Here is a 57671-nt window from a genome sequence, read left to right on the forward strand (position 1 = left end):
TTCCTGTAAAATTTCCACTAATGTTTTATCTTTATACTGGCTTGCCATCTTTATTATTTTTAGGTGTGGTAACTCAAAAATAACATATTGATGGCTTGCCTTTATTTTTTTGTCATGTACTTAGAAAACAGACAATTTTTTCTGAAAGGCTTTTGGGGTGATAGATGTTTTATCTTTGTGTACTTCCGGTTAAATTGATTTTTTGCCGTTTGTCAAATTAAGTGTCAGTTAGAAGGGGTCTTGTGTCTGATTTGAAAGCGAGCTCTAACTTAGGGCCGTAGTTTGAAATGATGTAAAAAGAAGTGTTTACATGACAATGGGCTTGGCAGATGTGATGGCGAAGACGTATTAGTGATAAGAATAGTTTGTGTGTTTCCATATAACCCCATATAAAGGATATAACTGACCACCAACTTTTTTGTCTTTTCACTGCTTCACGGATTATCAACAACCTCATATTGTATCACCTTTCGGATTCTGTTATGAGAAGAAAGCTGGGTAAACAAGGTGAAGTACATTTATATAAAATCACCTGTTTCCCGGGTTGCATGAATTAAACCGTTGCAGGAACCACCCATTTATTTTTAAATATATTAGCTTTGCATAAATTAAAAAGCCACTTATCCGGAGGTTTTTGTCGGAAAAAGATAAGCTACTGACAAAAAGCCGGATAATGCCGTACGGATAAAGAAATTTACAAAATTTAAACAAACTGAAATACCATGCCTGGAACCGAACTTTTTGGCCCTGAAGAAAAGAAAGAGGTGATGGATGTACTGGAGTCAGGAATCCTCTTCCGATATAATCATGATGACCTTCGCAATGGACATTGGAAAGCCAAAGAATTTGAACAAGAGTTAGCCAAATTCAATAAGGTTAAATATGCTCATGCTGTCTCGAGTGGATCTACAGCCGTATCCACGGCTTTAGCCGCAGTAGGTGTGGGAGCCGGAGATGAGGTGATTGTTCCTCCGTTTACCTATATTGCTACCGTAGAGGCGGTCTTAATGGCCGGGGCATTGCCCGTATTTGCCGAAATTGACGAAACCTTATGTTTAAGTCCTGAAGGAATCAAGGCTGCTATTACCCCTAAAACCAAGGCCGTTGCGCTGGTACATATGTGTGGGGCTATGGCCAAATTGGACGAAATTATTGAGGTATGTAACGAGCACAATATCATTTTGGTGGAGGACACCGCGCAAGCCTTGGGAGGGAGTTTCAAAGGAAACGCTTTGGGAAGCTATGGTAAAGTAGGCTGTTTCTCTTTTGACTTCTTCAAAATCATTACTGCCGGAGAAGGCGGAGCTATCATTACCAATGATGAGCAAGTATACAATAATGCGCATGCATATGCTGACCATGGGCACGATCACATCGGAGACAACCGTGGGGCTGAACAACACCCGATTTTAGGTTTTAACTTCCGGATTAGTGAGTTGCATGCTGCGGTAGGCCTGGCGCAAGTTCGGAAGATCGAGCAAATCCTTGTCAAGCAAAAAGCCAACAAAAAAGCCATCAAAGACAGTCTGGCCAAATTCGATGAGATCACCTTCAGACACCTACCCGATGAAGACGGTGATTCGGCCACTTTCCTTTCATTCTTCTTACCTACCGAAGACAAAGCCCGCAAAGTAGCTGCTGCCTTGGGCAAAGCCGGCTTGGGAGGCGCTTATTGGTATGACAATAACTTCCATTATATTAAAAACTGGGAGCATTTGAAAGAAATGAAAACCTGTGCCAAATTACCTATCGAAGTTTTAGGGACCCCTCAAGACTATGCAAAAATAGAATTCCCTAAGTCTGATGATATCGTCAGTCGTTTGATTTCACTTCAAGTACGAGTGACTTGGACCGAAGAGGAATTGAAACAATATTGTGAGAAGTTGGAAACCGTGTTGAAAGAAACCTTGTAAAAAGTTTTTGAAGTGTATAGTAAGGGGCTATCTTAGCCCCTTTTTAAGGCCGGATGGAATAGGAGGGAAGGCAAAAGTTTTTGCAATGGGGAGGAATTTCCCGGGTGCGTCTGTATTTTAGGACTGAATTAAGCAAGCGGACAGTCTGGTATTATTCCTTACATTTCGCTATGTGGAGGGGATGCGTCCGTCAGAGATGGCCCTAATCATTTTGATCATTTTATAATCCATATCCCAATGTTCAGAAATTTCAAAAGTGTAAATAAATGTGCCTACGGCAGGGGTAGTTTTGATAAACTGGGAGATATTTTAGCCGAAAAGAGAGAGACTCCTGAAGCTTGTATGGTATTTTTAGTGGATGAGGTTTTTAAAGGAAATCAACCGTTTATTGACCGGATTCCCCTTCTTGACCAAGATTTACTTTTTTGGATAAGTGTATCCGAAGAGCCTACTACCGACTTGGTGGATGGCTTACGTGACGAAATTTTAGAAAAGAAAGGTTTGCCTGCAGGGGTGATTGGTATTGGTGGAGGGAGTGTAATGGACACTGCCAAAGCTACTTCACTGATGCTGACAAACGAAGGGTCTTCTACCTTGTATCAAGGCTTGAACCTCATCAAGAAGCCCGGTATCTATCACGTAGGAGTACCTACCATTTCAGGTACCGGTGCGGAAGTTTCCATGACGGCTGTACTGACCGGACCCGAAAAAAAATTGGGTTTAAAATGCGATTGGACAGTATTTGATCAAATTGTGTTGGACCCGGATTTGATTGAAACGGTGCCAACTAACCAATGGTTTTACACCGGTATGGATTGCTATATTCACTGTGTAGAATCTATGACAGGAATTTTTAAAAACACCTTTAGCGAAGCCTATGGCTGGAAGTCGCTGGAGATGTGCCAAGATATATTTTTAAACAGTGAGGACGGTCGTTCCGCTGAAAATGAGGAGAAACTGATGGTGGCTTCCTATATGGGAGGCTTAAGTCTTACCTATTCTGAAGTAGGTGTGTGTCATGCATTATCCTACGGACTCTCCAAAATCTTCCATTACCACCATGGTATTGCCAACTGTATTGCCTTTAATCAATTGAAAGATGTATATGGGGAATATGTGGATGAGTTTCATGCTATGGTAGAAAAGCATAACATCGACATTCCGCAAAACCTTTCGGCAAACTGGAGTGAAGATGAGATCGACCAAATGGCAGAAGTAGCCATCCGTCTGGAGCATATGTGGATACATGCATTCGGACATAACTGGAAAGAGGTGTTGGATAAAGACAGAATCAAAGGCTGGTACAGAAGAATGTAAAAGCCCTTGCCGTTTTGCATAAACTTGCTCAGTTTTAGCGAACGATAAGGATTTAACACTCTGTCACTATCTTTGTGATTAGAATTTAAATTTTCATTCAGGGTAAATAAACATGAACAAAAAAATCGTCAAAGTTGGAGATATTGCTTGTGGGGCGGATCAGTTGTTTCTGATTTCGGGGCCTTGTGTGATTGAAGAGGAAAGCATCATGATGAGAACAGCGGAGAAACTTAAGGAAGTGTCAGAGCGACTTTCCATTCCGTTGATTTACAAATCCTCTTTCCAAAAGGATAACCGGAGTTCTGTAGACTACTACATGGGGCCTGGTTTGGAAGAAGGTTTGGAATTGTTAGCTAAAGTCAAAAAAGAATTTGGGTTTCCCGTCTTGTCAGATGTTCACTATCCGGAACAGATTGGCCCGGCCAGCGAAGTTCTGGATGTGATCCAAATTCCTGCGTATTTGGTGATGCAAACTACCTTGGTAGTAGAGGCGGCTAAAACCGGGAAAGTGATCAACCTGAAACACGGGCAGTTCCTGGCACCGGAAAACATGGTGAAGCCGGCAGACAAAGCCAAAGCAAGTGGCAACGATAATATCATTTTGACCGAAAGAGGATATACCTTCGGATACAATGATTTGGTAGTAGACCCTCGTAGTTTTCATCATATGAACCAAACAGGTTACCCTGTGGTCTTTGATATTACACACTCCATCCGGAAGTACGGCATTCCTAGTGCGGATCCGAACGGAGGAGCCAGAGAGTTTCTTCCAACTTTGTCCAGAGCAGGGGTTGCAGCGGGTGTAGACGGGGTGTTCATCGAAACACATCCTGACCCGGCAAAAGCGCTGTGTGATGCGGCCAGCCAATTGTGTGTCAATGACCTGGAGGAGTTTTTGAAACCGTTAATTGAAATTCATAATTTAGAAGTTAGCTATAGAAATCGATAAACTTATGGAATTATATCTGGATTCAGCAGACATAAACGAAATCGAGGAGGCATTTAAATTGGGCTTTCTGGCCGGATTGACAACGACTCCTACCTTTATGCACCGTCATGGCATTACGGATATTGACGGTACTATTGTGAAATTGTCTAAAATGGTTCCTGTACTGCAAGTGGAAGCCTTAGGCGAAACGGCAGAGGAAATTTATAAAGAAGCTCAACGCTTGTTAGGACTGGGATTGGAAAAAGAGAAAACCGTTTTCAAAATTCCGGTTTCTATGGAAGGGGTAAAAGCATGTCATATGCTGACTTCCGAGGGAATCAAAGTAAATATTCACTTGGTATATACCTTGCAACAAGCCTACATGGCAATGAATGCCGGGGCTACCTATGTATGTGTGTTGGTGGGTCGTTGGCAAGATCAAGGACATGATTCCCTTACTTTGGTAGAGCAGTGTGTAGAAGCGGTAGACCGTTTTGGATACGACTCTAAAATCATGTTCTCTTCTGTTCGTCACCCCGAGCATGTGCGTAACGCCATCGAATTAGGTGCTCATACGTGTACTGTTCCATGGAAAGTGATGAAGTTATTGACTGAAAACAACTTCACTACCGTAGGTACCGAGCAGTTTTTTGAGCATACCAAATTGATGACCGTAACGGTTAACCAAGTCGTCAACAGGTCGAATAACCCTGTGGTTTCTGTTGAGGATACTATGAATGAGGCCATTTTCAAAATGACCGAATCAGGATTTGGTTGCGTGAGTGTGGTGAAAGGTGATAATGAGTTGGTCGGTGTATTTACCGATGGAGATTTGAGACGTTTGGTTGCCAATGACGGAAAAATTGCTCTGCAAAAGAAAATGGGTGAATTGGAGTACAAGTCGCCCATTACCATTGAAAGCAGTAACTTGTTGAATGAAGCATCGACTATTTTCCACAAAACAGGTGTGGATACCATCGTTGTTACAGAAAATTCGAAAGTAATCGGAATGTTGGATATTCAGGATTTGAACTAATCCATCCGGATGCAATACCAGAAAGGCGCATGGGGCAAGCTCTATGCGCCTTTTTTATAAATAATATTTTTGCTGTTTTGCACTACATGATCTAAATGCGAAATCAAAAGTGAGGTGTGTTACAAAACAGCAGTATCAACTGTTTTTTTACACAAAAACGGAGATTTACGAGGATTGATCTTATGGAAAATATTCAAAATACATTTGAACAAATTGGAGGTACGTTTGTCACGTCCATTCAAGAGATTGCCCGGAAAAAGAAAAAAATCAAAGCCTTTCTCTTTGATTGGGATGGGGTATTCAATGCCGGGTATAAGGGGGAAGGGGCCAGTAGCCTTTTTGCGGAGGCCGATTCGATGGCCACGAATTTGATCCGTTTTAATTATTGGTTTAAGCACCGGGAGTTACCCTTTACCGGAATTATCACCGGTGAAAACAACCAGTCGGCTATTCAACTCAGCAAGAGAGAGCGTTTTCAGGCCGTGTATTTCAAAATAAAAAATAAGGCAGATGCTTTAAAAGATTTGGAAGAAAGGTATGGGGTTCTTCCCGAAGAGGTGTGTTATTTTTTTGACGATGTACTGGATTTGCCCATTGCCAAAGTATGTGGGTTACGAGTGTTGTTGAACCGTACGGCTAGCCCTGTATTTAAAGCCTATATGATCAATAATCAATTATGTGATTATATTACGGCCCATTCGGGAGGAGAGCATGGTGTGAGGGAAGCAGGAGAGTTGCTCTTGTCGATTGACGGCTCGTTTAATACTGTGGTGGAAGAGCGTTTGGCATACTCTGAAAACTATCAACAGTACATTGCCGAACGGAATGCGCAAGTACCGGAATATTTTATTCAGGAAGCAGGAGCGATTCAGCCTCATCAATTGTAAACAGAAACTCCCGAAGGTAAATCATACCAAGCCCCTGTACTTTAAGATAGACAGGGGCTTGGTAGTTATAAAAAGTTGAGCTTTTTCATCAATTGAGGCTTATTGGCCCGGCTAATGGGAATGACTTTATCCTTGACCACTAAAGTGTTTTCTTCAATATCCACGATCTTATCCAAATTGACAATATAGGAGCGGTGGATTTTCAAAAATTTGTCTTTTGGCAAGCGATCTGCCAGACTTTTTAAAGTACTATACACAATCAAGGCTTTTTTAGTCAGGTGGAATTGCACGTAATCCCCGACATTCTCGATATAAAAAATATCGGAAAATTGAATGCGGACATAGCGCCCGTCTACTTTGATAAAGATCGCATCTTCTGGCTCTATCGAGTGCTGGATCGTATAAGTGGCCAAGACTTTTTCAACCGCTGCTTTAAAGCGGATATAATTAATGGGTTTTTTCAAATAGTCGGCTACCTGGTATTGAAAAGCATCGTAGGCGTACTTTTCTTCACCGGAAATTACCACTACCTGGGGCATAACGGGGCAAGCATCCAATAAGTCAATACCGGATAGTTCAGGCATTTCCATATCCAAAAATACCAAATCTATATCCCCCTCTTGGAGTGTATCCAATGCTTGTTCACCATTTTCGCAGGTTGCTACTAAGTTCAGATTGTCGGATTTCAGACATAGGCGTTCCAAGGATTTTCTGGCCATCAAATCGTCATCTACAATTATGCAATTGAGTTTCGTCATTCTATTATGGGGTTATTTTTTAATCGTTGTAGCTCATTTTTGATGATGGGTAGGTATTCATTGAGTTTTGTTTGTATCTGATGCAGTTTTTCTTCAAGTACTTGCCTGCTCTTTTTAGCGGAGGCAAGTTCTTCCATAGTTGACATATCATGGGTCAATTCCGTCAAGCCTATCATCGAGAACGAAGGTTTTAATTTGTGGACCATCCTTCGAAACTCTTCTTTACTACGCAGTTTGACCAATTCCTGTAATTGTTCAAAATCAGGCAAAATCACTTTGAAAAAAAGTTCGAACATTTCCAAAGCGTATTCCATATCTCCCTCATAAATAGCGTCTAGGTGAGCCTGATCAAGCATTTCATGAAACTGAAACTGAAGGGACTCTTCGTGTATGGAAGCAGGATTCTGTGTCGTGCTTAATAAGTGTTTGTGCAAAATATTTTTCAATTGTTCTGGTGCAAAAGGTTTTGGAAGGTAATCACTCATGCCAATTGTAAGCGCTTCATGGACTTGCTCTGACAGCGCGGAAGCTGTAAGTGCCAGGATGGGCATATCGTATTTTTTCTCCCGGATCACTTTGGTGGCGGTGATGCCGTCTAATTCCGGCATTTGTACATCCATTAGTACGAGGTCGTATTTCTTTTTTTCGATTTTATCAATGGCAATTTTTCCATTGATGGCAAACTCGTGCTGTACGCCCCACTTTTCTAACAAGCGGCCTACATACTTCCGGTTCATAGGGTTATCCTCCGCTACCAGAATCGTATAGTTATGCAGTAGCTCCGGGCTATCAACCGACTGTATTTTATATCCGTTTGAAGCAGGGTGGTTGGTTTCACTGTACGGAAGAATAACTTTGAAAGTACTCCCTTTTCCTAATCGGCTACTGACACTTACATTGCCGTTTTGTAATTCGACCAACTGTTTGACAATGGCGAGACCTAGCCCGGTTCCTCCGAATTTTCTTTGTACCTCTCTGTCAACTTGTTTGAAATTTTTGAAAATATCCTCAAGTTTTTCCTCCGGAATACCGATACCCGTATCGCTGATAGTGAATTGAATCAAAAGTGTGTCTCCGTTTTTTTCCAGAAGTTTTACATCCAGGGTCACGTTGCCCTGTTCCGTAAACTTTAATGCATTGGAAAGGAGGTTGACCAGGATTTGATTCAAAAGCAGGTCGTCACCGATTACATTTTTTGTGATGTTAGGATCAATGGTTACGCCAAAAGATACCGGGCAATTGTCTAATTTAATCTCAAAGATTTTCCCAATGGAATGAATTAATTCCAATAGGTTAAACTCATGCTTTTGTACCTCAATATGGCCCGCGTTGATTTTGGAAATGTCTAAGATATCATTAATCAGTCCTTGGAGAAGTTTGGAGGCTGATTTCAGGATGTCCACATATTCGGTTTGCTCCGGATTCAACGGGGTTTCATACAGCAAGTGTACCATTCCTACTACCGCATTTAGAGGAGTGCGTATTTCATGGCTCATTTTTGCCAGAAAATCCTTTTCTGCGGCTTGGGCTTCTTCAGCCTTCTGTTTGGCTACCCGCAAGGCTTGTTGTAATTTCTTTTGCCGGGTGATGTTGTAGTGAATACCGATGGAGCCGGTTATCTTGCCCTGTTCATCAAAAATAGGGGCACCGCTGAGCATCACCCAAATGGCTTCCCCGCTTTTTTTAAGTAATTCCACTTCATATACATTGGCTTTGCCCAATTTCCGGTCCTCTGTTTGTTTTTTTAATACATTATGGTATTTAGCCGGCACAAAAGTAGAAATGGCCTCTTTCCCTTTTAGCTCTTGAGGGGCATAGCCAAGCATTTCACAGAAGCGGTCAAAAGCCCGGGTGATTTTGCCATCCCGGTCAACTTCGAGCAATCCCAGTTCCATATTTTCAATAATTCCCCGGTATTTCTCCTCACTCTTTTTAATCCGCTCATGGGCTTTGCGGTTTTCTGTTACATCCCTGTATTGCCACAGGTAACCGATGTATTCGTCATCCGTGACAATCGGGATGAAATCGCGTTCCAAAATCCGGCCGTCTTTCATCACCAGCTCATCGCCTAAAATCAGTTTCTTTTCCCTCAACAAGCGGCTGATATCCGAAGTGAAACACTCGGGATCGGTAAATAAATCTTTGACACTTTCCGCAGACTCAATGCAATTGCTTCCTACCAACTCTTCCGGTTGTAGAGGAATTTGGAACATTTTGCAAAAGGTCTGGTTGGCCACAATGATTTCCTTGTGAGCGTCTTGCATCAAAACACCTGATTGTAGATTCGCAATAAGGTGAGTAAGTCTCAGTTTGGCGGAAAGTAATTCTTGTTCGGCCTTCTTTTGCCGGGTAATATCTCTTACTACACCCGTAAATCCAATCACTTGGTCGTTTTCGAAAATTAATTGCACATTTTGACCTACCCAGAGCACCTCTCCGCTTTTATTTCTGACAGGAAATTCAAAATAGGATCGCTCAACCTGACTACGGATAATATTTTCATAAAACCCTTTTACCTTCTCTACATGGTTTTCATGTACCAGTTTGCTAAAGTGTTGCCCCACAATTTCTTCGGTGCTGTAACCCAATTTTTCTTCCGCTATGGGATTGGCATATGTAAAATATCCTTCAAAATTTGACTTGAAAATAATATCATGGGCTGTTTCAACCAGTTGTCGGTACCGTGCTTCACTTTGTTCAAGCTCTTTTGTCCGCTCGGTTACTTTTTTTTCCAGGCGCTCGTTCAGAGCCTTTAGTTGTAAGTTGGTTTTATACAGTTCCAAGGCTTTTTCTTCCAGAATACGCTCTGCTTGTTTTCTGGCCTTTCTTTCCCGTTCCACTTTGCGTTTTAACTGCTCAATCACTTCCATATCAGCTTTTTTTGATGATAAATTTTACTTTGCTGTTATCATCGGAAAGCCTTTCCATCCGGACTTCAGCATTTTCCTGATAATATTCCAGGCAGCTTTCTATCAGCCCATAGGCAAAATCGGCCAGTTTTCTTTCGGAATGGTAAATAAGTATTAAGGTGTTTTCATCTTCCCAAGAGGTGTGCAGGTGGGGTAGCTCCGCATCCGGATAAAGCTTTTGGACTTCTACATGAATGTAGATCTCAAAAGCACTTAAAAAATCAAAAGCACTTTCTACATTATCTAAAAAATCTTGGTAACTTTTGGCTAAAACAAAGAATAAATACTTTCCAAATTCCCTGAAAATTTCATGAGGAGGAATTTTAATTTTTTCACTTAAATGACCTACTAATTGGAATAGTTCATGGTGATTATAAGTACCTACGGCAGTATAGGCTCCTTTTGAAGGCAATTCGGAGGTATTGATGAGATAATCCGCCATTTCCAGACCGTACTTTTCCTCAATCATATCTATAAACTCGGTAAATATTAACCCTTTCATACAGCTTGAAATTATGAATGTTGTGAGTGAATTCAATGAGTAGTTTTTGCTGATTTTTAAGTAGTAATGATTGGTAGGGTACTTCCTTGTTTTTCGGGCTCTCAACGATTGAATGGTATGTAAAAAAATTGCCAGGAAAAAATGACAGTTCCTTGAGAGGAAAGTCCCATATCAGCATAGGAGTGCATATGCTTGTTTTTAGTAAAAAAAACGAAAAATGCAGAAAAAATTTTCTTAAAAACTCCCCGGGTAAAAAAAAACAAAATCTTCTTGAATAGGTACAAGCTAATTGGTAGAATAATGCAAATGTTATCCTGGGAGATCAAAGGAATTGAGAGAAAAACGGGCAAAAAAAATGCTCGAATCAATAAAATATCGATTCGAGCATACTTGAATGATGAACTTAACAAATGAACTTACCTCTCAAGTTCATCATAAACACTACGACTACAAGACTATTTTCATGCAATTGAGCAATATTTTAAGGCGATTACGGTATGAGGAAAAGATTATAAAGTTTTATGAATGATGTAAGGGGGAAGGTTGTGTAGCGTACCCTCCAAATCAAATAGTACCGTACCTTCCTGGCATTTCTCCAACAATGTTTCCTGGCTTTCTATTTGAAATTGTTGGTGGTTTATTCCCAGCACGATAGCATCATATTTACCCTGGGATTTTTCCACCAGTGTCAGACCATACTGGATTTGCATATCGATTGAAAAAGCCATAGGGTCTTCGATTTCGACCACTGCACCCATTTTCCTCAACTCCAAAATCATATCCACTACCTGCGATTTATTAATGTCCCGGATGTCTTCTTTGTTGGTTACGCCCCGGACTAAAATTCTTGCCCCTGCTATTTTTTTTCCTGACTGGCAAATGTAACGTTCCAGTCGTTTTGCCAATTCTTGAGGCATATGATCAATTGCGTGTTTACTTTGTTCGAGAATATCAACCGGGGTACCCAAGTACTTGGCTTTGTTGATGACAAAGTAGGATTCGGCATCGTCCTCATCTTCTTTGACCAAGCCTGGACGGATATCCGCAATATTTTTTTTGAGTTGCATAATTTTGAAGAGCTCCTCTTTTTCAATTCCCAATGAGTCAAACAAACGGGATAACTCATTGATCAAAGCCTTGTTTACATCTTTCTGGGCTTTTTCAATAATTTTACCGGCTTCCGCAACTTTAATACCGGAGGCAATATGGGGCTCTTTGTGGGTGATCATGTCGTAAACATCAGCAATAACCAAACTGCTTTCATGGTCGCTGCCCGCCACAACTTTGACATCCTCTTCAAATTTTTGCTCTTTTTCAGAGTACATCGTTTCAGGAGAGTAACCTACTTTAAAGTCTTTATTTAATTTTAGTTGTGAAAACGATTCTAATACCGGAATCAATTGTTCTTCAATGCATCCCGGATAAGCGGAGGTTTCAAAGATGACAAAATCACCTTTCTTTAAATTTCGACCCACTAAAGCAACGGCACTTTTTAAGGTGAAAATATCCAAAATTTGACGGTGTTTGGTTACCGAAGGGGGAACAGCAATAATGTAAAATTTTGCTTTGATCAAATCATCCGGATTGGATGTGAATTGTATGGTTTTATGACAAAAGGTGCTGTGCTTTACTCTACCGGCAGGATCAATACCCATTTCCATCAGTTCCGAACGGTATTGTTTGATATCAAAACCAATTACTGAAAATATGTTGGCAAATTCTAAAGCTAATGGTAAACCGATATTACCCAGACCAATAACGGCCATTCTGCTTTTGTGCATGGCCAAATCTTTTAAGAGCGGAGCTTTTTGAGATAGGATAGCGGTGGTGATTTTATTGAGGCGGTTTATTGGGTTGGTATTTACTGCTAGGGGTTCCATGATACAAGTATATTAGTATGTTAATAATTGATGTATATCAAAAGTACCCCGGTTTGGAGGCTTATTCAGTTCTTTTAGACAATTGGTGGGTAGTTCACAGAGTTTGGTCGGTTTTTCCGGTTTTCCAAAAAACAGGATCATTTATTCAAGTTGTGGTTTGTACTTAAGAGCATGTTTAAAATTCGTTGTGCGGGTGGGGTTCCTTCGAAAGTCCGCCTCTTTGGTGATGAAATTCTCAGGTTGGGGCTCTCAAAATACTGCGCTGAGGTTCCTGAAATGGGAGCTTTTGACCCAAAGGATGAAATGTAAACATGTTCTAAAATCAAAAACCCTTGGGCCAGAAGCCCAAGGGTTTTTCAGTTAATAAACTTTGAATCACACTATCAGTAGCATTTATCTTAAAACTGTTTTTGTTCCTTGTTTGCTGAGGGTTTAGTAGAGGACTTTTTTGAGAATCACTGTTCCGTTGATTTCCATGCGGATGGTGTACATGCCCCGGCCCAGCCTGCTTAGGTCAAGGGTGCTGTTGAACTCCCGGGCATTTTCTTCTTGGGCAAACACTTTCCGGTACACCGGCATGCCTACGGCATCGAAGACGGTCAAGGTTCCCTTGCCACCTACCAGGGCTTGGATGTGCAACTCCGTTCCTTCCACCGGGTTGGGGTACACCGTCAATACTTCTTCCGGAGCTTCCCATTTGACCGCTACCACCGGGGAGTAGGTGCTGCTTTGGTCAAAGTCGGTTTGCTTCAGGCGATAGTAGCTTACCGGCCAGGGGCGGGCGGGTAACACTTCTTGATAGGTTTCCATTTGCTCACTGGTGCCGGCCCCGCCCACTTCTTGTACCGCATAAAACCCCTTTCCGTCTTGTGATACTTCGATGGTGAAGTAGTCATTGTTCAATTCTGAAGCAGTGGCCCAGGAGAAGTACACCCGGCTGTCTCGGGCTTCGGCCTGGAAATACAACAAGGTGATGGGCAAAGGCTGGGAACAGCCGGCTCCACAGTCTATATGGTCTTCACAGTACGTAGAACCTTGGTCTTTGCATTGTCCTGAAAGAGAAAAGGTAGGACAAGGTCCGGAACAATCCGTATCCATATTGGTTTTCATCGTGCCGGAAATGGTAGTGGTACCGCTGCCGGAAATGTCCATGGGCACGTCTTCACTCTTCCATCCCCCGCTGATTACCAGGTTGCCATCGATAAGCATGTTGGCCGAACCGGAACCGGTGATGTCCAGTCCCCCGCTTACGGTCAAATTATGAGGAATATGAATGGTAACATTGTTCCCTTCGATCTGAATCTCCAAGCCTCCGGAGATATTGATGTCCTGGTCAAAGTTCAACACATCGTTTTCATAGAGGGTGACGCTCATGCCCCCGTTGATGGAGGTGGAGCCACAAGCCGTGGAGACCTCGAAACTTTCCGAGCTGCTGTTGTCGGCAGCGGTGATGGTACAGGCTTGTACATGTGAGGTGTACAATGAGAAAATGAAGGCGAAAAGGATAGTAAATGTTTTCATGACTACTGAGTTAATGAGTGATTCTGAAGTAAAAGTAGTCTGAAAAGCCCCCTGCCACCGGGGATATTAGATGACTGGTAGAGTCCTCACGGAAAATGGTAACTTCCTAAGGTTTTTCGGATACCAGGGTTTTCTTTAAAAATACAGGAAAACGTTTTTAATTATTCCAATCAAAAGGATTGGGACTAATAAGAGCATATTTAAATTTCATCTTTTGGGCTGTAAATTCCTATTTCGGGGATCTTCGAAGTGCCGGACCACCAAAAATGATCTTCCAAGAGTTCTAAACCGAAAATTTTCATTACCAAAGGGGCAGCCTCTACAACGAATTTTAAATATGCTCTGATAGAAAAGCTTGCATCCCATTGGAAAACAAGCTTTTAAGTGCTATGAGTTGTAAGATAATAAGGAGGGGGTATTTAAAGGTAACATCAGTGGAGGTTTTTCTTTCGGAAACTTAATCTTTATAGAATATCAGGCCTCCGAGTTCTATGCGGCATTTGTAAGTACCGGAAGTGTATTGTTCGGTTTCTGTTATGGTATTTTCTGAAGTAACTGGACGGCCTTGACCGCCCAGTATTGAAACATGCCCATCGATTTTAGCATGCGAGTTAATTGTCATAAATGTTTTGTTGAAGACGTCTTGGTATACATCCAAGACGGCCGAGTTTTCCACCAGGTTTAATTTGACTACCGGGGAGTAATGTTTAGTGCCGTTATAGTTGGTTTGACGCAAGCGGTAATAAGCAAACTTACCAGGTTCCGGATCCAACTGTAGTTCGTAAGTGCGTTTTTGGGTGCTTTTTACCGCTCCGTACACTTGTTGGATTGCGTAAAACGATTTACCGTCTCGTGAAGCTTCCACCATAAAATACTCATTGTTCTTCTCGTACTCGGTGGCCCAGGAAATATGTACTTTTTCCCGGTGAAATGCAGCTTTGAAATACAGGATTTTAACTGATAACGTAGGAGCGTTAATGTACTTTGCCTTTCCATTTTGTAAGTTGATTCTCGGGCTGGCTAACATGTTTATCGAAATCAACATCATAATTATCCATAAGAAAGTTTTCATGATTTTAAGCGTTTAATTCAAAGGTCTTATTCGGTTATACAGTAAAGATAAAGACCTGAGAGAGGCTTGTCGGAGATGTTCGATAATTGGTAAGATCCGGCCGGAAATAGGCGGAAAGTGAGGGGTTTTAGGAAGGTAAGTATATTTGCTTGAACACTTGTTAGATACATATACAAAATCCTCCACTTTGGATATATCATTAAATGTATCTTTTTTTCTATATGAGGTTGTAATTCGGAGATGCTGTTCCAAAGATTATTTTTCACCGGTTTATATTTAGTGGTCTTTTAATTAGGTTAATTGAGGGGTTTATAACATAGAATCGTATTTATATAAAATACTTTTCAGGATATCCAACCCTAATGAAGCTTTAGGGGAGCTTTTGTCCTGGTATTTGGACATGAGTGAAGGGGGAATCTCATAGATTTTCAATAACCAAAAAGCAATGCCTTCTTGTGGGAATACGTACATGAGGTGTTGCTCTTTATCCATAAAAATATCCACATCACTAATGGCAATTTTTATGGCCGGTTGTTCTAAGGTCTTGTTCGTCTGAAGTATTTTTTCTTTTTGAGATTTCATTTCAACTTTTCCCAAAACCTTCATAGTTAAACTAAAAAGGGGAAGTATTTGATCATTTTTTGAAAATTGAAAAGTACATATATTTTCCTTTATTTCTTGGTGTGTCGGTTCCTGTATTTGTAAAGTACTCTGAATTTCACGGGGAGTCATCCAGTAAGAAAGCTTTAACAAAGTCAAATCATCCCAACGGTTGTCATAGTCGAATTCATCCATAGCCCGTAGCTCATTCCAATTATATTCACTACCTGTTTCCGGCCGGATATGTTGTGCCCATAGCGCAGTGGTCTGGAAGATAAGCAGGAAAACAAAGAGAGGTGAATTCGAAAATGCCATATGTTTAGTTTGTTTGCCGGTTAATTTGGAAAAACAATAGTTTAAATATTAATGAAATACAGACAATAAGGTCACCCATAAATATGTAATAACTACCTAAAAATTCTTATTTTTATTGCAATAAAAAGATTCTCAGGAAGATATGGCGGTTTTATATAGTAGACAATAAGCAATGTATCCTGCCAGACAGGAGCTGTCGAAAAAGTTGATAATTAAAAATTTACACAGAAATAACTAATAAAAATTTGTGACTTAGAATCTTTGTACTGTTTTGTACTCCTTTGACTTTTTCGACAGCTTCATTTAATCTATACTAGATCAGTATAGGGGAAAGAAGTGTATGATTACATGGAGTTTGCCAAGAAGAACCATGTGAACCGTAAAAAAAGAAAACGGTTGTAATAGTTGTTTCCGGCACTGGCGGCTATATTGGTCATACCTAAGTTATAGAATAATCCCGCTTGTAAGGGTTTTCCCATCAGAGCGAGTTGTATTCCTCCTCCAACGATAAGCGCTATTTCCATACGTTTGATGTCCTCCCCGAAATCTATTGATTCCTTGCTTCCGTTAAATTTCCGGTTGCCCGATACACCAAGGTTTAATGAGGGACCAAAAGCGCCAAACAACTGCAGGGAAGTATTGAGTGAGTAGAAATACATGCCTAATAATTGGAGTTGAAGGTAATTGACAAAAAGTCTGTTTCCTGATATCTTATGCCCTTGTCCCGAATAGATCAATGCGGCTTGTATGGAAACAACATCCATCAGTGGTATCATTGCCGCTACACCGAGGTGGGGGCGGAATACCATATCCGTAGAAAGCCTGTCTCCTCCATTGACGATTCTTTGGTCGGCAAAATTACCGCCCAGCAAAGCTCCAGCTTTATATATTTGTGCTTGAAGAGGGGAGGAGCTTATAAGCCCGGTGGCGCAGCTTAACATTAAGAAAATGAATGCTTTGGAATACAAAGAGTAGAGAGTTTTCATAGTTTTATGTTTTAGGTAAATGACCAAAATGGATTTCGAGTGAATGGTAACAGGCTTGTGAAGTGTAAGAAAGTTAGGGTGTGTATGAGATGATGGTATTGTTTCAAGGAGTATCTATTACCAATTTAAACATAAAACCTTATAGATTCCAGTACTGAAACGGATGTCTGGAAAGAAGATAAACAAGGGCTTCGGATTTTGAAAGGTAGGAAAGGAATAGGAATAAAAAAATTAAGCGTCAGCATATGCTGACGCCTAAAAAGTGGATTTAATTCAGACAACCTGTGATTTACGTATCACATTTAGTTTTTTTATGATGAAGTGGTTTAAACTTATGGTTTTTGACCGAAGATGGCATCAAAATCGGCTCATCAAGGCACTTTTTGAAGAGAATAGCCAAAGCTATTGTTGCAAAAAGTAACACGGAGGCGGCGTTTTTGAAACATTTTTCAGGAAAAAGAAAAAGTTTAATTCACTTCGATAGTTACAATTGGTTTTAGTTTTTTAAAAAATAGCCTTCTATTTGGTTGTAAAGTTGTTCTAACTTACTTTTTAAGTCTTTTTTGTGAGCAGGTGCTTGAATATATTTTTGGTTAAGGTGAATCATCTCTTGTAAAGACTCGGATTCTTTTGACGTCAAAGTACTTTTTGCTACCCGGAGTACTCGTTTGCCGGGCGCCAGAAAACAAAAATAAGTGCTTGTTTCCCAAGCTTTGGAAAACCAGTTCCAACCGGTTTTCATATGATAACATTCCCTCTTTACAAGCACATACTCCTTGCGAAAGCTAATTTCCAACTGTTGCTGTGGGGTATTTTGAAACCATCGTTTAAATACGTCCAGTTGTAAACTGTCTATTTGCTCCCAAAAGCCTCCGCTGAGCGTAAAAGTAACGGTCACTTCTTCCACCTTTTGTACGATAATTTATATAATTAGAACCAAGAACATTGATGACCATTAACATGTTGGTGATGAATATGAGTGTTGTTTATTGACCAAGTCGTTTCTTTTCCTGTACTTCCCAAAGGATCAGGTTCTGCTCAAAAGCCCCACTGCCGACGGCTTCTCCCTTGAGGTAATAATTACCCGGTTTTTCCGCATCAAATATTCCGGTCATCAACAACTGGGCATTGAAATAATGAGACTTCCCCGAATGAGCATAAGCCGAAGGCGAATAGTATCCGGAGAAATACCGGGTGTTTTTATTCAAGGAGATTTGTCCGGTATAGAAGACGTCTTCTTTCAATCTGAAAATGACATAACCTTGGTAACTTCCCAATTCAGCATCTGTACGATAGATTTTTATTTCCACCGTACCGTTTTCGCTTTTCGTTAAATTGTGCCATTTGCCCGTGTACAATCCTGATAAGTCTTCCTGTGCCAATAGCATTCCGGGAGCAGAGAGAAAAAAAGCAAAGGTTAAACTCCATAAAATAGTCTTGAAATTCATAGTTATATTGAATACTTAGGGTTCTACTTTATTTTTTTTGGTTTTGTACAAAGGCAAAAGGTTGTAGTGTCTATTCCTTTGTTGAAAGGTATGGCCTTTCGAACTCAAATGATTTTCAAAGGTGCTGTCAAGAAAGCTGTTGATAAAAATACACTTACCATTCTAACCTGGGAGCCGAATCCGTCTCTTTCCCGATCAGTTCATTTTCGTCCAATGAGAAATGTAACAAAGTCCCGAAGTTACTAGAGATGCCACCGTCAATTACGGCTTCTCCTTTGATACTATACTTTCCTTCAATTTGCTCCATTATCCCGTTGAAGTGCAACATACATTTTAAAATATGGACATTTTCATTTGAAGAGTCATTGTAACAAGAAGGGGCGTATTGGGCATAAAAATAGCGATGCCTCATGTTGACTGTTACATTGCCGGTGAATACTTCTCCTTCGGAAGTTTGGAACAACAAGTAGCCACGGTACGAACCACCATCATAGCCATCTGAATAAATTTTAAGCTCTACATTACCTTTCACTTCTTCTTTTAAGTCCTTCCAGGTTCCTTTGTATACGCCTGATAAATCTTTGTTGCTCATATTCATTATGGTTTAATGTGATGAATAAGTAAATCTTACTCTGCAAAAGTTGTCATTATCCTTCAATTATTCTTCCCCCTTAGTTGTGATTAAAAAATATCCCTGAAAAGGGGGAATAAGAAAAGCCATATTTGAAGAGGGTAGTGAGCATCTTCTTGAAAGTGAGGGAGTAAACGATTGCTTGCTGAGAGGGAGAAAGGGTCTGTATAGATAAAATAAGGCGAGATAACCTTCAAAAAAGCGCAGGTACATCCGTGAAAAATACAAATTGACAGGTGGTTTGTGTGGGGGCAAAAGAATTTATCACCCTAGATAAGAGAAGGCTCTATAATTACAAAAGCCCATCCAAATCCTACATTTGATGGGCTTTCCTTTCTCTTAGAAAGTTAGCATGAATGGATTAAGTATCCAGCAAGCCTTGTTGGATGGCGTATTTTACAATGCCGGCGGTATTGCGGACATTGAGCTTCCGGATGATATTTTTCCGGTGACTTTCTACGGTATGTTGACTGATAAACAGCTTTTCGGCAATTTCAGGTGTTGTATTTTCTTGGGCAATGAGTACCAATACTTCCTTTTCCCTTCGGCTCAATGGCACTTGTTCACGGGATTTTTTCTTGGGTGCAAACATACTTTCCAAGTACTTTTGCTTGATCTCCTCTGAAAAGTATTTTTCTCCGGCTTGAATGCTGGCGATGGCCTTGAGTAGTTCTTCCTTACCGGCATTTTTGAGCAAATAGCCATCGGCTTCTTGTTGTACCACCTTGGCGATGGTTTCGCTTTGATGATACATGCTGACGACCAACACTTTAATTTCGGGGTACTTTTTCTTTATCTGCCCTGTCAAGACGATCCCATCCATTTCCGGCATACTAATGTCCGTAATCACCCAGTCGGCCTTGACCTTCTTTAAAAGGTGTAGTGCTTCTTTGCCGTTGGAAGCTTTCCCTACAATTTCAATATACTCTACATCATTTAACAGCGAAATCAAACCATCCAAAAACATCGAATGGTCATCAGCAACAATGATTCTTATTTTTTCAGAAGATATGCTCATCGGATCTATAGATTAGTAATCGTAATCAGTTAATTATAATGGTTTTTCCCAATAGCTAGTGGCTTACCCCGCTACTTCTGAGTGCTGGGACAGTGATAAATCGATGTTTACAGTAGTGCCGTAGCCTATGGAAGAGTCGATATGAATTTCTCCCTTGAGGTCATTGACTCTGGAAATGATATTGTTCAAACCGATTCCTTTGGCATCTTGCGTAATGTCAAAACCGACTCCATTGTCTTCCACAATCAGGTTGAGGTAATTTTCATGCATCACTAGCTGTAAGTCCACCTGATTTGCTTGGGCATGTTTTAAAATATTATTCATAAGCTCCTGCAAAATGCGGTATATTTCTACCTGTAAAGCATCCGGGATATGGTTGAGTTCTTCCTCCGGATAGTAATCCGCATGGATTTCCAGTCGATAGGCTTCGGCAATTTGCGTTGTATAATTCTGTACCAAATCCACAAAAGCCGTTTGTAATAGCTTCGGGGGCTTTAAGTCATGTGAAATGCTGCGTACTTCCTGACAAGTCTGGTCGATGGCCTCCAGTACGTTTTGAAGTTTCTTGTTGGAAGACGATTCGTTCAGGCGTTGTAAATTCAGCTTTACAGTCGCCAGGTTTCCTCCTATGCCATCGTGCAGTTCCCGGGCAATCCGCTCTCTTTCCTGTTGTTGCCCTTCCATATGCGACTGGATACTTTTAATCTTATGATCTTTGATTAACTCTCCAACCCTTTGTTTGCTGTTTTCTTCCTGTTGTACCCGTAGTTCCTTTTGGATATTCAACTTTTGACTATAGACATAGCGAAGTACCACAGTGGCAATCAAAACCAAAACAAACCCGGCAATAAAGGCATTGCGCAATACCGTTTGCCGTTGCACCTCTGCCTCTTGTTTTTGAAGGTGGGCTTCCTGTAACTCTTTGTCCCTTTTGAGCAGTGTTATCTCGCTTTCTCTTTTTTCGGCCTCGATTTGTCGTTGGAGAATTTGGGCCTCTTTCAGTTGTTTTTCCTTTTGCAGAATATTGATTTCTTTGTCTTTTTGGGCCGTTTCCAGTTCTATTTGTACCTGTGCCAATTCCCGGGCTTTTAATTCGGCTTCTTTTTGTGCCTTCTCTTTTTTCAAAAAGAGCATATCTTTTTCCAATTTCTGCGTTTCGTATTTTTCCTGGAGTTCTACCAAGTGTTTATTCTTTTCTATATTTTTCAGACTATCGGACGAGATACTGTATTGTTGATGATGTTGGAGGGCCAATTGAAAGCTTCCTTTTTCTTCATACGATTTCGACAAATTGAGATGTATAACTTTCAGGAAATTTAAAGAACGAGTTTGCTCAATAACTTGGAGGGCTTCGTTCAGGTACATTATGGACGTATCGAGTTGCCCTAGCTTTCGACAAGTAGTGCCCAGGTCGTTGAGTACTTGAATTAAATCGGCTTTCAGGTTTAATTCTTTTAAAAGGGCCTTTGTGTCCAGTAAACTTTGCCGGGCCTCTTCCCATTGCTCTTTAAACATGATGATTTGCGACAAATTCATGCGCACACTCACTTCGTACGTTTTATTGGAAATCTTGGAAGTAATCTCCAACGCTTTGTTGTAATAATCAATCGCCTTCTCATATTCCCCTGTTTCCTGATAAATGACGGCCACATTAAAAAGGGTTGTAAAGAGTCCGTCATAATCCCCCAGTTCTTTTTGGAGTTGAAAGGAGCGGTTGATGTTTATTTTGGCACGGTCGTATTTTTTCTGAATGATATAGATGACCGCAATATTGGAGTAAGCATTGGACATTTCGAGTTTGTTGCCGTATTTTTCGGAAATTCGCAGGCATTTCAGCAAGTATTCCATGGCTTTTGAATACTTTCCTTGATTCTTTTTAGAAATTCCCAAGATGTTATAGCAAGCCGCGGTATGCTTTTCCTCTCCCAAGGTATTCAACACTTCAATGGATTGTAATAAGTGCGTTTCAGCCTGTTCATACAAGCCTATTTTTTGGCTCAAGTTGCCCAGGCCGTAATAAATAGAGGCTTGTTCCAATAGGAAGTTATGGCTTTGGGCAATCGGCAATGCCTTTTCCAAGGTCTTGATGGCCGATTGAATATCATTCCCCATGAGTTGTAGGTATTGATTAATCAAGGCATTTACTTGGACCTTGGCCGAATCTTCTTGTTGGACAAAGATGTCAGGTTGTGACACATCGCTTGCCTGCGCGTCAAAAGAAACAAAAAAAAGAAATAAAGCCGCAAGCAGGCAAAACGTATTCTTGTTGATATTTTTCAAAGCAAAACCAATGACCATTTTAAAAAAAATTTGCACAATGGTGTTGAATAGTGTCATTGAGGCGTAAGTGTAAAAAATTGCATTTGCACAAGATAAGACAAAGGTATAGAAGTTTCCCAATTTGACCAGGGAAAAATCAGGGAACCCTGTGTTAAGGGAAATAAAAAAGAGGTAAAAACAGAGCGATTGTTACTGTCGCCAATGTTGGGCAAAATGCTGAATACATACAATTAAAGAAAGAAAATTAAGACTTAGAGAAGAGGAAAGGGGAGGAGCCGACTGCCTTTAATTTTTGCAAATTGTTTTTACCTGGGTAAAAAATTGGGAGATACAGAAAGTCGTGTATCTTTGCCCTCTTATTGATTACGGAATAAAGATTCGTAGTATAATGAAAATTATTATTGCAGGCGCAGGGGATGTTGGGTTTCACTTAGCCCGACTGTTGGCAAATGAAGAACATGACCTGGTCATTGTGGACATGGATTCTGAAAAACTGAAATATGTTGCCAACCACCTGGATGTCGCTACCATAAAAGGAAATTCTACTTCTCCATCTGTTTTACAAGATGCCAATATTTCTGAGGCCGACCTGTTGATCTGTGCGACCAGTTCGGAAGATACCAACCTCCTTACTGCCATTTTAGGAAAAAGAATGGGGGTGAAAAAAACTGTGACTAGGATCAGTAACCTGGAGTTCCTTTTGAATCGCCAACAACTAGGCCTGGAAGAAATGGGGATTGACGAAGTCGTCTCCCCCGAATCTCTGGCAGCCCGCGAAATCAGCCGCTTATTGAAAGAGTCTGCCATCACGGATGTCTATGAGTTTGAAAAAGAGCAATTGTCTTTGATCGGGATCAATATTGATGCGACAGATCCGCTCAAAAACAAAACGCTGAGAGAAACGACTCACTTGAATCCGGACCTGGATTTTCTCACGGTCGCTATTCTGCGAAATAACCGCACCATCATTCCCCGAGGGGATACGAAATTTGAATTGGGAGATCATGTGTATTACATTGCCCAACCCAGTGGCGTAGACAAAGTGTTGAAACTTACCGGGAAGAAAAGTGCAGAGATCAATTCCGTGATGATTCTGGGCGGAAGCCGTGTGGGATTTCATACCGCAAAACGACTGGAAAACAAATACAAAACCAAACTGATCGAGCTGGATAAAGAGAAGTGTTTCGATTTGGCCGATCAATTGGATCATACCTTGGTGATCAACGGTGACGGGAGAGATATGGAATTGTTGGAAGAAGAGGGCATCAGCAATACCGATGCTTTTATAGCGGTTACCGGTAATTCGGAAACGAATATCATTTCTTGTTTGATGGCTAAAAACAAAGGGGTGAAAAAGACCATTGCCTTGGTGGAAAATATCGATTATATTCACTTATCTCAAAACATTGGGGTGGATACCATGATTAATAAAAAATTAATCGCTGCCAACTTTACCTTCCGGTACATCCGGAAAGGTTCGGTCTTATCGATTACCAGTGTGCATGGGGTGGATGCGGAAATTTTAGAGTTCAGAGTGAAGGAAAACTCCAAGATCACGAAAAAGCCCTTGAAAAAGCTACACTTCCCTTATTCGGCCATTGTGGGTGGAGTGATTCGCAATGATAAAGCTTATACCCCTATGGGCGATTTTGTGTTTGAACCGAACGACCGGGTGGTGGTATTGTCCAGGATGGAATGTATCCGAAAGATAGAAGAGTTTTTTAAATAATCGAAGTATAAAATTACCCCTAAGGTTGCTTTACCCAATCAAGGGATTTTTTTATACAATCCTTACTAAATTAAATGATCAACTTTAAGAAAATAAGCCGTGTATTGGGGATTTTATTAATCATCAATGGCTTATTTATGTTATTGTGCCTCCCCTTTTCCTTTATTGATGAAAGGCCGGATGATGAAATAGCCCTTATCATTTCCGGAGGAATTACCCTGGTGGTCGGTTTGGGCGGTTGGCGGTTTTCCTTAAAAGCGACACATCGCGACCTGAAGAAGAGAGACGGTTACCTGATTGTGGTTGGTGGCTGGCTGTTAATGTCCTTCTTTGGGAGTTTGCCGTACCTCTTGTCCGGAGCCATTCCTAATTATGCCGATGCGTTTTTCGAAACCGTTTCGGGGTTTACCACTACCGGAGCTACCGTATTGACCAATATTGAAGGTGTGGACCGGGGAATCTTGTTTTGGCGCAGCTTGACCCAATGGATCGGAGGTATGGGAATTATCGTTTTGGCCATTGCCATTCTACCCTTCTTGGGGATTGGGGGAATGCAGCTGTTCGTAGCGGAAGCCCCGGGCATTAGTCCCGATAAATTGCAACCCCGTATCAAAGAGACAGCCAAGCGCTTGTGGTTTATCTATTTAGGTTTGACCATTTTAGAATGTGTATTGTTGATGTTGGGCGGAATGAGTTTTTACGATGCCATTAATCATAGCCTTACCACCATGGCTACGGGAGGCTTTTCCACCAAAAATGCCAGTGCCGCCCATTTTGATTCGCCTTATATTCAATATGTGCTCATTATCTTCATGTTTTTGGCAGGGACGAATTTTACCATTAACTACTTTTTTGTAAAAGGAAAATTTAAAAAAATATGGTTGAATGAAGAGTTTCGGACATATGTGTTTCTGACGGGCATTTTTGTGTTGATTGTATCCACTACCGTTTACTTTGTGACCGACAGCGGGGCGGAACGTTCTTTCCGGGATGCCTTGTTCCAGGTCGTTTCCGTAATCACCACTACTGGTTTTGTCTCTGCTGACTTTACTTCCTGGGCGCCTTTTATCACCATCTTGTTTTTCATATTTATGTTTATGGGTGCCTCAGCCGGATCTACTGCCGGGGGAGTGAAAATAGTGCGGCACGTCATCCTGATGAAAAACAGTTTCCTGGAATTGAAACGGCAGTTACACCCCTCAGCGGTGATCCCCGTACGACTGAATAATAAAGCGGTTTCTCAAGATATCACCTTTAACGTACTGGCCTTTATCTTCATTTATATCATTGTATTTTGTATAGGTTCATTGATTCTGGCTTCCATGGGGCTGGATTTTTTGACAGCAATAGGAGCGGTGGCAACCTCATTGGGAAATATCGGACCGGGGTTGGGTACGGTAGGGCCCGTGGATAATTTCGCTCACCTGCCCGGTGCTGCCAAATGGGTCTTGTCCTTTTTGATGCTGATGGGACGCCTGGAGTTATTTACCTTCTTAATCTTACTGTCGCCTTATTTCTGGCAAAAGTAGATTGTAGGGGACCGGGAAGTGTTACGTTGTACATTGCCGATTGATTGTATAACTTTGCCCAACCCGGATGTGGTTTCTAGAAAAGAATTAAATTTTTAATACTAATCCATTAGAAAGTCTGGTTCAACCAGGCTTTTATTTGTTTTGATAAATTGAATGATCATGGTCCTCAATGAATTGTCTGCAATATCTCCCGTAGACGGAAGGTATCGAAGTAAAACAACTGACTTAGCCCCTTACTTTTCAGAGTATGCACTGATTAAATACCGTGTATGGGTAGAAATCGAATACTTTATCGCTTTGTGCGAACAACCGCTTCCTCAGTTAAAAGATTTCGACAAGAGTTTATATGAAAAATTGCGGTCCTTGTACCGGGATTTTGCCTTTGAAGATGCTCAGAGGATTAAAGAGATCGAGAAAGTGACCAACCACGATGTAAAATCCGTGGAGTATTTTATCAAAGAAAAATTTGAGGTGCTGGGCATTTCTGCCTATCAGGAATTTATTCACTTTGGCCTTACCTCACAGGACATCAACAATACCTCTATTCCATTGTCATTAAAAAAGGCCAACGAAGAGGTAGTGTTCGGCTTGCTTGAAAATGTGTTGGATACCTTGGAAAGTATGGCAGAGGGTTGGGCAGACATTTCCATGTTGGCATATACGCATGGTCAACCGGCATCGCCTACCCGTATAGGCAAAGAGTTGAAGGTGTTTACCTATCGTTTGCGCAAGCAAGTTGCGGACTTGAAACAAGTACCTTATCAAGCAAAATTCGGAGGCGCTACAGGTAATTTTAACGCGCATCATGTGGCTTATCCGGCGGTGGATTGGAAGGCGTTTGGCAATACATTTGTCAGCGATTATTTAGGACTAAACCGCTCCGAATATACCACCCAAATCGAAAATTACGATTATCTGGCAGCCTTGTTTGATAATTTTAAGCGGATCAATACGATCTTGATTGATTTGAGCCGGGATATCTGGCAATATATTTCAATGGGTTATTTTAGCCAGAAAATCAATAAAAATGAAGTGGGCTCTTCGGCCATGCCGCATAAAGTAAATCCCATCGATTTTGAAAATGCCGAAGGCAACCTGGGGATTGCCAATGCAATTTTTGAACATTTATCGGCTAAACTGCCTGTGTCCAGATTACAACGCGATTTGACGGACTCTACGGTGCTGCGGAACATCGGAGTGCCTTTGGCGCATACCAATATTGCCTTGCACGCTATTCTGAAAGGTTTGGGAAAACTTCAACTGAACGAATCGAAAGTGCGTGAGGATTTGGAGGAGAATTGGGCGGTAGTTGCAGAGGCCATCCAAACAATTTTGAGACGGGAAGGCTACCCGAAGCCGTACGAGGCGCTCAAAGCCTTAACCCGTACCAACGAAGCAATCACCAAGGATTCTATTCAGGCCTTTATCGAGACGTTAAAGGTGCCCGGAGAAATCAAAGAGGAGTTGAAAGGCATCTCGCCTTATAATTATACCGGGGTATAAAGTACAAGAAAAGTTGATACCACAAGAGGCTGCCAGTTTCCATACCTGACAGCCTCTTGTTTTTTGTCTTTCTTGATATTGATCAAAAAAGCAATTAATCTTCCGGATAGGGAATGTATACATAATTAACAAACTCGTCATCCACTACAAAAAGACAACAAAACTCATCCGGATCTTTGTAAGCGGCTTTAAACTCTGCTACCTTTTCTTTATCAATGAGGGTTCTTTGAACAAACTCGTCCAGAAAAGAAAAATAATAATTCCAGTTAAGGGCCATTTCATCTTTGCCAATGAGCAACTGTCCGAAATGTAATTCCTCTTTTGAAATGGGAAAAATAGGGAAGTCAGAAATCTTACGTACCCGTAGTTGATAAGCCGCCTCTTTCAAGGTATTGGCAACCGCCAAAAAATCTTGAGAGATCGTACCCAGGTATTTTCCGTTTAATTCGGGACTGTTTTCCATAATGCAATTCCTATGTTAAATTCTATTGTGCGAACCAATGTGTCAGGAGAGGTAAATCACCCGCTACAAAGGTATTTGAGAAATCAGAATAATACGAATGCCCTGACAGGAATTGTGTAAAAAGCGCATAGGCAAAGGAAAAAACATTTTTCTGTTGGGTGGTATTGATAAAAAAGCCCATGAGGAGATTGCAAGTAAAAGAGAAGTTTCTTAACTTAAATAAACAGGGATATATACAAATAGCCTGGAATGCGAATATTCCTGTACTAAGCCATTAGTTCCATGTTACTAGCCTTGCATTCATTGATAAATGCGATACGGGGATTCAGATGAAAAGGAGGCGGGCGGTTACTCTTCTCAAAGATGAAGTGCTTACGGTTATCCCTGTTGAAAGGCTCTTGCCAAAAGAACCCTTGAAAGTAAGATGAATGCTTATTTTATCCACGAAATACAGCCAACCCGGCCAGTGTTTTGGATAAAACCTACAAGGAAGTGACCACTCAATGTAAGAAAGAATACAAGCCTATCATTTTCAATAGTCCGATTACCCTTAGGTACACCCTTTTCACCTTAAACTAATAAATATGAGAGCCATCAAGTTATTTGGTATTTTGTTACTGGTTTTGGCCCTTTTGGGCTTTTCCAGTCACCCGGTTGAACATATCAACAAGAAGCCTAGGGCTGTCGACCTGGTTGGTACTTGGGAATTAGTGTCGTCCAAAATAGGAAATGCGGAGAATTATACACTTAGGAAAGAAACAATAGGCTATAAAAAGTTGATTACGCCAGGGTATTTTACTTGGATTTCGTACGATTTGGAAAGTATGGAAGTAACAGGCCTGGGGGGAGGAAAATATAATGTGGGGGAAGATGAGTATGTAGAACATATAGAATATTTTTTTCCTGCCGGATCCAATCTGCAAGGTGTTTCCCTCCCTTTTGAAATGCGAATTGAAAATAACCAATGGTTTCACTCCGGTTATGTGCTGGAACGGGAACTGAACACCGAACAGGGAGAGTATGTAGTGGTTGGCCGTACCTACATTCAAGAGGTATGGAGGAAAATCGATTGATCCCACAGCTTTCTTGGTGAAATCAAAGCTACTTTCAACTAAAAAAGTAAATTGTAGTATCTCAAAAATGAACATTTCCTATGAAAACTATAAAAATGCTCTTGGCCTTTACGATATTTTTGGGGTTGGTAGGTTTTGTACCTAACGGGGGACAACGGTTGGTATCAGATACGCATCCCACCATCGATGATCTGATAGGTACCTGGGAGCTTGTCTCGTTTAAGTACGGAGAGGAACAATCCTTTTCTCCCCGTCCTGATTTTATCGGCTACCGCAAACTCATCACTCCCACACATTTTGTCTATGTATCTTTTGAAGAGGGCAAAGAAGCCATCGACTATGCCGGTGGAGGAACCTTTACATTAAAAGACGGAATTTATACAGAACATATCGAATTTTATTATCCGGGTGATTCCAAATTATTAGGCTCGGCGATGCCCTTTCAATGTAAGATACAAGATAAGAGGTGGCATCACTCCGGATACATCATCGAGCGTGAATTTGATATAGATAAAGGTGTGTACAAGGTGGTTAAAAGGCAACGGATTGAAGAGATTTGGCAACGTGTGGATTGATAACAAAGGAGTGAAAGGGGGCAAACTATTGCCTCCCTCACTTTTTTATCTTCAGAAATAGATTTTTCTACACTTTTGCTTTCGGTTGGTCGATGCTTTGTTTCCACCAATATTGAAAGGCCAACAAAGCCCAAACCCGGTTTTGATCGAAATTGTTGGTATTGAATACTTGATGTTTGATGTGCTTGATTTTTCCCCATTCGAAAATACCTTGTTCCCGGATAAAATCTTCCTTAAACATTTCCTTATCAATCCAGTGACGTAACTCTCCTTTATACCCCCGGGCCAGCGGCACATCAAAGCCTTGCTTAGGTCGCTTATAAAGCTTTTCGGGCAGTAGAGGTCTTACCGCATCTTGTAAGATGCGCTTTTTCATACCGTGATGGATTTTGTATTCGGCAGGTAAAGAAAAGGCAAATTCTACCAATCGATGATCCAGGAATGGGACCCGTACTTCCAAGCTATTGGCCATTGACATGGAATCTACTTTATGAAGCATGTCATTGGGAAGCAGTAATTTTACATCGGAATATAATACTTCGTTGAAGTTCTTGCCTTGAATCGGGGAGAGGTAGCCGTTTTTGATCGACTGAAAAGCTTGTTGGTCTATTTTGTCCAATATTTCCTTTCGCAATAGGCTCTGTAAGTTTTGCTCGGTGTTCCAACTGGTGAGGTACCAGTAGCGTTCTTGCGGGCTTTTGTGCATGCCTTCCGCAAAGCGGTGCAGTTGGCGTATTTTATTTCCCAGGTAATGATTGCGCGATTTGGGCAAAGCATTCCAAAGAGGGTACATGGCAGAAACCAGTTTCTCTTTTGCACCTGCATTCCGGGCCTGGAATTCGCCCCGGTATTTATTATATCCTGCAAATACTTCATCGGCACCATCTCCGGAAAGACATACGGTTACCTTTTCCCGGGTTTGTTTGCTAAGAATGTAAAACGGTATGGCAGAAGAGTCGGCAAAGGGCTCTCCGTAATAGTTGAGCAAATCAAACAGGTGTTCAAAGTAATCATCGTTGCTTAGTTGAAAAACCGTGTGGTTGGTTTTATACCGCTCTGCGACCAGTTGGGCATAATGGGTTTCATCAAATAACGGCTCGTCTTTAAACCCCACGGAGAAGGTATTCAAATTAGGGGTAAACTTTGATGCCAGGGCAACGACTGTAGAAGAATCAATCCCACCACTTAAAAATGCTCCTAAAGGTACATCTGATACCATTCGCTCTTCCACCGACTCTTCCAGCAATTTTAATAATTGCTTTTGTGCCGCTTCGTAACTTACAGGAGGCTGGCTCTGATTTTCTTGAGGAGCCGGTAGATGATAATAAGGTTCTACGTGGACTTGTTTTCCTTTAATTTCAAGACAATGACCAGGCTCTAATTTATACGTGTTCTCATAGATGGTATGAGGAGCCGGAATATAATGTAGTTGAAAATACAGATATAACGATTGGTAATTGATTTCTTTGGGAATATTGAACTGTAGTAATGCATTCAGTTCGGAAGCAAAGAGAAATTTATCTTCATCATGGTAATATACCAAAGGTTTGATGCCAAATCTGTCACGGGCTAAAAACAGACTGTTCTCTTGCTTGTCAAAGATTGCAAAAGCAAAAAAACCATGTAGTTTGGGTAAACAAGCCTTTCCCTCATGGATAAAAAGGTGAAGTAGTACTTCCGTATCGGACTGGGTTTTAAATTCCACGCCTTTTGCCTGAAGCTCTTCCCGGAGAATTTTGAAATTATATATCTCTCCGTTGAATACCATGGTGTAGCGGCCGCTGGGGTCAGTCATAGGTTGATCCGCCCCGTGTGATAAATCAATAATGGAGAGCCGTCTATGGCCTAATCCGGTATAATACTCATTGAACAGAAAACCGGTGTCAGGCCCCCGGTGGGTGAGAGCCTCATTGGCTTTGTGTAAATTAATGGCGAAAATTCTACCAATTTCATTAAAGGCGTGTATCCCTGAAATTCCACACATGGGGCAACTGGATTTGGTCTAAAATATCTTTTACAAAAATTAAGTGAATACCCTTTGTGATGTCTTGATCTTGAGGCTGAGATTACAGAGGGCTTGGGCTATATGCTATCCACTTAGCTATAGGATAAAAAATGCATTCTCTTGCAATACTACAAACTGTTTTTGTAAGCGTTGAATGAAATCGCTTCTATTTTTGAGGCATTGTAGAGAAACAAGGATATTTTACACAAAAACGAACCGGATTCTTTGAGGAAGGAGGGAGTTGATTTTTCAAAAAAGCTCTCCGTTGAGTAAGCTGGAGAGCTATCGTAATGCTTTACTCAAAGTTCAGGTGCATCATTTCTTTATATTTACCTTTTATGGCCCGGAATATCATTACATGCACCGGAACTTGCTTGTGTGTATGTAGTTCTTTTGACTCATTGATAAATTGGATAATTCCTTCTTTTATCTCTTTCCAGTTAACAAGGTACAAATCGCTTTCTTTGGTGTATAAAGGAGAGTTCATCACCAGCTTGTAAGAATTTTTAGATTCTTTCATGCTCTTTATCATTTTAGGGGAATAATCATTTATTACAGAAAACTAAATAACTCCTGTTAAAATTCAATTAAATCTTTGTTAATTAAAATGAATTTTCAGTTTTTTTTTGAAAAAAAATAGTGTGGGCTTAATAAGTGGCGGTAATTCAGAGAGTTGGATTTTGAAAAATTTTAAACAAAACTCTCTGAAAAGTATATTTTAGGGGAATATATGACAGTATATCCTTATTGTAAAATATGAAGAAATAATGTCGTGAAAAGTGAGAGGAAATGGGTATTGTTTTTATATAAGTGTCAATGGTGAGAGAGCATAAAAAATGGCTTTGCAAAAGATGCAAAGCCATTAACACTCCTAAAATTCAAAAAATTGTAATTAAGAGAAAAACTACATTTTTTGTATTACTAATATAAGGAAAAAATCAACACATTACACGTAAATTGGTATAATTAATTTAGGAAATCGTATGAAAAAGCTAAGTAATTATCCTTGATAACAATGTGCATAATTGTTTTTTGTGCGGTAATTAAAAATGTCCGGGCAATAGCTATTGCCCGGACATTTTTAATTACCGTAAGCGTATATCTTTTATTTAACAGTTTGTTGTTTGTTCGAGTATAATGGAATGTTCAGGCCAAAGTAAGGCAATATCTGGTGATCCACATCCAGTCTGCCATCTTCTTGTCTGGCAAACGTCCAATAGTAATCAATGCCGGCAGCAAAGATTTTAAAAATGCGGTACGTTACACTTACTTTTGCAAGAGACTGTTCATCCAGCTCAAAGGCATCTGACAAGTCGGCCAAACCTCCTTTGTAATACATACCCCGGATGTCCAGGCGGTTGTCCAAGACGTTTATAATGTCTGCATTTAATTTGACCGAAGCCGGGTTGGTTTCATCGTATTTGTCAGGGAGTAACAAACTACCACCTAACCGGACCTTGTTTAAGATCATTCCGTAAAGTGAACCGTAAATACCGGGTTGGTTGGTGGCCGAAGTCAATTGCAAAATCCGGGCGTCTTTATTGATTTCGTAAGTGGCGTTGAAAAATTGAGGGATGAAATAATCGGAATACCATTGTCTTTCAAGGCGGGCATCCATACGCAGTACATTCCCTAAGAAGTTGAGTTTGGCATTTAATCCGATACTGGCTCCTTTTCCCGATTTATAGTCAGCCATTAATTCATGGGTAGGCGCCATGGCTTCCAAAGTATCCGCTAACACTTGAGATTTGATTTTGTTGATTTTGGCAAATTGCGCATAACCCAAAAGGTTAAAAAACGGAGTGCGGACTAAATTTACTCCCATATCGGCACTAAAGGCTGAAACTCCTTTGTCTGCAAGAAACTGACTGGCATAGGAAACGGAGTCGCTAAAATGTGTAGAGGTTTGGTCATGGTCAGTGACATAACTGACACCTATTTCAAAAGTACGGGCAATGGGGATGTCTGTCATGCCAAAAGGACGAACATACGGCCGCATACCGAATAAGTTAAAAGAAGCAAAGTTGAAATCACTGTACATCGCTTCCAAACCGATGAAATTGTTGACCCGGATATCGATATTTGCTCCGACCTTTCTGCGTTCCAGGCTTGTAGCATTGGTATAATTGTTAATCAAAATACCATAGCCCAGATAAGCACCTGTCAGGTCTCCTACTTTGGCATAGAATGGATCCCGCTTTTTCACTCCGTACCGGATGTAGCGGAAAAGACGAAAGGGTCCCGCTCCGTTTTCAAAGGCATCCGATCGGAATTTACCATCATCCAAATTAAAAAAAACAGGAATGTCCAAGCCAAATCCTAATTTTCCAAAAGCGAATTCAGGCTGAAGGCGAAAGCCGATATACTGTTGATCCCCCACACGCATAATTCCGAAGTTTGAGCGGAATACATTATTGCTATCAGCTAAAAAGAGAGGGTTCATAATGTCCCAGGCATCCATTTGAGTAGTATCTGCTTGGGAAGTTTTATCCTCTTGAAAATATTTGGCCGTGTAATCTACAGGCTCATCTTCCTGTGCAAAGGCAAAAGAAACCGGAAGGAATAATGCTAATAAGCCGTAAATCAATTGAAATTGTCGCATTTTTAAAAATATCATAATACTCAATCTTATTGTTTCGTACCCATGTTAAACGTCCGGAAAAATCACATATTTATGGACGAAGTGGAAAAAAGTCTACCAGTACTAGTGAAGTAAGGGGGATGGAAATAGTAATAAATACCTATAAAGAAGGATGTTTTTAAAGGGTTAACCTTGTTTTGATTTGTGTATTTGCACTTTTATAGGGGAGATAAAATTTTTATAAAAAAAACTGGTAACCAGCTTCATTTATACATTGTACAATGGATTTGGGGATGTATCATTATTCTACAGACAGTTGAACAAGCTGCAAAGACAATTATCTTACTTAAAGTCGGGAAAGGTATTTTTTAGAGGTTGGTTGAGAAGTCGTAGTTCACACAAAAATAGTGTGGATGAAAAAGACGGGGAAGCCTTTTCCCCGTCTCAATTTATTATTGGCTGATGACTTCCTGAATAAATCCGGAAATATCGTGTTCTAAGTTTTGGGCTTGAGAAAGCACTTTGATAAAAGCACTTCCTATAATTGCCCCGGAGGCATATTGACAGGCTTGCCGGAAGGTGGCTTGATTGGAAATGCCAAACCCGATTAAGGTAGGGTTTTGTAGTTGCATTTGTTTTACCCGTTCAAAATAGTCAATTTGACTTTGCGAAATATCCGTTTTGGCACCCGTAGTACTGGCCGATGATACCATGTAGATAAAGCCTTTGGAGTTACTGTCGATCTCACAGATGCGATCATCGGAAGTTTGCGGAGTAATCAAGAAAATATTATGCAAGCCGTACTGGTCAAACAGCCCCTTGTATTCTTTGAGGTACTCCTGCATTGGTAAGTCAGGTAGAATCAGCCCGTCCACACCTACTTCCTGACAAGCTTTACAAAAGGCTTCTATGCCAAATTGCAAAACCGGGTTGATATATCCCATCAAAACAATGGGAATGGAAACTTCTTCCCGGATGCCTTTTAATTGTTCAAACAGAAGCTTTAATGACATGCCATTGTTCAACGCAACTTGATTGCTTTCTTGAATGGTAGGACCGTCTGCTACCGGGTCGGAAAAGGGCATTCCGATTTCGATCAGGTCAGCTCCACTTTGTTGTAAGGTTTTTATGATCGTGCATGTATCGTTCAGTTGTGGATAACCGGCTGTGAAATACACGTTCAGAACCCTCTCTTTTTTTTGCTGAAATAATTGATCTATGCGATTATCTTGACTCATATTTTAATGCGATTTACCAAGAAATGTAAAAGAAAATGAAATTTGAATGGATCGTTTAGAAACCGTGCACTGCTAATATTTTCCCCACTTGATATAGGTTTCCAAATCTTTGTCTCCCCGGCCGGAAAGGTTCACCACCACAGTCTCATCGGGCTGGAACTGCACCTTTTTCAATACGGCCAAAGCATGAGCCGATTCCACTGCCGGAATAATTCCTTCTGTTTTACTCAGTAATACTCCTGCTTCCATGGCTTCGGCATCCGTTACATATTGAAACAAGGCCCTGCCCGTATCGAATAGATGGGCATGAATGGGTCCGATGCCGGGATAATCCAATCCGGCAGAGATAGAGTAGGGTTCCACCACCTGGCCATCATCCGTTTGCATCAACAAGGTTTTGCTGCCATGAAGAACTCCTTCGGTGCCGATGGCTGTTGTAGCGGCCGTTTCACCTGATTGTACGCCCATTCCTGCGGCTTCGGCTGCAATTAATTTTACATTTTCATTTTCCAAATAATGATAAAACGCCCCTGCGGCATTGCTTCCACCCCCCACACAGGCAATGATATAGTCGGGGTTTTCATTGCCGGTTTGCTCTTTGAGCTGGTTTTTCATCTCGGCACTGATTACCGATTGGAAGCGTGCAACCATATCAGGGTAGGGGTGAGGGCCTACTACCGAGCCAATGATATAGTGTGTATCCGTGGGGTTGTTGATCCAATGACGCATAGCCTCATTGGTGGCGTCCTTTAAGGTTTGACTTCCACTAAGAGCCGGAACGACTTTAGCTCCCAATATTTTCATCCGCTCTACATTGGGCCGCTGACGTTCCATGTCGATTTTGCCCATGTACACAATACAGTCCATTCCCATCAGTGCACAAACAGTAGCCGTGGCCACTCCGTGTTGTCCGGCTCCGGTTTCTGCAATGATTTTTTGTTTGCCCAGCTTTTTGGCCAATAAAATTTGTCCAATGGTATTGTTGATTTTGTGCGCACCGGTGTGGTTAAGGTCTTCGCGCTTCAAATACACTTTTGTATTATATACCTCAGACAAATTGGAGGCAAAGTATAAGGGGGAAGGTCGCCCTACATAATTCCGCAATAACTGGCTGAACTGGGTTAAAAAGTCAGGGTCATTGATGATTTGCAGGTAGTTTTGTCGCAATTCTTCTACATTCGGGTAAAGCATTTCAGGGATGTATGCCCCGCCGAATTTGCCATAATAGCCATGCTCATCTACATTGTAATTCATGCTGATTTGTCGTTTGAAAGTTCGCTTTTAAGTTTTTTGATTAAATCAATATTCTTGTATCCCGGAGTCAATTCAAACTTGCTGTTGACATCAATTCCGGCCAACCGGGAAGATGGGATGTGGTTGACCTCCCGGATGTTTTCCAGGTCAATACCCCCACTGAGTAAAAAGGGCTTGTCCAATGGGTATTCTTCCAATTTTTTCCAGTCAAAGGGGATGCCGTTACCTCCGTAATTTTTGCCTTTCGTATCAAACAAAAAATAGTCGATAGCTTCCTGGTAAGGTTGCAAGGTAGCAAAGTCAAACTCTTCGTTCACGCCAAAAGCTTTGAACAACTTTAGCTGTTGTTGCTTTAGTTTTTGGCAAAACTCCGGAGACTCATCGCCATGCAATTGCACATAGTCCAGTTGGTAGTCATTGACTTTTTGAAGGATGTTTTCCACAGACTCGTTGACAAATACTCCTACCTTTTTGGTCCGTGCGGGAAAGTTGAGCAAGAGTTGCCGGTCAAGTTTGTTCGAAGCATTGCGGGGGGATTTTTCAAAAAAGATAAACCCCATAAAGTCGGGCGACTCTTCCAGTAAGGCCCGGATATTGTTACTGTCCCGCATTCCGCATACCTTCCACAATAATTTATTCATTTGTCTGAGCCGATTTAAGAGCCTGAATAAAGTCTTGACACGCTTGCCCCGGGTTGTCTTGTTTCATGAAATTTTCTCCAATTAGAAAACCTTCGAAACCGTAATCTTTTAATTTAACAATATTTTCAATTTCACTAATCCCACTTTCCGATATTTTGACAAAATCCTTCGGAATCAATTCCGACAATTCGATGGAAGTATCCAAAGAGACTTCAAAGGTTTTTAAATTCCGGTTGTTTACACCGATGATATCCAGGTGTTCATTGGTGTGTAGTTCCAGCTCTTCCCGGTTGTGTACTTCCATCAATACCTCCAGTTCCAGTGATTTGGCAAAAGCGGCCAATTGTTTGGTCTGTTGAGGTTCCAGGTTGGCGGCAATTAACAAAATCAGATCGGCTCCATAGGCTTTTGCCTCAAGGATTTGATACTCATCGATGACAAAGTCTTTGCGTAAGACCGGAATCTGAAGGGCTTGCCGGGCGGCGGTTAAGTCGTCCAGGCTTCCCGCAAAAAACGCTTGGTCGGTGAGTACTGAAACGGCTGAGGCTCCTGCTGCCTGATAGGCTTTGGTAATGTCTTGAGGAAGTACCCGGTCATTGATGATGCCTTTGGAGGGGGATTTCCGCTTGAATTCGGCAATGATACCGGAGCGCTCCGGGTGACGTATGGAGCCTTTAGTGGATAAGGGTTTCCGGTCAAACAGGGGAAATGATTCCAGGATGTTTGTAGAAACCTTTTCCTTTTGCAGAGCAACTTCTTCTCGTTTATGTAAGATGATTTTATCTAAAATATTCATGTTAATAAGCATTCAACAGTTTTCGAATTCTACTTGTATATTTAATGGAGTTCAATCAACTTTTCGAACGTTTGTAAGGCTTTTCCCGATTCCAGGGACTCCCGTGCTTTCCCTACGGCTTCTTCTAAAGATAGTTGTTGGTTGCCACAATAAAGTGCCATTCCCGCATTGGCCAGCACGGCTTCGTTTTGTGCGCGGGTACCTTCTCCTTTTAAGATGTTTTCAAAAGTACGGGCGGCTTCTTCAATGGTCTCTCCCCCATGAAGTTCCTCTGCTTTTACCGTTTGAAGCCCGATGTCTTCCGGGGATAAAAGTTGCTCGGAAGCTTTGGAGATCATTTTAAAATCGCCGGTCAGGGAAATTTCATCGTAGCCGTCCAGAGAGTGGAGGATGACAAAGTCCTTGTCGGTCTGTTGGTACAGGTAGGCATACAAACGGGCCAGTTCCAAACTGAATACACCCACTAATTGCTTTTTAGGGAAGGAGGGGTTTACCATGGGCCCCAGCATATTAAAAAACGTTTTCACACCCAGCTCTTTGCGAATGGGTGCCACATTTTTCATGGCTGGGTGGAAGAGGGGCGCGTGCAAAAAACAAATGCCGGTTTCTTCAATGCTTTTTCGCAGTTGGTCGATATCGTTGGTAAACTGATAGCCAAAATGAGCCAATAAGTTGGACGAGCCACATACCGATGAAACCCCGCTGTTTCCGTGCTTGGCCACTCTTTGGCCGGCTCCTGCCACAATAAAAGACGAAAGGGTAGAGATGTTAAAAGTGTTCTTTCCATCTCCTCCGGTACCACAAAGGTCGATTGCATCGTATTCTTCCAGATTTACAGGGATGCAGAGTTCCAGCATCGCATCGCGAAAGCCTTCCAGTTCTTCTACGGTGATGCTACGCATGATGTAAACGGTGAGAAAAGCGGCTACCTGGCTTTGATTGTACTGTCCTTGGGTCAGGTTGATCAAAATTTCTTTGGCCTGTTGCCGGGTGAGATGCTGATATTCGAAAAGTGTATTGAGTATATCTTTCATAATAAATAGTAATTGCAATGATCTTTACAGTGTTTAGGGAAATAAGATTTCATGGATTCCTACAGTATTCCCAAGAACGGCCAGGATGTTCATTCACAATTAGAAGAAGGCCTTCTCTGAGAAGAATCGTACTGCGATTTAATGGTTAAACCAATTTTGCAGAATCTCTTTGCCATGTTCGGTGAGGATAGACTCCGGGTGAAACTGTAAACCCCGTACATCGTATTCCGTATGCCGTATGCCCATCACCATTCCCTCACTATCCACGGCGGTAATTTCCAAAGGACTTTTTATCGAATCCTTTTTTACGGCCCATGAATGGTAATGGCACACATTAAATTCCATTGGCAAGCCTTGAAATAATACTTCCTCTTTGCTTTGAATTTGAACTTTGCCTTCTATCCCGTGTAATACTTCTTTCAAGTTAAACAATTCGGCTCCAAATACTTCGGAAATTCCCTGGTGCCCCAAGCAAATACCCAAGATGCTTTTGTGAGGAGCATACTTTTCTATTAGATCTAGCATAATTCCCGCATCTTTAGGAAGACTGGGACCGGGAGAAAGTAAAATTTTGTCGTATGCCGCCACTGCTTCCAGGCTGATCTTATCATTTCTGTGTACGGAAGTGTTGGATCCATATCCCAATTCATGAATCAAATGAACTAAGTTGTAAGTGAATGAATCGTAATTATCTAAAACCAGGATTTTCATAATCTGTACTGTTAACTCTCTTTACTTGTTTTCGGTAATCGTTTCGGCTAATTCCAAGGCATTGCGCAATGCCGCCAGTTTGTTGTGTACTTCTTGTAGTTCACTTTCAGGAACCGATTTGGCGACTACTCCGGCCCCGGCTTGATAGTGCAATTCATTGTTTGAACTCAGGAAAGAGCGGATCATAATGGCATGGTTAAAATCCCCGTTGAAGCCCATAAATCCGATGGCTCCTCCATAGTAATTCCTCGAGACGTTTTCGTATTTGTCGATCAATTCCATGGCTTTGTATTTGGGAGCCCCGGAGAGTGTGCCTGCCGGAAAGGTGTCAGCGACTACCCGGATCGGGGAAATGCCTTCCGCCAATTGGCCGGTTACTTTGGAAACCAAGTGAATGATATGGGAATAGAACTGAATTTCCTTGAAGGTTTCTACCTTGACCGCAGAGCCGTTTCTGCTGAGGTCATTCCGGGCCAGGTCTACCAACATTACATGCTCGGAATTTTCTTTGGGATCGTCAAAAAGCTTTTGAGCTAACTCGGCATCGGCTTGGTCGTTGCCCGTACGCCTGAAAGTTCCGGCAATCGGATAAATGGTCGCTTCTTGGTGTTTAATGACAATTTGTGCTTCGGGTGAAGAACCGAAAATTTTAAAATTGCCATAATCGAAATAAAATAAATAAGGAGAGGGGTTGATAGAACGCAATGCCCGGTATACATTAAATTCATCACCTTTAAAGCCTCTTTTGAACCTGCGGGATAAGACGATTTGGAAAACATCTCCTTTAAAGCAATGCTCTTTTCCCTTTTTCAGTACTTCTAAGAATTCCTTATCGTCAAAATTGGAGGTTTCTTGAGGCTGAGGGGTGAAGGGATAAGAAGGGAAGTTTTTGCTGTTGACAAGTTGAATGATTTCTTCCAGGTGGCTTTTGGAATCTTCTCCTTCTACCAAATGCTCGAAAATATATAATTCGTTTTTAAAGTGGTCAATGGCAATAACATATTGGTATACTTGGTATAAGATATCGGGAACCACTTGATCGGCCTTTTTCTCTTTCCGAAAGTGGATATCTTCAAAATACTGTACCGCATCAAAAGCCATGTACCCGAATATCCCGTTGTTGATGAATTTAAACCCATTGGTTTCGGCTTCAAAAGCCTGTGAAAACTGATATAACTGATGGATGGCTTCGGCCGGAGACGCTAAGGTAGTTTGTTGTTCGGCTTGCTGTGGCATGGAAAGCGTCAGCTGGGATTGTGTGAGCTCAAAGCGTGCAACGGGTTTGCAACAGATGTACGAAAAACTGTTTTCATTTCCGTGATAATCAGAACTTTCCAGTAAGATGCTGTTGGCAAACTTGTCGCGTAATCTCAAGTAAATACTTACGGGAGTTACCGTATCGGCCAGCATTTTACGATAGGTTGTTTTTAGCTTAATTTTATTCATGAGGTTAAAGGGTTATTTTTGGGAAACTTTCTTTGTATCCTATTATATATCAGTATATTCTATTTGGTGAAATATCTCCAAGAAGTTTTTATTAATCTTTCTATCCATTTGTCTTTGCACCTTCCCATGGTTGTTTAGTGTATGAAGTACTCATTTGTAAATGAGTGATTGGTCTTTCAGGAATTACAAGAGCGAAGAAAGACGGATTTTCAATGTGAAAGAGCCCAAAATAAAAAAGGCTTACCGAGTGAACGGTAAGCCTTTTTGGATTTATATTTTCTTAAAGACACATAGCAAGGCTGTTCACTCATAGAATTTCTTTGAGTGCCACCACCAATTAGCCATATGTCCGTTGAATACTTTCATGATGGAGGTAAAGGTAGAGGATGTATTTTGAATATTCAAATTATGATTGAGAATTTTTTGTGGAATTCTTAATTTATTGAAGCTTTGTTAATGAATTCCCATGTTTGTTAAGAAAATGAAAATATGAAAGGGAAGAAGGACTTTTCCGAAATTCTTCTTTTTCTTTACAAAACCTAAAAAGCACCCTTGAGCAGGATGTAAAAATTTACCCAAGAAATCATCCGTATGACGGAATGAGCTCCTGTTGAAGCGATGCATACTACTGTCTATTTTGAATTCACTCAAAAAATCAAAACTATGAAACTAAATAACAAAAACATTTTACTGACCGGTGGCAGTAAAGGTATCGGGAAAGCGACTGCAAAATTGTTAAAAGAACAAGGAGCAAATGTTGCAATCACCGGTCGCAACCGGGAAATGCTTATGGAAGCGGCCAAAGAATTGGAGGTGTTTCCCATCCATGCCGATGTAGCCCAATCAGAAGATATCGAAAAGACCTATCAATTATTTTTACAGGAGTTTGGCAGGCTGGATGTATTGATCAATAATGCCGGAATAGGCGCCAGTTACTCCTTGGAAGAAGTAACGCGGGAAGCATTTGAGGAAATCTATGCGGTGAATGTGTTTGGGTTAGCTTTAATGACTCAAAAAGCTGCTGAATTATTTAAAAAGCAAAGCTACGGGCATATCGTCAATATTGCTTCTACTGCCGCGCTGAAAGGTTACCCGGGGGGAACCATTTATGCTTCTTCTAAATTTGCCTTGCGGGGAATGACACAGTGTTGGCAAGCCGAACTCCGGCCGTATAATGTGAGGGTGATCCTGGTTAATCCCAGTGAAGTGACAACCGCATTTGGCAACCCTGAGCGGGAAGAGCGTCCGGAAGAACCGAATAAATTGCGCCCGTTGGAAATTGCTCACACCATTGTTGCAGCTTTGCAAATGGACGAGCGGGGGTTTATACCGGAAGTGTCGGTGTTTGCCACCAATCCATTTTAAAAAAGGGGGCATTGGCTTCTTTGTCAGCCAATTGAACCGGACATCAATCCTCAGGACTCTTTTCCTGGGCGGTAAGTTTTGGATAGATACTATCCCTGTCCCATCTTTGCATGAAAGATATCGAAATATTTACCTGGTTCAGCTCCATTGACCAGGATCACCAGTAATGAATGAACAACCATTAAAGACGTATTTTCTCATGAAAAAAATATCTTTATTAATCGTATTGGGCTGCTTGTTTGTCAGTGCCGGAGTGAAAGCCCAAACTTCTGTAAGCTGGAAGCAATTAGGGAAACTCACCTGGAATAATTATTATGATGAAGCTTTGGGGTTTGATGTGTCACAACCGGTATTTAGTGATGACTTGAAAAAATTTGAAGGCAAAGAGGTAAAGCTCTCAGGCTATATCATTCCGGTAGATGTAGATGGGGAATATATGGTCCTTTCCGCTTTTCCCTTTTCCAATTGTTTCTTTTGTGGCAATGCCGGCCCCGAAACGGTGATGGAAGTGGATATTAAGCCCGATCGCGATTTACTAAATAAAAAGGTAGAGATAAAAGGTTTACTGGAATTGAATGACGACAACTTTTATCAATTGATTTTTCGCCTGAACAAAGCCCAGGTGCTTTCGGTCGATTAATGCTTGTTAAAACCTTGCTTGGATACTTTTTTATTTAGACAGGCTAATCCCTAAAGTAAGTATACATGTTAGGTAAATGAGGGCTTAACTTGTTGAGAAATAGTAAAAAAAGCAGGCTTTATTTAGAATAATCCTAAATAAGGTCGATATTTGCAAGCGAAACGAAATGAGTAAAGGTCAGCAGTGTGAGAAAATCCATTGCTTGGAACCAAATCTGTTGCATTGAAGAAAAATTGTATATGTTAGATATAGCAAAAATAAGAGAGGAATTTCCCATCTTGCACCAGGAAGTGAACGGTTTTCCTTTGGTGTATTTTGATAATGCCGCAACCTCTCAAAAGCCCAAAAAAGTAATTGAGGCTTTGGTGAAGTATTATGAAGGAACGAATTCCAATGTTCACCGGGGGGCTCATACATTGGCCAGCCAGGCAACGGAGCAATTTGAACAAACCCGAGAAGCAGCCCGGGCATTTTTAAATGCTTCATCCACTGAAGAAGTAATTTTCACCAAGGGGACTACCGAAGGGCTCAATCTGGTCGCTTCTTCGTTTGGCCGTTCACAGATTCAGGAAGGAGACGAAGTGATTATTTCTACCATGGAACACCATTCGAATATCGTTCCGTGGCAAATTTTATGTGAAGAGAAAAAGGCTATCTTAAAGGTAATCCCGATGACGGATGAAGGAGAGCTGATTTTCGAGGAATATGAAAAGTTACTTTCTGAAAAGACCAAATTAGTTTCTATCGTTCATGTGTCGAATAGTTTGGGTACGATCAACCCGATCAAACAATACATTGACCTGGCGCACCGGTACGGAGCTGTAGTGATGGTAGACGGTGCACAATCCAGCCCGCATTTTCAATTGGATGTGCAAGACCTGGATTGTGATTTCTTTGTGTTTTCTGCTCATAAAATATATGGTCCTACCGGCATGGGCGTGTTGTACGGTAAGAAAGCTCTGTTGGAAAAAATGCCACCTTATTTGGGCGGTGGTGAAATGATCAAAGAGGTAACTTTTGAGAAAACCACTTATAATGACCTGCCTTTTAAGTTTGAAGCCGGAACACCAAATATTGGAGATACCATTGCTCTAAAATATGCTTTGGATTTTATGAATGAGATAGGCCGGGAAAAAATCGCAGCGCATGAGCAAGACTTGTTGGCTTATGCCACAGAGCAAATGAAGGCCATTGATCGAGTGAAAATAATAGGGGAAGCAAGGAACAAAGTCGGGGTGATATCTTTTAATGTGGAGGGGATGCACCATTTCGATGTGGGTATGTTGATGGATGCCAACGGGATTGCTATCCGTACAGGGCATCATTGTACGCAACCCTTGATGCATCGGTTAGGCATTGACGGAACGGTACGGGCTTCTTTTGCCATATATAACACGAAAGAAGAAGTAGACAGAATGGTGGGAAGTCTGCGGAAAATTATTGCTAAATTTGCAAAATAGTCAGGAAGGAATAGTACTTACTCACTGGCTTTCGCTTACAAATTCACACAAGATATGTCAATAAACGAAGTACAAGACGAGATTATAGAAGAGTTTGGGCTTCTTGCGGGAGACCGTGAGAGCACTATTTTTTATATAATGGAATTGGGGCAAAAGTTGGAAGCTTTGCCGGAAGAACACCAAATAGATGACAACCTGATCAAGGGCTGCCAGTCCAAAGTATGGTTGGTCACTAAGTTTGAGGGTGGAAAAGTGTTTTTCCATGCGGATTCTAATACGGATATTACCAAGGGCCTGATTAGTATTCTGATCCGGGTTCTTTCCGGGCGTACTACTGCCGAAATCCAACAAGCTGATCTTTATTTTATCGAAAAGATCGGAATGAACAATGTGATTGGCTCTCAACGTTCCAACGGTTTTGCCGCCATGATCAAACAAATGAAATTGTTTGCTTTTGCTTATCAAGCAAAAGCTGCGAGTGAGCAATCATCCAATTAACTTGGGTGTAAACTGCTTCCTTAATTTTTAAATTCATGAACCAAAACTAAATTAACTATGACAGAAGGAACCATCCAAAAGGAGCAAGTCATAGATGCTATCAAAAGAGTGTATGACCCGGAAATCCCGGTGGACGTGTATGAGCTGGGCTTGATCTATGAGATCAATGTATATCCGGTCAATAATGTATACGTATTGATGACACTTACCTCTCCCGCTTGCCCTTCGGCCGAGCAATTGCCCGGTGAGGTGGAGCAGCGTGTCCGGGAAATCGAAGGAGTCAATGATGTAAAAGTGGAGTTGACATTTGACCCTCCTTATCATCAGGACATGATGTCGGAGGTAGCAAAAGTAGAGTTGGGTTTTATGTAATCCGGCTGCTGTGAGTATTTAAGAATTTTAATTTTTTTTGTAAAACATATAAAACAAACATAAACATGTATCCGGAACATTTGACCGCCCCAATGAAGCAACAGTTGGTGAATGAGGGCTTTACTGATTTGACTACTTCCGAACAAGTAGAAGAATTATTAAATAAAGAAGAAGGAACGGCTCTGGTAGTGGTAAATTCAGTATGTGGGTGTGCGGCCGGCACTGCTCGACCTGGTGTGATCTTATCGTTGGAAAACTCAGAGAAGAAGCCTGATGTATTGGCAACTGTATTTGCCGGAGTGGACAAAGAAGCCACTCAAAAAGCGCGTGAGTTTATGTTGCCCTATCCCCCTTCTTCACCATCCATCGCCTTGTTTAAAAACGGTGAGTTGGTGCATTTTGTAGAGAGGCATCATATCGAAGGCCGTTCTGCTGAAATGATTGCCGAGCACTTAAAGGCCGTATACAAAGAATTCTGTTAATTTAAAAAACAATACTTGCCCTTTGGTGAGTGAGAGTATACCTCCGAGGGCTATTCGTGTTTTTACTAGTTAAACATTTTTTTCTTAAGTCCTTGGGGGTTTTCAACAACGGAAAAAGCCCATTTGCTTGTCAAATCGCAAATGGGCTTTTTTCATTCTTTTGTGAAGGGGGTTATTGTGGGCTTTGGTAAATCCGGATCTCTACCCGTCTGTTTTGCTTTCTTGCGTATTCCGATGTATTGGGTGCTATGGGTTGGGTTTCCCCATAACTAGTCACAACCAAGTTGTGTTGGGAGATTCCCTGTGAGATAAAAAAGTCCGCAACTGCTTTGGCTCTTTGAAATCCTAACGTTTGATTGATACTTTCCGGCCCGAGATCACAGGTATGTCCTCCGATTTCAATCTGTAAATCGGGGTATTGGGAAAGCAAGTTTCTTAGTTCACGGAGTGTTTCCTTTTGTGCTTTTAACATATCAGAGTTAAGGTCAAAATAAAGAATCTGACCAATCAAACTTCCTGTGGTGAGAGAATAAGAAGGGGCGGTGGTAGGCTGATTGGTTTCTTCAATGGCCGATACCCGGGGACGACCTCCTTTCAAGACTTGAAACTCGATCCTCCTGTTGGCTTGCCTACCCGAATCCGTCTTGTTGCTGGCAAGAGGTTTGGACAGCCCGTAGCTTTTGATCACCAGCCGTTCCCTGGCGATGCCCCTGAATACCATTTGTTGTGCGACAATTTTTGCCCTTCGTTCAGCCAATTTAAAGTTGTAGGACGGGCTGCCTATATTATCCGTATGCCCTCCGATTTCGATAATCAGCCCAGGCATTTTTTCCATCATTTCCACCATCTCTTCAATTGCCAGAATTGCTTCAGGGTTTAAGGAGTTATCTGCAAAGGCAAACTTGATTTTGTGAACCGTTTGGATAAATGAGAAATCGAATGGTAACTCTACCCCTGGTGTGGAAATACTGTCTTTGGGTAGCTCCACTAACACTAAGTCCGGGTTAATTTCTGGGTAATCCAATGGTGCCTTTTCCTTTGAAGCATGGTCGGTCCTGATAATGAATTCAACCCGGTTGTTTTTTCTTTTTCCTTGTTGGGTAGTATTGAGTGCAACCGGATAATTTGAGCCCAATCCTTGCGCCTTGATCAGAGTGGATGTGTGGTTTTGTAGTTTCAGTTCTTCAACTAAAACGTCTGCCATTGCTTGGGTGGTAAATTTACTGACCAGACTGTCTTGAGAGTTATCCGAATGTACGACAATCTCGATTTCGTCAACTTTTTGTTCGGCCAGTAGTTGTTGCAAAGACTGTAATTCTCTATAGGACTCCACCTTAAGCTCCATTTGATCTGTGAAAAAGATATTGTTGAGTACTTCAAAACTATTTTCCTCAATGGGTTTTAAATGGATGTCTTCATGAAGCTCTAGGTATTCGAATTGCTCGGGAACATCTATGTTAATGGATTTGAACAAATAGCCGCCATGGGCCACCCGGATGCCATAGTTTCTTCCGGGTTGCAAAAACAATGAAAATTTTCCGGTAAAGCTATTAGCCTCAGCTACTTTTACCAATTTGTGTTCGGTATTATCAAAAATTTCGATACTGGCTCCCAACGGTCGATCCGTATGGGCATCTTTAACACTGCCTTTTAACACAATGATATTAAGCTGTTTGGAGGGGATATTGGCCATATACAAATCAAAACTGCCATAGCTATCTTCCCGTTGTGAAGAAAAGTAGCCCCGGGAGCCATCGGCCGAAACGGTATAATAAATATCGTCATCGGCTGAGTTAATCGGGTAACCGATATTTTGAGGGGCCGTCCAAATATTATTATCCAAATCATGTAACTCGGTAAAATAAATATCAAAACCTCCCATACCATTATGGCCATTGGAGCTGAAAAACAGTGTTTTTCCATTGGGGTGAATATAGGGAGCGTCTTCGTCAAAAGGTGTGTTGATCAATGGGCCCAGGTTCAAGGGTTTGGCCCAAGAGAGGTCAGGCAAGCGTCTTACCATATAGATATCCCTGCCACCCTGTGCTTCCGGATCTTCCCGGTTGCTCACAAAAAACATTAGTTTTCCGTCTGCGGTAATGCTGGCATGCGTTTCCCAATTTTTTGTATTGATTCCCTCTTGCAATTTGACGGGTTGTGTCCAGGATTCGTCTCGGTTTTTACTGATATAAATATCGCCTGAGAGCAGAGTGCTGACATTGTTATCCTTATAAATAAAGAGTTCTTGTCCATCAGGCGAAAGACCTATTGAGGCATCGTGGGTTGTGGTGTTGATAGATTCCCCAATATTGCGCGGTGTTTGCCAATGGCCATTCTCATCTTTTTCCGCGATATAAATATCTTCGTAGGGTAAACTTTGAATTGGATCCAAAGCCTTACCAAGGTTGCCGGGCCTTCTTGAGGTAAAAATCAGTCTGCTTTCATCGGAAGAAATGACAGGGCATACTTCGGGGTATTCAGTGTTTACGGTTGGGCCTAAGTTAAAAATTACCAGGTCTAATGGCGAAGCTGTAAGTTGTTTCCCTGTCCGGCATTGTCGAATCAAGAGTTGAATTTCTTCTTCTGTGATTCTTTGAAAGTCAGAGTTGTGTATGTCTCCCGGTTGAGCTTTTCGATATGCCTCCGGTGAGGTATTCAAGTGTTTTTGGTAATAATGGATGGCCGTGTCAAATTGGTGATGAAGATGCAATGCGCGGCCTAAGTAAAAATATAAATTGGGGTACGGAGAGGAGGCCCGTTGGCTTAGCAAAAGATGCGGGAGGGCTTTTTTCTTCTCATGGGTGTTTAAATATGCAATTCCTGTAAGGTACCGGTAATACGTATTACCCGAATCCGATTCTACAAGAGGTTGCAGAAATTGCAAAGCATGATAATACTCTTGTACTTCAATGTACTTGCGGGCTTGTTTTAAAAACTTAGATTGGTTGACTTGTAATGCTTGGGCCAGGTTTTTTGAGGTACATATTGCTAAAAGGCAGCAAATACCCAACGCAACGTTTACTAATTTGAACATGCCAGTTTGCTATAGTTTGTTTGTAAAGAAAGTTTTAGGAGTTGTTAGTGATGTTCAAGGTTGTTGCCTGTGATATACTATACTTTGTAAATGTAATAATTTTTTGATTGAATTGGAATTCACCCGGCCTCTGAGAATACGTACGGGGTGTTGGGCATTGAGTGCCGGTTATGGAGCTTTGATTTTACAATATATTCCCATAAATATATCCAAATAAGAAAATTAACTAAGATATTTGAAGGGAAATTGAGGGATATACCTTGACATATTTCCTGAGACAGTTGGTTTTAAAGGCAAAAAGAGCATTAAAGAATGACCGTATTACCGTATAAAGATCAAAGACAATCTAAAAAGGAGCAGGTAGCCACCATGTTTAATAACGTATCCCCTAAATACGATTTGTTAAATCGTTTGTTAAGTATGGGGATCGATATTTATTGGAGAAAACGCGCTATCCGTCTATTGAAGAAAGAACCTCATGATATGATCCTGGATGTGGCCACCGGTACAGGGGATTTTGCAATTGAGGCATTATCTTTGAAGCCTAAGAAAATTGTCGGAGTGGATATCTCCGAAGGGATGTTGGAAGTGGGGAGAAAGAAACTTGAAAAACTAAAATTAACAGACAAAATCACTTTAGCTCTCGGAGATTCAGAAAAACTGAACTTTGAGGACAATACTTTTGATGCCGCTACGGTTGCATTCGGTGTGCGCAACTACGAAAACTTAGTTCAAGGCTTAGCGGACATGAAGCGCGTCCTGAAGCCGGGTGGTAGTTTGTTAGTCCTTGAGTTTTCCATGCCTGAAACCTTCCCTTTCAAACAGATTTACAACTTCTACTTCAAGAATATCCTGCCGATGGTAGGCCGAATGATTTCGAAAGATAGCTCTGCCTACACATATCTTCCAGAGTCAGTGGAAGAATTTCCATATGGCGAAAGATTTGTCAACATATTGAAAAATAAAGTAGGATTTAAATCAGTAAGATGTATACCACTAACCTTTGGCATCAGCTCAATTTATCTGGCAAAAAAATAATCATAGCCGGGAGTTTATTCATACTGGCTTGTTTTTTTAATGATGTTTATGCACAACGTCAGCGGGTGATCAACTTGCCCGATTACGATCGTAAAACCATGCATTATGGTTTTCAAATCGGGGTTTTTCAATCCACCATGGCGTTAAAGCATTCCGAATATTTTGCTTCTGTAGATAATCCTAGCCCCGAAAGTGTCATTTCTGTTAACCCTATATCCCGGCCTGGGTTTTCTTTGGGGTTTGTCGCAAATTTTGCGTTAAAAGACGAATTGTGGGATTTGCGTTTGTTGCCGAATGTGTCTTTCTATAACCGGGCTTTGGAGTATACCTTTGCCAATGGCCAGACGGAAACACTGGAAAAAGAGATGACCTTTGTAGAAGTGCCATTTATGCTGAAGTATAAGTCTATGCGTAGGGGAAACCACCGGATGTTTATGCAAGCCGGCTTGACCGGAGGGGTGAAAGTAGGTGGTAAAAAAGAAGAAGAAGGACAAGATGAAAACTTTGATTTTAACCGTTACAATCTGGAAGTCTCTTATGGCTTTGGTTTTCATTTCTATATGCAGATGTTCAACTTTTCACCGGAAATCCGTTTTTCACACGGTTTGGTGAATTTGTTCAAACGCCCAAGTCAATCCAATGAGTACTCGCAGCCTATAGAACGATTGACCACCCATAAAATCACCCTGTTTCTCAACTTTGAGGGGTAATTGTACCTCAGCGTAAATGATAAAACAGGTGCAAAGACAAATTGAGGTCTTTGCACCTGTTTTTTTGTGCTATTTCGCTATCATTGCAATGTATGTGAATTAACCTTTAACTGTAAAGTAAATATGAGAGCATTTATTATTCCTATGGTATTGTTAACGGCTTTAATGAGTTTTCAAATCGCTCCGCAAAAAGGCTGGCAATCGATTTTTAACGGAAAAGACCTGGATGGATGGAAAATCCATGGAACGGAAAAATGGTATGTGAGTGAGGGTAACTTGATCTGTGAGAGTGGCCCGGACAAGCAGTATGGCTATTTGGCTACCGACAAGCAATTTAAAGATTTTGAATTGAAACTTGAATTCAAACAAGAAGCCGAAGGAAATAGTGGTGTCTTTTTCCGCTCTAGTTTGGAAGGTACCAAAATCAGTGGTTGGCAAGTAGAAGTGGCACCTCCGGGCAAAGATACCGGTGGGGTTTATGAGTCTTATGGAAGGGGTTGGTTAGTGAAAATTCCTGAGGAAAAAGAAAATATCCTCAAAATGGGCGAGTGGAATGAAATGCGTATCCGGGTGAAAGGTGGTAAAGTGACGACTTGGTTAAACGGGCAGAAGATGGTGAATTTTAAAGATGAAAAAATCGGACAAGCAAAGGGAAGTATTGCCTTGCAAATCCACGATGGAGGAGGTATAAAAGTGCGATGGAGAAATATCCAAGTGAAAGAAATGTAAATATTCCGGCTTTTGAATGCTTGCCTAACAATGCCCATCTTTCAATTGATGGGCATTTTTTATGAGCGATAAAATGAGTTAAAAAAATGTGGAATTATTCAAGATAATATTAAATATTACTACTTAAAGTAATATTTTACCCCAAAGTATTCTTAAAATAATAGAAATTCTTACATCTTTGCAAGCGGGTTAATTTGCCGTTAATGCACTTTCATGTATGTTTGATAAAATGCCCCCAAAATTCCCAAATACTATCTTTTTCTACCCTTTAACTAAAAGGAAGGTTCATTTTTTATAAAAACAATAAAGAGCAATTTTTTTCCAAAAGTTACATTATTAGTTATTAGATTAAATCAAGTAAATCTTTAAATAATGCAAAGATTATTTACCGCAATAAAAGCAGGAATAGGTATTCTGATCATTATCTACTTATCAGGATGTCCTTTGCAAGTCAATGCTCAGACGAAACTCTTGAAAAAAGGAAAAAACCTGGTTCAAAACGCTCATTTTGTAAAAGGGGTATCTGTATTGGAGCAGTTTCTGAAAGCGAATCCGGAACACCCCGAAGCCTTGTATTATGCCGGAATCGGGCATTTAAAGCTAGGTGATAGTAAGAGGTCTTTGAGTTATATTGAGAAGTCTTTACAAAAAAACAAAAGCGAGGTCCGTCCCGAACAAGCATTTTGGTACGGGTTGGCTTTGAAAAACAATTATCAATATAACAAAGCAAAAGAACAACTTCGCAAATTCCGCTCTACTTTGGATGCGAAAGATGCTCGCCAAGCCGAAGTAGAACAACATCTAAAACAGATTGACTATGTAGAGGAGTATTTAAAAAAGAAGCCGGGATATTATGTGGAAGGATTGGGAAAAACCATCAATACGGAATATGCCGAACATAGCCCCTTGATTTCTTCAAATGGTTCGATATTGATCTACACTTCCCGTAACCCTAAAAGTAAAGGAAAAGAGGCTGGTGATAACGGAGAGCACTATGAAGATATTTTTGTTTCCGAGATCAATAAAAACGATGACTGGACAAGTCCGAAGAGCTTGAGTGCTTCTCTGAATACTTCAAAACACGAAGCATCCGTACAGTTGTTTGACAACGATCACAAAATGTTGATCTATAAATATGTACGGGGTGGAGATATTTACATTACGGAAAAGGAAAGTGACTCTTGGAGCGAACCAAAGCCATTGGATAAGAAAAATATCAATACCAAATATTATGAGTCGCATGGCTATATCACTCCTGACGGTAAGACAATTTACTTTACTTCTGCCAGAGGCTCTAAAGACAAAGACTTGGATATTTACCAATCTGCTTTAGCCGAAAATGGGAAGTGGAGTAAGCCTGTCAAATTGGGAGCAGAAATCAATACAGAGTTTGATGAAGATGCCCCTTTTGTAAGCCCTGATGGCAAAACACTTTATTTCAGCTCAAAAGGACATGAAAGCATCGGTGGGTACGATGTGTTCAAATCTACTTGGGACGAACAAGCTCAAAAGTGGGGAAAGGCGGAGCATATCTCCATGCCTGTAAATACCCCTTATGACGATATGTATTTTGTATTGGATCCCAGTAACAACCGTGGCTATTACAGCTCTGACAGAGAAGGAGGAGAAGGAGATTTGGATATTTATGAAGTGGGTAAACTTTATACTGCAAATTTAGAGGGAATGGTACGGGTAGAAGGAATGGAAGAAGGGTTTGAAACCTTGTCGTTACAATTCGAAAATCCTCAATACGCGTTGAAATCGACTGCAAATACTCGAGAAAAAGGAAACTATTCCACTACACTTGACTCAAACCTGCCTTATGAAGTGAAATTTTTCTTGGGAGGAGATGATGAAAAGCAATTGCTACACACAGAAGAAGTTCAAGTGCCTGTAGCAAAAGAGAAAGATCAAAAAGTGTTGAAAAACTTTATCCTTCCCGGGGATGTACTGGAGAAAGTAACTCTTGACTACAATATTGAAGGAAAGATAGTAGATGCTGAAACCGGTGAAGGTCAAAAGGGAAAAGTAACTTTATTTGACGAAGAAGGGAATCCTGTAGAGGAAGTTGAAACACAAGAAGACGGCTCTTTCACAATGCCATTAACTTCTAAAGTAGGTAAAAATTATTCTTTGGGATTTGAAAATCCTGAGCGTCAAACCGACCGAGTGGGTACGTTTCAAACATCATTGGCCAAAAATATTGGCGGAGAGTATCCTGTAGGGGATAACCTGTTAGTAGTAAGAGGTCCGGATGGTGAAGAAGTCGAATTGACACAGGAGCGCATCTACTTTGGATTTGACAGAAGTCGCTTAGACCAAGCTGCCTTGAATGTGTTGGATCAACTTTATACGGTTTTGAAAAATAATGAGTGGTTGAAAGTAGAGATTGTGGGGCATACGGATAATACGGGAAATGCTGAGTACAACAAATGGTTGTCAAAGAAAAGGGCAAGTCAGGCTGGAGAGTATTTGAAAAAGAAAGGAATTGCTGAGGATAGAATTAAGACCGCTTATATGGGAGAAGAAAATCCTGTTTTTGATAATAATACGAGGGAAGGTAGAATGAAAAACAGAAGGGTAGAAGTGAATTATCAAAAACCATAACAGGGAACAAAAGCCCAACTAAAAAGCCGCAGTGGTCGATAAGACTGCTGCGGCTTTTTGGTGATTTAAGCTTTTTCTCCTTTTAGAAAGTTGAGTACAGCAAAAATTAACGATATGACCAAAGGAGGCACCATAAACAGTAATGCTGCATAGCCAAGTATTGATACTTCTTCCATCTTTATGCTATTTTCAGGTTATACAATATGCTTCATTTTGCGACTGCAATCTTAAATAATTGTAAGGAGTATTTCCTCATCTTTTTCTTTTTTTTCTTACTCGGTTTACTCCTTTGGAAAAAAGGTTTGGCAAAATTTATGGTCGCTTAGTTTTACTGTACAATGGACCAAATATTTTTTGCATGCAAAACCAACGAGCACTTCAATTACTATTCCTCTATTCAATTACCATTCTTCTAATGGGGTTTATCGGTGCAAACCTCACAAACCTGGAACGCAAGTTCAGAAACATAGAAAAGAAGGGAGATTCCCGGCAAATGATCGAAATGGCTTGGGTGATAGTTGACAAATGCCTGAGTGAAAAACGCTATGGCACAGCTAAAAAATACTATGAAAAGATCATTTCCGAAGGAAAAAAAATTAGCGATTGGAGAAGCGTCGCAGATGCAAGTTTGCGCTTGGGAGATCAGTTAAGTGATGCTACCGAGTATCAAATGGCAATTCCTTACTACCTGGATGCCGTTCGTAATTATCTGAGTGCCAATGCAGAAAGGCAGTATGTGAATGCATTGTTTAAGCTAGGACGAAATTATCACCGCACCCGGTATTATAAGCGCAGTATTACCGTTTTGGAAAAAGCTTTAAGCCATGTAGAACAAAATAACGTCCCCTTTCCTGAAAAATACTTCACTTACAAAATACTGGAAGATTGCTATTCCCGTACGGGCATGACCTCTAGAGCGGACTATTTGAACAGTTTAATGGTCAAGAAGAAGGAGGTAGTCCGTCAGGAAACGGCTCGTGAGATCCAGGAAATCGAAAAATTAGAAGAGGTGATCTCCACTAAATTGATGGATACATTGAGGCTGACGCGTGATGAATTGTTTGCGGTGAAATCTCAAAAAAGGGAGTTGGAAGTGAGAAAGAAAATCTTGGAAGAAGAAAATAAAAAACACGAAGATTTAATTGAACAACAATTAGAGTACATCAATCATAAGGAATTGGAATTGGCATTGGCACAAGAGCAGGACAAAAACCGCAAAATCCAAATCATTGCCTCCATTGCTTGTCTGGTGGTTTTTGCCATTGCTGTGATTGTCTTGATTGTCGTAAACCGGAGAACCCGGAGGATAAATCGCCAATTGGAACTACAAAATATAGAGATCCTCAAACAAGCCCGGGAAATTAAAGTGCAGAAGGAACGGATCAAAGACCAGAATAAAAAGCTGGAGCTGGAAAAGGTGAAATCTGATACGTTATTGCTCAATATCTTACCTCGGTCTATTGCAGAAGAATTAAAAGAAAAAGGAAGAGCAACGCCAAAACATTTTGATAATGTAAGTGTATTATTTACGGATTTTAAGGGTTTTACAACGGTAGCTGAAAAACTATCGCCAAGTGAGATTGTGAAAGAGCTGGACGAGTGCTTTTTAGCATTTGACGAAATTGCTGAAAAACATAATCTGGAAAAAATAAAAACCATTGGCGATGCCTATATGTGTGCCGGAGGGGTGCCAATTCCCAACCATACGAATCCGGTAGATGCGGTAAAAGCAGGCTTGGCCATGCAAGAATTCATGCAAAACAGGAAGTTGCAGAAAATGAGGGAAGGGCGCATGTTTTTTGAATTACGGGTAGGGGTGCACACAGGGCCGATTGTGGCCGGAGTAGTGGGTAAGAAGAAATTTGCGTTTGACATCTGGGGGGATACGGTGAACCTGGCCAGCCGTATGGAGTCCGGAAGTGAAGTAGGTAGGGTGAATATTTCAGGCATTACCTACCAATATGTCAAAGAATATTTTTACTGTAGTTATCGTGGAAAAATATCTGCCAAAAACAAAGGGGATGTAGATATGTATTATGTTAATGGAATGAAATAATTTTTTTGGAAGCGTAACTTGAGGAATGCACAAGGTTAACAAAATCAATATCTTATCCGGGGTTCATTGGGTGCAAATTCCCGAAGCAAACCTGTATATTCTTTGTGGGTGTCCGGCTGATTCAATTAAGCACCTGAAGAAGCGGGGCCTGATCGAAACCAGGGAGTATCAAGGAGAAGAGTATGATACGGGACCGAATGCCGTATTATTATCGGATATTCTGATTCAAAACGGTAACTTTTCCAATATGAGCGAGTTTCCCATTTTGCATATGCTGTACTTGCAAGGGATGGGGATACCCGGCCATATCAATAATACCGGTGAAAAACCTTTGTTAATTGGCTCTGAGGAACAAGTGAGCGCTCAACTCGACTATTTTTATCGAGGAAATTACGGGCTGATTAATAAAGAGGAGATCATAGAAGGGGGAATTTCGGAGGAAGAGGCAGAGCGAATGATGCAAATTAAATTGCAGTTTGCCTTTGGAAATATTATCCGCCCTGATGAATTGGTACAGTCAGTCATTGTAAAACAACAACCCGTAGAACTGAAAAACGGTGTGTTCATCACGAGAGTTGGTTTTAACAAATACCAAATCACTTATAAAGATGAAAATGTAGAAGTTGACTTGTCTCTGGCAGCCGGAGAAGCGTACGAGCCACCTTATCAATTGGGTTATCACCATATCAAGCGAGAATATTTTGCCGTGGTTCATTCCGGAGAAGGGGATGGCTGGGACATCAACCGCCCCTGTATGGCAAGTATTCTGATTTATCAAGGTAAAATCTACCTGATTGATGCCGGACCTAATATTTTAGCCAGTCTGAATTATTTAGGGATCAGTGTAAATGAAATCGAGGGGATATTTCATACACATGCCCATGATGATCATTTTGCCGGATTAACTACTCTCTTGCGTACGGATCATAAATTTAAATATTTTGCCACTCCCTTGATACGGCTTTCGGTTACGAAGAAGCTTTGTGCCCTGATGAATGTTAAGGAAGAGAATTTTTCCAAGTTTTTTGAGATTCACGATCTGGAATTTGGCAAATGGACCAATATCAATGGTTTTGAAGTAAAACCGGAGTATTCACCCCATCCGGTGGAAACCAATGTGTTTATGTTCCGGGCAAAGTGGCAAGGAAAGTATAAAACCTATGCCCATTTGGGAGATGTGGTGTCCATGCGGGTGTTTAAGAAGATGATTGCCACAAAACCCGATGAGCCTGGTATCTCTCCGGAAGACTTCAATCAAATTCAAGAATTGTATTCGCAAAAAGTGGATTTGAAAAAAGTGGATGTTGGCGGGGGGATGATTCATGGAGATGCGGTGGATTATTTACAAGATCCTTCGGAAAAGCTGGTACTGGCACATACCTCCGGGCCGCTCACCGATCAGCAAAGGGAAATTGGCTCGTCCTCTTCTTTTGGAATGGTGGATGTGCTGATTCCATCCAACCGGGAGTTTCTCTATGATTCAGCCAAAGAGCATTTGCAATTTTACTTTCCGACAGCTCCTCAACACGAGTTGAATTTTTTACTGAATCATCCTTTGAGGTCGTTTAATGCCGGGTCTATTTTACTTAAGAAAGGAGAGGAGAACAACTATGTATATTTATTATTGACGGGTTCCGTAGAGTTTACGGATTCTCTTTTAAAACGCACCCATACCTTCCCGGCGGGTTCTCTGATTGGGTTTTATTCGGGGTATGTCGGGCAATATGCGTTGGAAACGTATTGGGCGTCCAGTAATGTCATGACTTTAGAACTCCCGCTCGGTACCTATAATGAGTTTGTCAAGAGAAATAACCTGTATAGCGATTTGCTCCGTCTGGAAGAAAATATCCTTTTTCTGGAAGCTACCTGGCTTTTTGGGGAGGTGGTGTCTTTCCCGATTCTTACAAAAGTTGCTCAGATCATGAAACCCTCAAAATTGTACCAGGGGCATACGTTTAGCCTTTACGGCCAATCGACTTTATTTATTATTTTGGAGGGGAAAGTGGAGATGTGGTATAATGAAAAACGCATAGGCGAACTGAGCAAAGGGGATTTTATGGGAGGGGATAATATCTTCTTTGGCGATGACAATCATTTT

At 41.1% G+C, this 57671-nt stretch carries 47 protein-coding genes (1 of these 47 running past the window's edge); 22 read left to right on the top strand and 25 right to left on the bottom strand.

What is annotated here, in order from left to right:
- The first annotated feature begins 722 nt into the window (after positions 1 to 722).
- The 5 genes from AAG747_RS25820 to AAG747_RS25840 all read left to right on the top strand — a co-directional run bounded on the left by AAG747_RS25820 (position 723) and on the right by AAG747_RS25840 (position 6081).
- Positions 723 to 1913: a DegT/DnrJ/EryC1/StrS family aminotransferase gene (locus tag AAG747_RS25820; RefSeq protein WP_346824144.1), complete on the top strand. Its 1191-nt coding sequence runs from the start codon at positions 723 to 725 to the stop codon at positions 1911 to 1913.
- Positions 1914 to 2150: 237 nt separating this feature from the next.
- Positions 2151 to 3230, top strand: coding sequence for an iron-containing alcohol dehydrogenase family protein (locus AAG747_RS25825; RefSeq protein WP_346824145.1), 1080 nt, complete (start codon positions 2151 to 2153; stop codon positions 3228 to 3230).
- A gap of 112 nt (positions 3231 to 3342) precedes the next feature.
- The gene (gene kdsA, locus AAG747_RS25830; protein ID WP_346824146.1) at positions 3343 to 4179 is read left to right on the top strand and encodes a 3-deoxy-8-phosphooctulonate synthase; all 837 of its coding nucleotides are present in this window, start codon (positions 3343 to 3345) and stop codon (positions 4177 to 4179) included.
- A gap of 4 nt (positions 4180 to 4183) precedes the next feature.
- Entirely contained in the window at positions 4184 to 5194 is a 1011-nt protein-coding gene (locus AAG747_RS25835; protein WP_346824147.1) for a transaldolase family protein, read from the top strand.
- A gap of 182 nt (positions 5195 to 5376) precedes the next feature.
- Positions 5377 to 6081, top strand: coding sequence for a phosphatase (locus AAG747_RS25840; protein WP_346824148.1), 705 nt, complete (start codon positions 5377 to 5379; stop codon positions 6079 to 6081).
- 65 nt (positions 6082 to 6146) lie between these two features.
- On the opposite strand, the gene AAG747_RS25845 is transcribed toward AAG747_RS25840, so the two are convergent.
- The 13 genes from AAG747_RS25845 to AAG747_RS25905 form a co-directional block, all read right to left on the bottom strand.
- Positions 6147 to 6839, bottom strand: coding sequence for a LytR/AlgR family response regulator transcription factor (locus AAG747_RS25845; protein ID WP_346824149.1), 693 nt, complete (start codon positions 6837 to 6839; stop codon positions 6147 to 6149).
- Complete coding sequence (locus AAG747_RS25850) at positions 6836 to 9709, bottom strand: PAS domain S-box protein (protein WP_346824150.1); 2874 nt, start codon at positions 9707 to 9709, stop codon at positions 6836 to 6838. Before AAG747_RS25850 ends, AAG747_RS25845 begins: the two co-directional genes overlap by 4 nt.
- A gap of 1 nt (position 9710) precedes the next feature.
- On the bottom strand, positions 9711 to 10250 hold the full coding sequence (locus tag AAG747_RS25855) for a heme NO-binding domain-containing protein (RefSeq protein ID WP_346824151.1): 540 nt from the start codon (positions 10248 to 10250) through the stop codon (positions 9711 to 9713).
- Positions 10251 to 10759: 509 nt separating this feature from the next.
- On the bottom strand, positions 10760 to 12130 hold the full coding sequence (locus AAG747_RS25860; RefSeq protein ID WP_346824152.1) for a nucleotide sugar dehydrogenase: 1371 nt from the start codon (positions 12128 to 12130) through the stop codon (positions 10760 to 10762).
- Between the two features lie 432 nt (positions 12131 to 12562).
- Positions 12563 to 13651: a T9SS type A sorting domain-containing protein gene (locus tag AAG747_RS25865; protein WP_346824153.1), complete on the bottom strand. Its 1089-nt coding sequence runs from the start codon at positions 13649 to 13651 to the stop codon at positions 12563 to 12565.
- Positions 13652 to 14108: 457 nt separating this feature from the next.
- Complete coding sequence (locus AAG747_RS25870) at positions 14109 to 14723, bottom strand: hypothetical protein (protein WP_346824154.1); 615 nt, start codon at positions 14721 to 14723, stop codon at positions 14109 to 14111.
- Positions 14724 to 15032: 309 nt separating this feature from the next.
- The gene (locus AAG747_RS25875; protein WP_346824155.1) at positions 15033 to 15638 is read right to left on the bottom strand and encodes a hypothetical protein; all 606 of its coding nucleotides are present in this window, start codon (positions 15636 to 15638) and stop codon (positions 15033 to 15035) included.
- Between the two features lie 344 nt (positions 15639 to 15982).
- Positions 15983 to 16624 carry a hypothetical protein gene (locus tag AAG747_RS25880; RefSeq protein WP_346824156.1) on the bottom strand — a complete coding sequence of 214 codons (642 nt, stop codon included), beginning with the start codon at positions 16622 to 16624 and terminating at the stop codon, positions 15983 to 15985.
- A gap of 496 nt (positions 16625 to 17120) precedes the next feature.
- A complete protein-coding gene (locus AAG747_RS25885; protein WP_346824157.1) occupies positions 17121 to 17531 on the bottom strand; it encodes a hypothetical protein in 411 nt (136 codons plus the stop codon).
- 79 nt (positions 17532 to 17610) lie between these two features.
- On the bottom strand, positions 17611 to 18072 hold the full coding sequence (locus AAG747_RS25890) for a hypothetical protein (RefSeq protein ID WP_346824158.1): 462 nt from the start codon (positions 18070 to 18072) through the stop codon (positions 17611 to 17613).
- Between the two features lie 154 nt (positions 18073 to 18226).
- On the bottom strand, positions 18227 to 18664 hold the full coding sequence (locus tag AAG747_RS25895) for a hypothetical protein (RefSeq protein WP_346824159.1): 438 nt from the start codon (positions 18662 to 18664) through the stop codon (positions 18227 to 18229).
- A gap of 400 nt (positions 18665 to 19064) precedes the next feature.
- The gene (locus AAG747_RS25900; protein ID WP_346824160.1) at positions 19065 to 19721 is read right to left on the bottom strand and encodes a response regulator; all 657 of its coding nucleotides are present in this window, start codon (positions 19719 to 19721) and stop codon (positions 19065 to 19067) included.
- Positions 19722 to 19784: 63 nt separating this feature from the next.
- Complete coding sequence (locus AAG747_RS25905) at positions 19785 to 22058, bottom strand: tetratricopeptide repeat-containing sensor histidine kinase (protein ID WP_346824161.1); 2274 nt, start codon at positions 22056 to 22058, stop codon at positions 19785 to 19787.
- 331 nt (positions 22059 to 22389) lie between these two features.
- Between AAG747_RS25905 and trkA the strand changes: the two genes are divergently transcribed.
- The 3 genes from trkA (at position 22390) to purB (ending at position 26765) form a co-directional block, all read left to right on the top strand.
- The gene (trkA, locus tag AAG747_RS25910) at positions 22390 to 23730 is read left to right on the top strand and encodes a Trk system potassium transporter TrkA (protein ID WP_346824162.1); all 1341 of its coding nucleotides are present in this window, start codon (positions 22390 to 22392) and stop codon (positions 23728 to 23730) included.
- Between the two features lie 74 nt (positions 23731 to 23804).
- Complete coding sequence (locus tag AAG747_RS25915) at positions 23805 to 25259, top strand: TrkH family potassium uptake protein (RefSeq protein ID WP_346824163.1); 1455 nt, start codon at positions 23805 to 23807, stop codon at positions 25257 to 25259.
- Between the two features lie 162 nt (positions 25260 to 25421).
- The gene (purB, locus tag AAG747_RS25920; protein WP_346824164.1) at positions 25422 to 26765 is read left to right on the top strand and encodes an adenylosuccinate lyase; all 1344 of its coding nucleotides are present in this window, start codon (positions 25422 to 25424) and stop codon (positions 26763 to 26765) included.
- Positions 26766 to 26859: 94 nt separating this feature from the next.
- Here the strand turns inward: purB and AAG747_RS25925 are convergent, their stop codons facing one another.
- The gene (locus tag AAG747_RS25925) at positions 26860 to 27228 is read right to left on the bottom strand and encodes a hypothetical protein (protein WP_346824165.1); all 369 of its coding nucleotides are present in this window, start codon (positions 27226 to 27228) and stop codon (positions 26860 to 26862) included.
- A gap of 584 nt (positions 27229 to 27812) precedes the next feature.
- Here AAG747_RS25925 and AAG747_RS25930 point away from each other — a divergent pair.
- A complete protein-coding gene (locus AAG747_RS25930) occupies positions 27813 to 28301 on the top strand; it encodes a DUF4488 domain-containing protein (RefSeq protein ID WP_346824166.1) in 489 nt (162 codons plus the stop codon).
- A gap of 80 nt (positions 28302 to 28381) precedes the next feature.
- Positions 28382 to 28876, top strand: a complete 495-nt coding sequence (locus tag AAG747_RS25935; protein ID WP_346824167.1) for a DUF4488 domain-containing protein — start codon at positions 28382 to 28384, stop codon at positions 28874 to 28876.
- A 67-nt stretch (positions 28877 to 28943) separates the two neighbouring features.
- Here AAG747_RS25935 and asnB read toward each other — a convergent pair whose 3' ends face one another.
- The 10 genes from asnB to AAG747_RS25985 all read right to left on the bottom strand — a co-directional run bounded on the left by asnB (position 28944) and on the right by AAG747_RS25985 (position 40582).
- Complete coding sequence (asnB, locus tag AAG747_RS25940) at positions 28944 to 30860, bottom strand: asparagine synthase (glutamine-hydrolyzing) (RefSeq protein ID WP_346824168.1); 1917 nt, start codon at positions 30858 to 30860, stop codon at positions 28944 to 28946.
- A gap of 316 nt (positions 30861 to 31176) precedes the next feature.
- The gene (locus AAG747_RS25945) at positions 31177 to 31401 is read right to left on the bottom strand and encodes a hypothetical protein (RefSeq protein ID WP_346824169.1); all 225 of its coding nucleotides are present in this window, start codon (positions 31399 to 31401) and stop codon (positions 31177 to 31179) included.
- Positions 31402 to 31986: 585 nt separating this feature from the next.
- On the bottom strand, positions 31987 to 33483 hold the full coding sequence (locus AAG747_RS25950; protein ID WP_346824170.1) for a hypothetical protein: 1497 nt from the start codon (positions 33481 to 33483) through the stop codon (positions 31987 to 31989).
- 431 nt (positions 33484 to 33914) lie between these two features.
- Positions 33915 to 34700: a tryptophan synthase subunit alpha gene (gene trpA, locus AAG747_RS25955; RefSeq protein WP_346824171.1), complete on the bottom strand. Its 786-nt coding sequence runs from the start codon at positions 34698 to 34700 to the stop codon at positions 33915 to 33917.
- A 72-nt stretch (positions 34701 to 34772) separates the two neighbouring features.
- Positions 34773 to 35954: a tryptophan synthase subunit beta gene (gene trpB / locus AAG747_RS25960; protein ID WP_346824172.1), complete on the bottom strand. Its 1182-nt coding sequence runs from the start codon at positions 35952 to 35954 to the stop codon at positions 34773 to 34775.
- Positions 35951 to 36595 carry a phosphoribosylanthranilate isomerase gene (locus AAG747_RS25965; protein WP_346824173.1) on the bottom strand — a complete coding sequence of 215 codons (645 nt, stop codon included), beginning with the start codon at positions 36593 to 36595 and terminating at the stop codon, positions 35951 to 35953. Before AAG747_RS25965 ends, trpB begins: the two co-directional genes overlap by 4 nt.
- Positions 36588 to 37391, bottom strand: a complete 804-nt coding sequence (trpC, locus tag AAG747_RS25970; RefSeq protein ID WP_346824174.1) for an indole-3-glycerol phosphate synthase TrpC — start codon at positions 37389 to 37391, stop codon at positions 36588 to 36590. The genes AAG747_RS25965 and trpC overlap by 8 nt, the downstream gene beginning before the upstream one ends.
- A 41-nt stretch (positions 37392 to 37432) precedes the next feature.
- Positions 37433 to 38425 (bottom strand): anthranilate phosphoribosyltransferase, encoded by a 993-nt coding sequence (gene trpD, locus AAG747_RS25975; protein WP_346824175.1) that lies wholly within the window; start codon positions 38423 to 38425, stop codon positions 37433 to 37435.
- A 138-nt stretch (positions 38426 to 38563) separates the two neighbouring features.
- Positions 38564 to 39136, bottom strand: coding sequence for an anthranilate synthase component II (locus AAG747_RS25980; RefSeq protein WP_346824176.1), 573 nt, complete (start codon positions 39134 to 39136; stop codon positions 38564 to 38566).
- Between the two features lie 21 nt (positions 39137 to 39157).
- Positions 39158 to 40582: an anthranilate synthase component I family protein gene (locus AAG747_RS25985; protein ID WP_346824177.1), complete on the bottom strand. Its 1425-nt coding sequence runs from the start codon at positions 40580 to 40582 to the stop codon at positions 39158 to 39160.
- Between the two features lie 663 nt (positions 40583 to 41245).
- On the opposite strand from AAG747_RS25985, the gene AAG747_RS25990 reads away from it, so the two are divergent.
- From AAG747_RS25990 to AAG747_RS26015, 6 genes are all read left to right on the top strand, one after another.
- A complete protein-coding gene (locus AAG747_RS25990) occupies positions 41246 to 41947 on the top strand; it encodes an SDR family oxidoreductase (RefSeq protein ID WP_346824178.1) in 702 nt (233 codons plus the stop codon).
- A gap of 199 nt (positions 41948 to 42146) precedes the next feature.
- Positions 42147 to 42587 (top strand): hypothetical protein, encoded by a 441-nt coding sequence (locus tag AAG747_RS25995; RefSeq protein WP_346824179.1) that lies wholly within the window; start codon positions 42147 to 42149, stop codon positions 42585 to 42587.
- Between the two features lie 239 nt (positions 42588 to 42826).
- Positions 42827 to 44047, top strand: a complete 1221-nt coding sequence (locus AAG747_RS26000) for an aminotransferase class V-fold PLP-dependent enzyme (RefSeq protein WP_346824180.1) — start codon at positions 42827 to 42829, stop codon at positions 44045 to 44047.
- Positions 44048 to 44101: 54 nt separating this feature from the next.
- On the top strand, positions 44102 to 44545 hold the full coding sequence (locus tag AAG747_RS26005; RefSeq protein WP_346824181.1) for a SufE family protein: 444 nt from the start codon (positions 44102 to 44104) through the stop codon (positions 44543 to 44545).
- A 57-nt stretch (positions 44546 to 44602) separates the two neighbouring features.
- Entirely contained in the window at positions 44603 to 44917 is a 315-nt protein-coding gene (locus tag AAG747_RS26010; RefSeq protein WP_346824182.1) for an SUF system Fe-S cluster assembly protein, read from the top strand.
- A gap of 65 nt (positions 44918 to 44982) precedes the next feature.
- Entirely contained in the window at positions 44983 to 45399 is a 417-nt protein-coding gene (locus AAG747_RS26015) for a BrxA/BrxB family bacilliredoxin (RefSeq protein WP_346824183.1), read from the top strand.
- A gap of 172 nt (positions 45400 to 45571) precedes the next feature.
- On the opposite strand, the gene AAG747_RS26020 is transcribed toward AAG747_RS26015, so the two are convergent.
- Complete coding sequence (locus AAG747_RS26020) at positions 45572 to 48433, bottom strand: OmpA family protein (protein WP_346824184.1); 2862 nt, start codon at positions 48431 to 48433, stop codon at positions 45572 to 45574.
- Between the two features lie 312 nt (positions 48434 to 48745).
- On the opposite strand from AAG747_RS26020, the gene ubiE reads away from it, so the two are divergent.
- The 6 genes from ubiE to AAG747_RS26050 all read left to right on the top strand — a co-directional run.
- On the top strand, positions 48746 to 49471 hold the full coding sequence (gene ubiE / locus AAG747_RS26025; RefSeq protein WP_346824185.1) for a bifunctional demethylmenaquinone methyltransferase/2-methoxy-6-polyprenyl-1,4-benzoquinol methylase UbiE: 726 nt from the start codon (positions 48746 to 48748) through the stop codon (positions 49469 to 49471).
- Entirely contained in the window at positions 49420 to 50181 is a 762-nt protein-coding gene (porT, locus tag AAG747_RS26030) for a type IX secretion/gliding motility protein PorT/SprT (protein ID WP_346824186.1), read from the top strand. Before ubiE ends, porT begins: the two co-directional genes overlap by 52 nt.
- A 123-nt stretch (positions 50182 to 50304) precedes the next feature.
- On the top strand, positions 50305 to 50910 hold the full coding sequence (locus AAG747_RS26035) for a 3-keto-disaccharide hydrolase (RefSeq protein ID WP_346824187.1): 606 nt from the start codon (positions 50305 to 50307) through the stop codon (positions 50908 to 50910).
- A 372-nt stretch (positions 50911 to 51282) separates the two neighbouring features.
- The gene (locus AAG747_RS26040; RefSeq protein WP_346824188.1) at positions 51283 to 53517 is read left to right on the top strand and encodes an OmpA family protein; all 2235 of its coding nucleotides are present in this window, start codon (positions 51283 to 51285) and stop codon (positions 53515 to 53517) included.
- Between the two features lie 358 nt (positions 53518 to 53875).
- Positions 53876 to 55573, top strand: coding sequence for an adenylate/guanylate cyclase domain-containing protein (locus AAG747_RS26045; protein ID WP_346824189.1), 1698 nt, complete (start codon positions 53876 to 53878; stop codon positions 55571 to 55573).
- Positions 55574 to 55598: 25 nt separating this feature from the next.
- A protein-coding gene (locus AAG747_RS26050) for an MBL fold metallo-hydrolase (RefSeq protein ID WP_346824190.1) crosses the window boundary here: on the top strand, positions 55599 to 57671 show its 5' portion. Its footprint extends 120 nt past the window's final position; only the first 2073 of its 2193 coding nucleotides appear in the window; the start codon lies at positions 55599 to 55601; the stop codon falls past the right edge of the window.

The organism is Rapidithrix thailandica (assembly GCF_039710355.1).
Classification (GTDB): Bacteria; Bacteroidota; Bacteroidia; order Cytophagales; family Flammeovirgaceae; genus Rapidithrix; species Rapidithrix thailandica.

Coding starts and splice junctions, on each gene's coding strand:
- AAG747_RS25965 (WP_346824173.1), bottom strand. CDS start 36,595: ATGAATAAATTATTGTGGAAGGTATGCGGAATGCGGGACAGTAACAAT.
- AAG747_RS25865 (WP_346824153.1), bottom strand. CDS start 13,651: ATGAAAACATTTACTATCCTTTTCGCCTTCATTTTCTCATTGTACACC.
- AAG747_RS25985 (WP_346824177.1), bottom strand. CDS start 40,582: ATGAATAAAATTAAGCTAAAAACAACCTATCGTAAAATGCTGGCCGAT.
- AAG747_RS25845 (WP_346824149.1), bottom strand. CDS start 6,839: ATGACGAAACTCAATTGCATAATTGTAGATGACGATTTGATGGCCAGA.
- AAG747_RS25860 (WP_346824152.1), bottom strand. CDS start 12,130: ATGGAACCCCTAGCAGTAAATACCAACCCAATAAACCGCCTCAATAAA.
- AAG747_RS26045 (WP_346824189.1), top strand. CDS start 53,876: ATGCAAAACCAACGAGCACTTCAATTACTATTCCTCTATTCAATTACC.
- AAG747_RS25880 (WP_346824156.1), bottom strand. CDS start 16,624: ATGAAAACTCTCTACTCTTTGTATTCCAAAGCATTCATTTTCTTAATG.
- ubiE (WP_346824185.1), top strand. CDS start 48,746: ATGACCGTATTACCGTATAAAGATCAAAGACAATCTAAAAAGGAGCAG.
- purB (WP_346824164.1), top strand. CDS start 25,422: ATGGTCCTCAATGAATTGTCTGCAATATCTCCCGTAGACGGAAGGTAT.
- AAG747_RS26035 (WP_346824187.1), top strand. CDS start 50,305: ATGAGAGCATTTATTATTCCTATGGTATTGTTAACGGCTTTAATGAGT.
- AAG747_RS26040 (WP_346824188.1), top strand. CDS start 51,283: ATGCAAAGATTATTTACCGCAATAAAAGCAGGAATAGGTATTCTGATC.
- kdsA (WP_346824146.1), top strand. CDS start 3,343: ATGAACAAAAAAATCGTCAAAGTTGGAGATATTGCTTGTGGGGCGGAT.
- AAG747_RS26020 (WP_346824184.1), bottom strand. CDS start 48,433: ATGTTCAAATTAGTAAACGTTGCGTTGGGTATTTGCTGCCTTTTAGCA.
- AAG747_RS25905 (WP_346824161.1), bottom strand. CDS start 22,058: ATGACACTATTCAACACCATTGTGCAAATTTTTTTTAAAATGGTCATT.
- AAG747_RS25835 (WP_346824147.1), top strand. CDS start 4,184: ATGGAATTATATCTGGATTCAGCAGACATAAACGAAATCGAGGAGGCA.
- AAG747_RS25995 (WP_346824179.1), top strand. CDS start 42,147: ATGAAAAAAATATCTTTATTAATCGTATTGGGCTGCTTGTTTGTCAGT.
- AAG747_RS25925 (WP_346824165.1), bottom strand. CDS start 27,228: ATGGAAAACAGTCCCGAATTAAACGGAAAATACCTGGGTACGATCTCT.
- AAG747_RS25850 (WP_346824150.1), bottom strand. CDS start 9,709: ATGGAAGTGATTGAGCAGTTAAAACGCAAAGTGGAACGGGAAAGAAAG.
- asnB (WP_346824168.1), bottom strand. CDS start 30,860: ATGTGTGGAATTTCAGGGATACACGCCTTTAATGAAATTGGTAGAATT.
- AAG747_RS25945 (WP_346824169.1), bottom strand. CDS start 31,401: ATGAAAGAATCTAAAAATTCTTACAAGCTGGTGATGAACTCTCCTTTA.
- AAG747_RS25840 (WP_346824148.1), top strand. CDS start 5,377: ATGGAAAATATTCAAAATACATTTGAACAAATTGGAGGTACGTTTGTC.
- AAG747_RS25875 (WP_346824155.1), bottom strand. CDS start 15,638: ATGGCATTTTCGAATTCACCTCTCTTTGTTTTCCTGCTTATCTTCCAG.
- AAG747_RS25870 (WP_346824154.1), bottom strand. CDS start 14,723: ATGAAAACTTTCTTATGGATAATTATGATGTTGATTTCGATAAACATG.
- AAG747_RS25935 (WP_346824167.1), top strand. CDS start 28,382: ATGAAAACTATAAAAATGCTCTTGGCCTTTACGATATTTTTGGGGTTG.
- AAG747_RS26010 (WP_346824182.1), top strand. CDS start 44,603: ATGACAGAAGGAACCATCCAAAAGGAGCAAGTCATAGATGCTATCAAA.
- AAG747_RS25950 (WP_346824170.1), bottom strand. CDS start 33,483: ATGCGACAATTTCAATTGATTTACGGCTTATTAGCATTATTCCTTCCG.
- AAG747_RS26005 (WP_346824181.1), top strand. CDS start 44,102: ATGTCAATAAACGAAGTACAAGACGAGATTATAGAAGAGTTTGGGCTT.
- trpA (WP_346824171.1), bottom strand. CDS start 34,700: ATGAGTCAAGATAATCGCATAGATCAATTATTTCAGCAAAAAAAAGAG.
- AAG747_RS25895 (WP_346824159.1), bottom strand. CDS start 18,664: ATGAGCAACAAAGATTTATCAGGCGTATACAAAGGAACCTGGAAGGAC.
- AAG747_RS25855 (WP_346824151.1), bottom strand. CDS start 10,250: ATGAAAGGGTTAATATTTACCGAGTTTATAGATATGATTGAGGAAAAG.
- AAG747_RS25990 (WP_346824178.1), top strand. CDS start 41,246: ATGAAACTAAATAACAAAAACATTTTACTGACCGGTGGCAGTAAAGGT.
- AAG747_RS26015 (WP_346824183.1), top strand. CDS start 44,983: ATGTATCCGGAACATTTGACCGCCCCAATGAAGCAACAGTTGGTGAAT.
- AAG747_RS25890 (WP_346824158.1), bottom strand. CDS start 18,072: ATGAATTTCAAGACTATTTTATGGAGTTTAACCTTTGCTTTTTTTCTC.
- trpB (WP_346824172.1), bottom strand. CDS start 35,954: ATGAATTACAATGTAGATGAGCATGGCTATTATGGCAAATTCGGCGGG.
- trkA (WP_346824162.1), top strand. CDS start 22,390: ATGAAAATTATTATTGCAGGCGCAGGGGATGTTGGGTTTCACTTAGCC.
- trpC (WP_346824174.1), bottom strand. CDS start 37,391: ATGAATATTTTAGATAAAATCATCTTACATAAACGAGAAGAAGTTGCT.
- AAG747_RS25900 (WP_346824160.1), bottom strand. CDS start 19,721: ATGAGCATATCTTCTGAAAAAATAAGAATCATTGTTGCTGATGACCAT.
- AAG747_RS25980 (WP_346824176.1), bottom strand. CDS start 39,136: ATGAAAATCCTGGTTTTAGATAATTACGATTCATTCACTTACAACTTA.
- trpD (WP_346824175.1), bottom strand. CDS start 38,425: ATGAAAGATATACTCAATACACTTTTCGAATATCAGCATCTCACCCGG.
- porT (WP_346824186.1), top strand. CDS start 49,420: ATGTATACCACTAACCTTTGGCATCAGCTCAATTTATCTGGCAAAAAA.
- AAG747_RS26000 (WP_346824180.1), top strand. CDS start 42,827: ATGTTAGATATAGCAAAAATAAGAGAGGAATTTCCCATCTTGCACCAG.
- AAG747_RS25820 (WP_346824144.1), top strand. CDS start 723: ATGCCTGGAACCGAACTTTTTGGCCCTGAAGAAAAGAAAGAGGTGATG.
- AAG747_RS25915 (WP_346824163.1), top strand. CDS start 23,805: ATGATCAACTTTAAGAAAATAAGCCGTGTATTGGGGATTTTATTAATC.
- AAG747_RS25930 (WP_346824166.1), top strand. CDS start 27,813: ATGAGAGCCATCAAGTTATTTGGTATTTTGTTACTGGTTTTGGCCCTT.
- AAG747_RS25825 (WP_346824145.1), top strand. CDS start 2,151: ATGTTCAGAAATTTCAAAAGTGTAAATAAATGTGCCTACGGCAGGGGT.